Source organism: Candidatus Omnitrophota bacterium, assembly GCA_040755155.1.
Taxonomy (GTDB): domain Bacteria; phylum Hinthialibacterota; class Hinthialibacteria; order Hinthialibacterales; family Hinthialibacteraceae; genus JBFMBP01.
On sequence record JBFMBP010000084.1, the window covers coordinates 1 to 57671 of the forward strand.

At 50.7% G+C, this 57671-nt stretch carries 47 protein-coding genes, 1 tRNA gene and 1 pseudogene (1 of these 49 running past the window's edge); 28 read left to right on the top strand and 21 right to left on the bottom strand.

The genetic code is table 11. The features are described from left to right. Together AB1656_11710 and AB1656_11715 are read left to right on the top strand one after the other, a co-directional pair. Positions 1–292: hypothetical protein (locus AB1656_11710; protein ID MEW6236045.1), on the top strand; the 292-nt coding region annotated here is incomplete at its 5' end. A 153-nt stretch (positions 293–445) separates the two neighbouring features. Next, the gene (locus AB1656_11715; protein MEW6236046.1) at positions 446–793 is read left to right on the top strand and encodes a hypothetical protein; all 348 of its coding nucleotides are present in this window, start codon (positions 446–448) and stop codon (positions 791–793) included. Positions 794–1070: 277 nt separating this feature from the next. Here AB1656_11715 and AB1656_11720 read toward each other — a convergent pair whose 3' ends face one another. The 5 genes from AB1656_11720 to AB1656_11740 all read right to left on the bottom strand — a co-directional run bounded on the left by AB1656_11720 (position 1071) and on the right by AB1656_11740 (position 4863). Next, complete coding sequence (locus AB1656_11720; GenBank protein MEW6236047.1) at positions 1071–2255, bottom strand: PhoH family protein; 1185 nt, start codon at positions 2253–2255, stop codon at positions 1071–1073. Positions 2256–2625: 370 nt separating this feature from the next. Next, positions 2626–3405 (bottom strand): TatD family hydrolase, encoded by a 780-nt coding sequence (locus tag AB1656_11725; protein ID MEW6236048.1) that lies wholly within the window; start codon positions 3403–3405, stop codon positions 2626–2628. A gap of 7 nt (positions 3406–3412) precedes the next feature. Next, positions 3413–4192: a sulfite exporter TauE/SafE family protein gene (locus AB1656_11730; GenBank protein ID MEW6236049.1), complete on the bottom strand. Its 780-nt coding sequence runs from the start codon at positions 4190–4192 to the stop codon at positions 3413–3415. A 19-nt stretch (positions 4193–4211) separates the two neighbouring features. Next, positions 4212–4631, bottom strand: coding sequence for a PIN domain-containing protein (locus tag AB1656_11735; GenBank protein ID MEW6236050.1), 420 nt, complete (start codon positions 4629–4631; stop codon positions 4212–4214). A 4-nt stretch (positions 4632–4635) separates the two neighbouring features. Then, positions 4636–4863 carry a hypothetical protein gene (locus AB1656_11740; protein ID MEW6236051.1) on the bottom strand — a complete coding sequence of 76 codons (228 nt, stop codon included), beginning with the start codon at positions 4861–4863 and terminating at the stop codon, positions 4636–4638. Positions 4864–5292: 429 nt separating this feature from the next. Here AB1656_11740 and flgK point away from each other — a divergent pair, with 429 nt between their 5' ends. From flgK to AB1656_11765, 5 genes are all read left to right on the top strand, one after another. After that, positions 5293–8313, top strand: coding sequence for a flagellar hook-associated protein FlgK (gene flgK / locus AB1656_11745; GenBank protein ID MEW6236052.1), 3021 nt, complete (start codon positions 5293–5295; stop codon positions 8311–8313). 47 nt (positions 8314–8360) lie between these two features. Beyond that, positions 8361–11096 carry a flagellar hook-associated protein FlgL gene (gene flgL / locus AB1656_11750; GenBank protein ID MEW6236053.1) on the top strand — a complete coding sequence of 912 codons (2736 nt, stop codon included), beginning with the start codon at positions 8361–8363 and terminating at the stop codon, positions 11094–11096. Between the two features lie 669 nt (positions 11097–11765). After that, positions 11766–12209, top strand: a complete 444-nt coding sequence (locus tag AB1656_11755) for a hypothetical protein (GenBank protein MEW6236054.1) — start codon at positions 11766–11768, stop codon at positions 12207–12209. 117 nt (positions 12210–12326) lie between these two features. Further along, positions 12327–12692 (top strand): transposase, encoded by a 366-nt coding sequence (locus tag AB1656_11760; protein MEW6236055.1) that lies wholly within the window; start codon positions 12327–12329, stop codon positions 12690–12692. A 388-nt stretch (positions 12693–13080) separates the two neighbouring features. Beyond that, positions 13081–14292, top strand: coding sequence for an SH3 domain-containing protein (locus AB1656_11765; GenBank protein ID MEW6236056.1), 1212 nt, complete (start codon positions 13081–13083; stop codon positions 14290–14292). A gap of 109 nt (positions 14293–14401) precedes the next feature. On the opposite strand, the gene AB1656_11770 is transcribed toward AB1656_11765, so the two are convergent. After that, positions 14402–15058, bottom strand: coding sequence for an endonuclease III domain-containing protein (locus AB1656_11770; GenBank protein MEW6236057.1), 657 nt, complete (start codon positions 15056–15058; stop codon positions 14402–14404). A 295-nt stretch (positions 15059–15353) separates the two neighbouring features. Next, entirely contained in the window at positions 15354–16760 is a 1407-nt protein-coding gene (locus AB1656_11775) for a hypothetical protein (GenBank protein ID MEW6236058.1), read from the bottom strand. A 417-nt stretch (positions 16761–17177) separates the two neighbouring features. Here AB1656_11775 and AB1656_11780 point away from each other — a divergent pair, with 417 nt between their 5' ends. From AB1656_11780 to AB1656_11790, 3 genes are all read left to right on the top strand, one after another. Further along, complete coding sequence (locus tag AB1656_11780) at positions 17178–18875, top strand: carbamoyltransferase (GenBank protein MEW6236059.1); 1698 nt, start codon at positions 17178–17180, stop codon at positions 18873–18875. A 93-nt stretch (positions 18876–18968) separates the two neighbouring features. Beyond that, positions 18969–20171, top strand: coding sequence for a glycosyltransferase family 39 protein (locus tag AB1656_11785; protein ID MEW6236060.1), 1203 nt, complete (start codon positions 18969–18971; stop codon positions 20169–20171). Next, positions 20168–21103: a glycosyltransferase family 2 protein gene (locus AB1656_11790; protein MEW6236061.1), complete on the top strand. Its 936-nt coding sequence runs from the start codon at positions 20168–20170 to the stop codon at positions 21101–21103. Before AB1656_11785 ends, AB1656_11790 begins: the two co-directional genes overlap by 4 nt. Positions 21104–21190: 87 nt before the next feature. Here AB1656_11790 and AB1656_11795 read toward each other — a convergent pair whose 3' ends face one another. From AB1656_11795 to AB1656_11805, 3 genes are all read right to left on the bottom strand, one after another. After that, positions 21191–22744: a methyl-accepting chemotaxis protein gene (locus tag AB1656_11795; GenBank protein ID MEW6236062.1), complete on the bottom strand. Its 1554-nt coding sequence runs from the start codon at positions 22742–22744 to the stop codon at positions 21191–21193. Positions 22745–22853: 109 nt separating this feature from the next. Beyond that, positions 22854–23450 carry a cache domain-containing protein gene (locus AB1656_11800; protein MEW6236063.1) on the bottom strand — a complete coding sequence of 199 codons (597 nt, stop codon included), beginning with the start codon at positions 23448–23450 and terminating at the stop codon, positions 22854–22856. 61 nt (positions 23451–23511) lie between these two features. Next, positions 23512–24906 (bottom strand): porin, encoded by a 1395-nt coding sequence (locus AB1656_11805; GenBank protein MEW6236064.1) that lies wholly within the window; start codon positions 24904–24906, stop codon positions 23512–23514. 368 nt (positions 24907–25274) lie between these two features. Here AB1656_11805 and AB1656_11810 point away from each other — a divergent pair, with 368 nt between their 5' ends. From AB1656_11810 to AB1656_11820, 3 genes are all read left to right on the top strand, one after another. Then, positions 25275–26153 (top strand): TIM barrel protein, encoded by an 879-nt coding sequence (locus AB1656_11810; protein ID MEW6236065.1) that lies wholly within the window; start codon positions 25275–25277, stop codon positions 26151–26153. A gap of 350 nt (positions 26154–26503) precedes the next feature. Further along, on the top strand, positions 26504–27118 hold the full coding sequence (locus AB1656_11815; protein MEW6236066.1) for a dCMP deaminase family protein: 615 nt from the start codon (positions 26504–26506) through the stop codon (positions 27116–27118). A 301-nt stretch (positions 27119–27419) separates the two neighbouring features. Beyond that, positions 27420–27788, top strand: a complete 369-nt coding sequence (locus AB1656_11820) for a response regulator (protein MEW6236067.1) — start codon at positions 27420–27422, stop codon at positions 27786–27788. A gap of 86 nt (positions 27789–27874) precedes the next feature. On the opposite strand, the gene AB1656_11825 is transcribed toward AB1656_11820, so the two are convergent. From AB1656_11825 to AB1656_11835, 3 genes are all read right to left on the bottom strand, one after another. After that, positions 27875–28489 (bottom strand): isochorismatase family protein, encoded by a 615-nt coding sequence (locus AB1656_11825; protein MEW6236068.1) that lies wholly within the window; start codon positions 28487–28489, stop codon positions 27875–27877. A gap of 190 nt (positions 28490–28679) precedes the next feature. Continuing rightward, entirely contained in the window at positions 28680–29747 is a 1068-nt protein-coding gene (locus AB1656_11830; protein ID MEW6236069.1) for a hypothetical protein, read from the bottom strand. 88 nt (positions 29748–29835) lie between these two features. Then, positions 29836–31035 carry a glycosyltransferase family 4 protein gene (locus AB1656_11835; protein MEW6236070.1) on the bottom strand — a complete coding sequence of 400 codons (1200 nt, stop codon included), beginning with the start codon at positions 31033–31035 and terminating at the stop codon, positions 29836–29838. A gap of 98 nt (positions 31036–31133) precedes the next feature. Between AB1656_11835 and AB1656_11840 the strand changes: the two genes are divergently transcribed. Beyond that, positions 31134–32822 (top strand): hypothetical protein, encoded by a 1689-nt coding sequence (locus AB1656_11840; GenBank protein ID MEW6236071.1) that lies wholly within the window; start codon positions 31134–31136, stop codon positions 32820–32822. An 88-nt stretch (positions 32823–32910) separates the two neighbouring features. Here AB1656_11840 and AB1656_11845 read toward each other — a convergent pair whose 3' ends face one another. Together AB1656_11845 and AB1656_11850 are read right to left on the bottom strand one after the other, a co-directional pair. Then, on the bottom strand, positions 32911–33828 hold the full coding sequence (locus tag AB1656_11845) for a cation diffusion facilitator family transporter (protein MEW6236072.1): 918 nt from the start codon (positions 33826–33828) through the stop codon (positions 32911–32913). Between the two features lie 67 nt (positions 33829–33895). Then, on the bottom strand, positions 33896–34936 hold the full coding sequence (locus tag AB1656_11850) for a phosphotriesterase (GenBank protein ID MEW6236073.1): 1041 nt from the start codon (positions 34934–34936) through the stop codon (positions 33896–33898). A 158-nt stretch (positions 34937–35094) separates the two neighbouring features. Between AB1656_11850 and AB1656_11855 the strand changes: the two genes are divergently transcribed. Both AB1656_11855 and AB1656_11860 read left to right on the top strand, forming a co-directional pair. Continuing rightward, positions 35095–36288, top strand: coding sequence for a polysaccharide deacetylase family protein (locus AB1656_11855; GenBank protein MEW6236074.1), 1194 nt, complete (start codon positions 35095–35097; stop codon positions 36286–36288). 4 nt (positions 36289–36292) lie between these two features. Next, the gene (locus AB1656_11860; protein MEW6236075.1) at positions 36293–37306 is read left to right on the top strand and encodes a dipeptide epimerase; all 1014 of its coding nucleotides are present in this window, start codon (positions 36293–36295) and stop codon (positions 37304–37306) included. Positions 37307–37339: 33 nt separating this feature from the next. Here the strand turns inward: AB1656_11860 and AB1656_11865 are convergent, their stop codons facing one another. The 3 genes from AB1656_11865 to AB1656_11875 form a co-directional block, all read right to left on the bottom strand. Next, the gene (locus tag AB1656_11865) at positions 37340–38176 is read right to left on the bottom strand and encodes a transglycosylase SLT domain-containing protein (protein ID MEW6236076.1); all 837 of its coding nucleotides are present in this window, start codon (positions 38174–38176) and stop codon (positions 37340–37342) included. 646 nt (positions 38177–38822) lie between these two features. Then, on the bottom strand, positions 38823–39434 hold the full coding sequence (locus tag AB1656_11870) for a hypothetical protein (GenBank protein MEW6236077.1): 612 nt from the start codon (positions 39432–39434) through the stop codon (positions 38823–38825). A 77-nt stretch (positions 39435–39511) separates the two neighbouring features. After that, the gene (locus AB1656_11875) at positions 39512–39937 is read right to left on the bottom strand and encodes a hypothetical protein (protein ID MEW6236078.1); all 426 of its coding nucleotides are present in this window, start codon (positions 39935–39937) and stop codon (positions 39512–39514) included. 385 nt (positions 39938–40322) lie between these two features. Between AB1656_11875 and AB1656_11880 the strand changes: the two genes are divergently transcribed. From AB1656_11880 to AB1656_11900, 5 genes and pseudogenes are all read left to right on the top strand, one after another. After that, on the top strand, positions 40323–41594 hold the full coding sequence (locus AB1656_11880; protein ID MEW6236079.1) for a hypothetical protein: 1272 nt from the start codon (positions 40323–40325) through the stop codon (positions 41592–41594). 427 nt (positions 41595–42021) lie between these two features. Then, a tRNA-Lys gene (locus tag AB1656_11885) sits at positions 42022–42094 on the top strand. A 397-nt stretch (positions 42095–42491) separates the two neighbouring features. Then, entirely contained in the window at positions 42492–44405 is a 1914-nt protein-coding gene (locus AB1656_11890) for a DUF4838 domain-containing protein (protein MEW6236080.1), read from the top strand. A gap of 140 nt (positions 44406–44545) precedes the next feature. Beyond that, positions 44546–44641: pseudogene (locus tag AB1656_11895) on the top strand (transposase). Positions 44642–44982: 341 nt separating this feature from the next. Further along, a complete protein-coding gene (locus AB1656_11900; GenBank protein MEW6236081.1) occupies positions 44983–45549 on the top strand; it encodes a prepilin-type N-terminal cleavage/methylation domain-containing protein in 567 nt (188 codons plus the stop codon). 190 nt (positions 45550–45739) lie between these two features. On the opposite strand, the gene AB1656_11905 is transcribed toward AB1656_11900, so the two are convergent. Both AB1656_11905 and AB1656_11910 read right to left on the bottom strand, forming a co-directional pair. Next, positions 45740–46855: a transglutaminase domain-containing protein gene (locus tag AB1656_11905; GenBank protein MEW6236082.1), complete on the bottom strand. Its 1116-nt coding sequence runs from the start codon at positions 46853–46855 to the stop codon at positions 45740–45742. A gap of 214 nt (positions 46856–47069) precedes the next feature. Then, complete coding sequence (locus tag AB1656_11910; protein MEW6236083.1) at positions 47070–47870, bottom strand: YdcF family protein; 801 nt, start codon at positions 47868–47870, stop codon at positions 47070–47072. 84 nt (positions 47871–47954) lie between these two features. Between AB1656_11910 and AB1656_11915 the strand changes: the two genes are divergently transcribed. Continuing rightward, positions 47955–48956 carry a Gfo/Idh/MocA family oxidoreductase gene (locus AB1656_11915; GenBank protein ID MEW6236084.1) on the top strand — a complete coding sequence of 334 codons (1002 nt, stop codon included), beginning with the start codon at positions 47955–47957 and terminating at the stop codon, positions 48954–48956. A 156-nt stretch (positions 48957–49112) separates the two neighbouring features. Here the strand turns inward: AB1656_11915 and ppdK are convergent, their stop codons facing one another. After that, a complete protein-coding gene (ppdK, locus tag AB1656_11920; GenBank protein ID MEW6236085.1) occupies positions 49113–51839 on the bottom strand; it encodes a pyruvate, phosphate dikinase in 2727 nt (908 codons plus the stop codon). 382 nt (positions 51840–52221) lie between these two features. Here ppdK and prfA point away from each other — a divergent pair, with 382 nt between their 5' ends. From prfA to AB1656_11950, 6 genes are all read left to right on the top strand, one after another. Further along, a complete protein-coding gene (gene prfA / locus AB1656_11925; protein MEW6236086.1) occupies positions 52222–53295 on the top strand; it encodes a peptide chain release factor 1 in 1074 nt (357 codons plus the stop codon). Positions 53296–53396: 101 nt separating this feature from the next. Next, complete coding sequence (gene prmC / locus AB1656_11930) at positions 53397–54260, top strand: peptide chain release factor N(5)-glutamine methyltransferase (GenBank protein MEW6236087.1); 864 nt, start codon at positions 53397–53399, stop codon at positions 54258–54260. A gap of 16 nt (positions 54261–54276) precedes the next feature. Next, on the top strand, positions 54277–54819 hold the full coding sequence (locus AB1656_11935; protein ID MEW6236088.1) for a tetratricopeptide repeat protein: 543 nt from the start codon (positions 54277–54279) through the stop codon (positions 54817–54819). 206 nt (positions 54820–55025) lie between these two features. Continuing rightward, positions 55026–56969 carry a BatA domain-containing protein gene (locus AB1656_11940; protein MEW6236089.1) on the top strand — a complete coding sequence of 648 codons (1944 nt, stop codon included), beginning with the start codon at positions 55026–55028 and terminating at the stop codon, positions 56967–56969. 105 nt (positions 56970–57074) lie between these two features. Beyond that, positions 57075–57317 carry a hypothetical protein gene (locus AB1656_11945; GenBank protein MEW6236090.1) on the top strand — a complete coding sequence of 81 codons (243 nt, stop codon included), beginning with the start codon at positions 57075–57077 and terminating at the stop codon, positions 57315–57317. A gap of 80 nt (positions 57318–57397) precedes the next feature. Continuing rightward, a protein-coding gene (locus tag AB1656_11950) for a type II toxin-antitoxin system VapC family toxin (GenBank protein ID MEW6236091.1) crosses the window boundary here: on the top strand, positions 57398–57671 show its 5' portion. 95 nt of this gene lie beyond the right edge of the window; 274 of the gene's 369 nt are visible here — the first part of the coding sequence; its start codon is at positions 57398–57400; the stop codon falls past the right edge of the window.

Genomic DNA, 57671 nt, shown 5'->3' on the forward strand with positions numbered 1-57671 from the left:
GGCGTTAGCGAACAAATGGAATTTTCCCGACGAGCTCGTTCACGCCATTCGCTTCCATCACACTCCGGAAGCCTCTAAGAACAAGTCCATTCTTACGGCTATCGTCAACCTTGCGGATGCGATCGTGTTGGAACTCGGCTATGGCGTTCAATTGGAGCAAATGAAGCATCCCGCCAGCAGCTACGCCTTGAAAATCGCCAAAATTGACGAGGAACTTTACAATTCCCTCCGCGATGCCGCCGAAGAACAAATTTCTCAATTCGCCTCCCAATTCATCGCTGTGGAAGATTGAATCGGTAAATGACCAGCAATAGTCGTTTTATTCTAGGATAATCCTTGTGAGTACAAAGAAAGGGAAGAATGTCTAATCTTCCATCTGGTCATTGGTGATGATAATTATAAACAACGTTATAAATATTCAATATTTATGAATATCGAGGGTAAAATGAATGTACCTACAAGCGCAGAAGAATGGTTGGAATTACCCGAAATCAGCGTACCACCGGTAGATAGTAAAATATATCATGTGTTAAAAGTAGGTTTTGCTTTAACTTCAAAACAGGAATGCTACAAATTAAGTATTCCAGCGATTGAAAAGGAGATTGGCAGGTGTATATTGCCTACCTGTTTAATTAAAAATATCGATGGGAAACAAGTGCTTCATAGGTGCCCGCTAAGTTTAACTGAATGGGCAATATCAACAGTAGCGCTAGCTCAAGCTGGAATGAATCCATTACCTTGTGATATTGAGTTCGGAATAATGGGAGATAGGGTTTATGCAGAAATGTTATGATTAATTATTTTTCTAGATGTATAAGATTTAGCGAGAAAAGTAAAGATTTATTCAGAACGCCAAGCAGGCGTTTCGGGGGTGGCAAGGGCAAGGTTATTTTTTGCCCTTGAGTAATCCCCACGACTTGTGGGTAAAGATCAGCCCTTTGGGAGAGAGGGGTAGGGTGAGGGGGGGTAAGTTTAATCTTATCAGCCCTCACATAACCACTCTCAATCTTGGTAGAGGGATTGGGGAAACAGCAAATTAATTGAAAAATGGCCTTCGTGCATAATATGAGTCACAATCCTTTGCGGATAACGATATCGCAAATGGGACCTCGGCTGCGCTCTCCTTTCAGCACAATGTGGCCGTAATTCGATTCGCCTATGCAGGTTTTCACGATCCAATTCAATCCATTATTGAATTTATTCAAATACCGGTTGTCGATCTGTTCCACATCGCCTAAACATACGCATTTGGAACCGTGGCTCATACGGGTCAGGAGGCTGCGCACTTCCACCCGCGAAAGGTTTTGCGTCTCGTCGACGATCACGAACGCATTTTCGATGTTCATGCCGCGGATATAGGCGATAGGCAGAATTTCGAAGAATTCGGGATTGAGTTTTAATTTTTGCGGCGTTGAGTCGTCCGTGAATACGCGGCTGCATTTGCTCTTCCGTTGCAAATGCAATTTGTAGATCAAACTGCGAAGATACCGTACATATGGATCGACCTTGTCTTCCACGTCGCCGGGAAGAAAGCCGAGACTGTCGCCCACTTCGATAGTCGGTTTGATGAGGTATATTTTTTCGTATTTCTTGTCCTGAATCACTTCCTGCATGGCGGCGGCTAAAGAAATATACGATTTGCCGTATCCGGCCTTGGATTGAATGGTTACCAGATGGATGTGGGGGGATAGCATCAGTTCAAAGGCCAGATTCTGATAGACGTTCAACGGCTTGACATTCCATACCTTGTGTTCGTAATCGATGATTTTGCTTTCCGACGGCGAAATATGGAGAAGCGGCTTGCCGTTTTCCCAGGAAAAAGAATTGGGAATAAAGCCATTGTTTCCCGGTTCGAATCCAGTATATAACTGCGATTCGGATTGAAAGGGGATGGAGCCTTCGAACGGTTCGCTGGCGATTTGGTGGTATTTGCATAAGACGCGGAACAATTTGTCGTTGGTTACCAGTATGGGATTTGGGATTCCCGAATGTTTGATGTCTTCCAAAATTCGCAAATCGCCGTTGGGATGTTTGGAAAATTCGGCGCCGATGATCCGAATATAATCGCCGCCTTCAATCTCATCTATAACCCGCGAAACGATGGGCGCCAACCGCTTGTCTTTCTTGAGGCTGTCCAATTCGAGAATGACGGTATAAGGCAAATAAATATTGTTTTCCGTTCCGTTGCGCAAAATTTCAAAGCATTTAGGATTGTCCAGCAATACGCTCGTATCGACAACGAAATTTTTCTGCATAAATGCCTCCGGCCCAGGAATCGTTCGCGATTCCTGGCGAATGATTATTAGGATTCATTTTTTCAGGGGCTTTATTCAAGGAGGGGATTACCCCGCTGTTTGAGATAGCCCGATCGACGAAAGAGAGTGGTTTCAATATCATAAACAGGACGCAAATTTCGCATTGAATTATAGGTATGGTAAAATTCTATGATATAACATCATATAAGTCAATAAATTACTTTATTTAATTTCCATTAAGCCGGATCTATTTCCCGTACTATTGAAAAATGAATAGGTTACGTTCATGATGGGAAAGGGAGGGAAATCCTAGCGGATGCCTCCTGGCATCCATTTCGACATGATTTCATCGAAATGGGGATGGATAAAATCAAAAAGAATCGACGCTGAACGCCCGGCAGGCATTCTGGAACGTTAATGCGCCGATATTCTCCAAGGTTACTCCTCGCAGTTCCGCCAGTTTCTTCGCCGTTTCCACCAGCATTTTGGGTTCGCATGTCCCTCCTCGATAAGGAATCGGGGCGAGATATGGGGCGTCGGTTTCGATGAGTAAGTTCTCTTCCGGAACGAGACTGGCGATCCGTTGCATTTCCTTGGCGTTCTTGAAAGTGAGAATGCCGGAAAAGGAGATGAAATAGCCTAACGCCGCCGCCTTTTCCATAACGGTTTGCGAGGCGGTGAAGCAATGCAGGATAGCGGCGGCGGGGGGATCGCTTTCCAGAATCCGCAGAAAATCTTCGTCAGCTTCCCGCAGATGAACGATAAGAATTTTTCCCAATTCATTGGCCAATCGCGACTGCTCGCAGAAGCGTTCGATTTGCATCTCTTTCGGTCCCGAGGGGTAGTGGTATTCCAATCCCGCTTCGCCAATGGCGCAGACCTTGGGATGAGCTGCCAAGGTCCGCAGCTCTTCGATGTAACCATTCGCAGCCTTCGCCGCCGCATGAGGCGAGACGCCCACAGCGGCATATAAACCGGGATAGCGTTGCGCTTGTTCGACGGCGCGGCGGCTGCTTTCGAGATCGTAGCCCACGACGGCGCCGCGCGCAACGCCGGCTTGAACCGCTTCCAGCCACACGCTTTCTTCTCTGCCCATTAAAATGGGATCGTTCAAGTGGTGATGGCTGTCGAAAAATCGGATTTCATTCATGGGGCTATTATCGAAGCATTAGATATTCGATCGGATCGAATCCCGTCGTCAATTTGACGCCTAAAACGAATAGAAGCGTATAGATAATACCGAGAAAAACCTTCTCGTTCATTTTCTTATTCATCCATACGCCCAAAAAAACGCCCACGGGGACGAAGGGCAATAAAAACGCACTCGTCGAAAAACGGTCGAGGTTAATCAAATGGAGATAGAAATAGGGGATTAATTTCAAACCGTTGACGATAGTGAAGAGAATCACTGTGGTTCCGACAAACAACCGGCGGCCCATATTTTGCGGTAGGAGATACATCGTAGCTACCGGACCGGCGGCGTGGGCCAAGCTGGAGGTCAAGCCGATGCCGGTTCCGAAAATCCAGCCATGCCACCCTTGCGGATGGTAGTCTTTCAGTTCTTTCATGATCCAAAATTTTCCCATTTCATAAACCACATACAACAAGGTAAGGACGCCGATCCAGAATTTCAGGTCTACGCCTCCTTCTTGTCCTTGGGTTTTCCAGAGGATCAAACTTCCGAGAGAAATGCCGATTACGACGCCGGGCAGCAGATAAATGAGGTTCTTTTTATCGAAAGTGGAACGGTAATGATACAGTGCGAAGAGATCGCAGGAGCATAAGATCGGCAGCATAACGGCGATGGCCGCTTTTTCGTCGCCATTCATGGCGAAGATAAGAATGGGAACCGCCGCGATTCCCACCCCTCCGCCGAAGCCTGCTTTGGCGATTCCCACTAATATGACAGCTAAGGGGGCTAAAAGATAAAATTCCATATTCGTCTCGGATAAAGACTTACTTAATGGCTATTTGACTCAAGTCGATAAAGTGGAGAGGTAGACTTTGAAGGGTGCGAAAATCTGGATCCGTGGTCACGAATAGTTCGCATCCATATTTAACGGCGAAAGCGATATGGGTTGCATCAATGGCTTTAAGGTTATCTCGTTGAGCGCAAAGCAGCGCGTCAATGAACACCGTATCGAACGCAGTAAATCGAATGGCTTCCGAGAAGACTTTATTGTAGCGGATAATAATGTCATTCCGGTTCATTCGATAAGGTTTAAGCAATACTTCAAGGATTACTAAATCGGAAAAGCATAATTGCCACCCATTGTCCCCCAATGATTTCAATTCTATTTGCACAATATCTCGATAAACTGGAATCCCTTCAGCGCAAGCGATCCAAATGGAGGAGTCAAGATATGCGTATTTCATCCATTCATCCTCTCGCTTCATGGAGGTCGCGGATGATCTCCTCGTGAGTGAGGCGGGGAAAATCAAGTTTATCGAATTCCTCAAACGCTTTCTCTATCGCCGACCAATGGCCTTTTTCAGTATTGTGAATTCCCGCTTCGCTAGTTTCCAAGATAACGATATCCCCTGGCTTGAGCGCAGGCGATTTCACGCGCAGAACTCCTTGTTCTGTAACTTCCGCTGTGAGACTCATAGCGCCTCTCCTTTTGACTCCTTTGATCAATTGTTGCGTCAGAATAAGCATATTGTATTCGTTTTTGGAAGGCAATGATCGATGCGATAAAACATTCCCTTTATCCCGGCTCAAGAATGACCAGGCTTATTCGAAGAGGAAGGATGCGAATTTCCCGCTAAGCCGGATGGGGATGAACGAGAAAATGATGTTTGGATGCATCTATATGTTTCCTGATTATTGTACCTTGAAATGGAAGAAGCCGAAACCCTAGGAATTTCTTCTTAGGCTTATCGAAACCGCCAGGCAAAACGGTTTTCTGAAAATAATTAGGCACACCGGTTGCATTACTACTTCGAGACGAGTTATAGCAAGCCATAAGACCGGAAATATTTGCCTAGTTAAAAGCATTTCCAGAACGAAAACGGCTGCATCAACCGGTGAAACGCTATGGTATCGCTTTTCGGGATACTCAATATAGGCACTCAGGGAATCTTCTCCGCCCAAGCCGGACTGGATGCTACGGGACAGAATATAACCAATGCCAATACCGATGGCTATTCGCGGCAGCGGGTGGTTCAGCAGGCCTCGAATCCTCTTGTAACGCCTCAAGGCGCATACGGGCAAGGAGTGGAAGTCGTTACCATCGAGAGAATTCGGGATTTGTTTTTGGAAGGGCAAATCCGCAGCGCGCAAAGCGACGTCTCTTACAATGAGGAGTTGGAAAACACGATTCTCCGCATCGAAGGCATACTCAGCGATCCTCTTGCCTCCATTACGGATACGGCGGATCAATCCTCTACCGGGGGTTTGAATAACCTTCTCTCGCGCTTTTTCCAAGCCTTCCATGAACTTTCTCTAACGCCGGAAGCGCCCGAACTGCGGACGGCGGCTATCGAAAGCGCCATCTCCTTGGCGGATACGATCAATACCATCTCGGAACAGCTCAATACGCTGCGCAGCGATTTGAACGATCGCGTATCGTTGATGGTGGAAGACCTTAACCGCATGAGCGATGAAATCGCGCAACTCAATCACAACATCGTTCTCACGGAAAGCAAGGAGAATGTCAAAGCCAACGATTTGCGCGACCGCCGGGATTTGCTGTTGTCGCAAATGTCGGAAATGATTCCCATCACGACGTCGGAAGACGAGAATGGCGCGGTAAGCGTGGCCGTGGGGGGACAGCGCATCGTCGATGGCGTACAAACCAAAGAACTGAAACTCGAGGTTGTAGAAAAAGCGAATGGCGTGAATATTGTCAGCATCCGTGTGGGCGAAAATGGCTTGTATACCTTGGATGATAAGATTCGCAAAGGCGAACTAGGCGGCGTTCTCGACGCCCGCGACCGCATCGTTCCCTTCCTGCAGCAAGATATCGACGAACTGGCGCGAGGGATCATTAATGAAGTGAATAAAATCCACAGCGGCGCAGCCGGGCTGGAAGGATACTCCTCGTTAAGAAGCCATTTCGCGATCCCCGAGGGCGCCGAGAGTCCTTCGTCGAAACTAACGCTGGATGAGATCTTCAATCATCCCAGTTTGCCTAAAGACGCGCCCCTCGGCGATTATCCCTATGCCATTCAAGAAGGATCGTTCTCCATCCGCGTCTCCGGCGCCGATGATGAAATCAAAGACGAATATGAAGTCAAAGTAGGTTTGGACGATACATTGACCGAACTGGTGGAGCGCATCGATCGCAGCGACGGCATCGTGGCGAAAGCGCAATCCGCTTTGAGTTTCAATCCGGTCTACGTCTCCGAAGTTACAGCCCAGCAAGGAGCGAAGAGTACGGAATTGAATGTAGGCTTAGGTCTTTTAAGCAGTTCGATAGGTTATCCGATCTCCGAACAACAGGGAAACTTTTCTCTCGAGATTCACATCCGGGATAGCGCCGGTAGGGAAGTGGACTCCGACGCCGCCGCCGAAGGCGTACAACCTTTTACCGTAACCTTTACTAACGCCGATACTTTGGAAAGCTTGGCGACGAAAATTCAAACCGCCGCCGGAGGCCGCGTGCGCGCCAATTTGGTTCCCAGCGAAGACGATCCCAACGTTAGCGTTTTAAAGTTGCAGACCGTCAATAACAAGGAAACGTTTTCCATTCAAAATGACGATTCGGGAATATTTCGCGCTTTCGAATTCCCGATGACCGATCCCACGGTTCCCTTGATCGGCGGCAACGCCGAACGAGCCGCCGGAACGTTTCAAGGAGATCCGGCAGACACTTTTTTGGGTGCGGGAAATCCCAGTTTCTCGCCCGCTTTTCCCGGTCCGCCTCCCAGCGTCATCTCCGATGGCAGCTTCGAACTGGTCGTTTTGGATAATAACAATACGCCAACGGTCACAACTATAACAATCTCCAATTCGGCCATTAACACAATGAACGACTTGGCGCAGGCGATCAGCCAGGCGGACGCCAATCTGGACGTAACGGTCGATGGCGGAGAACTCGTTATCAATTCCTCCAACTATCGCTCTTTCTTTTTCCAAAACGATACGACCGGCCTGATTGATGCGTTGGGATTCCAGGATATTGACGGTTTCGGAAAAATAGGGGATCAACCGTTTACGGATGGAAGTTTCGAGGTCGTCGTCGCCAACGAAACGGGAATGGTGACGAGTATTTTCGAAGTCCCTATTCAAGCCGATCCTTCCGTTGTCGGCGGCGTCATGTCGTTGCAGGATATCGTCGATAACATTAACCAGGCGGCGGGGACGGCGGGCGCGCCCGTCGTTGCTTCGATCGCCGTCGATCCTCAAAATCCTTCCTTGAATCGCATTCAAATCGATGCCGCCCGCGGATTCGAATTCACCTTCCGCAGCGACGATAGTTTAGTCCTATCGGCGCTGGGATTTACCGATGGCCCCGTTCTGGCTCAAACCCTCGACAATCCCATCAGCGGCGCCGAATATCCTATCGCTATAGGCGATAATATCGGCGGTTTGGTACGGGCGAAGATGAACGAGACGACGGATTTTCAGATTTATACTTCGACGAGCGAACGCATCGCCTTCGGCGCCGATTCCAGCCATGTTCTGGCGGCGGCGGGAATCAACGCGCTCTTCTTCGGATCGGACGGCCAGTCTATGCGGGTCAATGACGCGATCGTAGAGAACGTCAACCTGCTGGCGGTCTCCTCCGACGGCTCCGCCGGCAACAATGAAGCGGCGTTGGCTATCGCCGATTTGGAAAACGAAGGGGTGATAGGCGGGAAATCTTTGGCCGAGTCCTATCGTTCCATGATTTCGCAATTGGGCATGGAAGGCAGCCGGGCGACTCAGTTCTTCCAAACGAACGAAAAAATACTCAGCGAATTGAAAGGCTTGCGGGAACAAGATTCGGGCGTATCGCTCGACGAAGAATCGGTGAATTTGATCCGATACCAGCAAGCCTATCAGGCGTCGGCGCGGGTGATAACGACCGTCAATACTCTGTTGGATTTAATCGTCAGCCAACTCGGCCCCTGACCGGCGATCGCCGATTCAGCCGCGCCGTCTAGCGTAAGGATGCGTCCATGGTTCGCATAAGCCAAAATTTTCTCAGCGAGAGGATTTTATACAACCTGCAAACCAATATTTTGCGGGTCTCTCAATTGCAGGAACAACTCTCTACGGGACGCCGCATCAATCGTCCCGCCGATGATCCCGTCGATTTCCCTTCCGCTTTGAATCTGCGTTCGACCATCCAGCAAGGGCGCAGCTATATGAGCAATATTCAGGGAGCGCGCACGAACCTCGAATTGACCGAAACAACGATGGACAGCCTTACTGACGTATTGCAAACGATCCGCACTTTGGCGGTGCAAGGCGGAAACGACGCCGATCCCGACGCCCGGCTGGCCATAGCCAATCAAATTTCTGAACTCAATGGTCAAATATTGGATTTAGCCAACGCCAACTTCAACGGCCAATATATTTTCAGCGGCGGAAAGACCAACGCCCAAGCCTTCGTAGTGGAAAATGGAATGGTGGTTTATAAAGGGGACGATTTTATGCGGGACGTCTCTCTCAGCCAAGGCGCCAAAGTAACGACCAACCTGACCGGCTTCGATACGTTCTTGCATACGCCCAATCAAATCACCGCTTCCGTAAGCATCGCCGATGCGTCCGCTCCACTGGCGGAGCAGCTGCGGTTGGCCAATCCCAATTTCCCCAATCTCCCCCCCAGCCCCGACAGTCCATCGGGAACGAATTTAACGAGATCGGCCAATCCGGACAATTCGCCTACGTCGAAGCCGAACAATTACGCCAGTTTCTATATTCACGACGTGGAAATCAAAGTCGACCTTAGCGTGGATTCATTGCAAGACGTGCGCGACCGCATCAACGCCTCGACCTCCGAAGCCGTAGCGTCGATCAACTCCGACAATCAACTCGTCATCACTTCCAAAAGGACGGACGCCTTGGATTTGCGCGACGGCGGCCATCCGATCGGCTTTGAGGCGGATCCGCCCTTTGGGGCCAATCTCCTTGGCGCTTTGGGAATGTACAAGAGAGTGGATGGATACCGCAATCTGGCGTCGGGTTATCCCGCCGCATCGCCGTTAACGGATGGAACGGCCTCTCCCGCTCCCGCTCGTTCTCACGTAACGTTAAACAATAGCGCCTTCCTTTTTGCGGCGGCTAATACCGGCCCGTCCGATAACGCCGCATCGCCTTTTGGAGACAACATGGCGATTACCGATATGGATGCCGACGGCAATGAAGCTTTTAAAGCGAACGGCGATCCCCAATTCATCGATCGCCTGGAAGCTGTCCGCATTACGATCGACGGCGAAGTCGTAGATATCGATCTGCGTTCTTTAACACAGGGGCGGGATTTCGACGGCGTAGAAGGCAATGCGGACGACGTTCCCGGCTCGTCGCTCGGCGATTTGCTCGAATTGATTAACAATCACCCCAGTCTAAAAGGCCGCGCTACGGCGTATATCAATTCCACGGGAACCGGCATCGGCGTTACGGCGGTCAACAGCACGGATGTTTTTAAAGTCGAAAACGTGCGTAAGTTGTTCGGACGCGACATCACGACCGATGTCGCCATTGATGCAGTGACGGGCGAGGCGGCGATTAGCCAAACGGATAAACTTACGGAAAATACCAAACTCGACGATCTGCCCGGAGCATTGGTCGATGAAACGGAAGGCGGCAGTCTTGGCGTACGCCGCGCCGATCCCATGCCCGCCGGATTGCCGCCCGCCGCCAATAAGGGATTCATTTCCATCCAAAATAACGGGACGACGACTTCCGTCGATTTGCGGGAGGCGGAAACGATTGGCGATGTGATTCGCGCCATCAACGAATCGAAAGCGGGCGTCCGCGCCGAAATCAACGAATCGGGAACCGGCATCAACGTCGAATCCGCTGTCGGCAATTCCGAAGAACTCAGCATCGTCGACGTAGGCGAAGGCACAACGGCCCGCGATCTCGGCCTCTTTTCTCCCCCGGCGCCCAAGCGAATCCAATCCGATCAAGCTGTACTAGCCAATCAGACCGTCGCCGGCAATTATCCTGCGGCGTCGGAAGGCGCATTTCAAATCGAATTGCGCGACGGTTCCGGCGCAACCATGGATACTTATTCCATCTCAATCTCGAAAACCGATACGATGGCCGATATCGTCAAAAAAATCGACGAAGCGGACGGCCAATCCGGCCCCGGAGGCGGCGCTATCTCCGCCAACCTAACGGGCGGCGTTTTGAATATCGTGAGCCATTACAACGGCCAAACGATTTTTATCGACTCGGGAAAAGATACGACTGGAACGGACGCCGCCACGCGCTTCACGGCGCTGATAGGCATCGATAAATATTCCTACACCCTCGAATCGGAAGTCAATCCGCTGACTCCCTATGAAAGCAAGCAAAACACCGCCTCAATTTTGGGCGTAGAAGGAAACGGGACGGTTAAGGAAACGATCGAGAAGAACGTCTTTCTCAGCGTCAAGAATCTGGAACAGGCTTTGCGCAACGACGATACCGATGGCGTAACGCAGGCGCTGGCGGATTTGGATATCGATCTCAACCAGATTCTCGACAAACGCACCACCCTCGGCGGACGAATCAACCGCCTCGATTCCGCCGAATCCCGCTGGCAGGAAGGCGAGGATTTCCTGCGCCAGCAACTCTCCTCTATTGAAGACGCGGATTTCGCTCAAACCGTTTCCGATTACACGCTCGCCCAAAACGCCTTCAACGCTTCGCTGCAAGCCGCCGCTAAGGTGATTCAGCAATCGCTGCTCGATTTTTTGGGGTGATTGTTTTATTTCGAAAGAATTGAGAAATCGTCATCCTTCTCTTATCTCTCGCAATCTCTCTCGAATTCCCTCTTTTCTATTTATAATTGGGGTTTGCTGATATATTCGTAAGTCTTGACAAACGAGTATATTAAGATATAATTTCCTCAAGGAATGCGTAAGAGAATCTGCGTGTATTATACAAAACCTTTGCACATAATTTACAGGTTGAATTTCTCTAAGCGCAATCATGATTCGATCCTTTCATTGCGATTAATTTATATGATTGAGAATATGATCAATGGATTGGGTTAATGGCCACCCATCCGTTTCATCTAAAACGATATAATCACTCGCTCCATTTTTAATTACTAATTCCCGTAAATCGGGATCATTGAATTCATGGACTACAATAATTGGCGCGTCTGGTCTTTTTGCTTTCAAAAAAGAAAATGTTGGATACCCTTTGCTGTCCGGAAGAGTGAGATGGGCATATCCGACCGGATGTTATAGACTCATTCCATGGACAACGTTTGGACTGAGAATTGGCAATGTTTAAAGTGTTTTCTCCCAGAGGGCTGGGAGGAAAGGACTCGACAATTAGGCGCTTGGCAACGCAAACCTCGTTCGATTCCTTCAACGGAATCCCTTTTACGGTTGCTCCTGATTCATTTGGCGGATGGCTGCTCCTTGCGCGAGTCTGTAGTTCGCGCCCAACAAGGCGGGCTCGCTTCGATTTCCGATGTCGCATTCTTAAAGCGCCTGCGAGCTGCCAGTGAATGGCTGCGCTGGATGGCTGTGGAAATGCTCAAAATCCGCCCCCCCATGCTTGAAGAGCCTTCGTGGTTGAAGGATTACCGCGTTCGCGTTGTCGACGCAAGCGTGATCTGCGAACCCGGAAGTACGGGAACGGATTGGCGAATTCACTTCAGTTTCGACTTATTCGGCCTTCGGTGCGATGAATTCTATGTGACAAGGCCTCAGGCGGGCGAAAGTTTTGTGCGCTTCAAGATATTGCCTGGAGACCTAATGCTTGGCGATCGCTCCTACGGACGCCTCAAGGGATTTCGTCATGCGACTAGCCGCGGCGGCCACTTTCTGTCGCGTTTGAAAAAAAGCCTTCCAGTTAAGTGATAGAAGAGGCGAACCCGAGTCATTGGCGCAGATAGTGGAGAAATTGTTCATAGGCGAGGCGGGAAATTGGCCTCAGGCGGCCCAGGCGAAAGGTAAGCCGGATTTTCCGTTGCGCGTCTGCGCCCTGCGTTTGAGCGAAGATGCCGCCGAACAAAGCATTCGCCGGGCCAAGAAAGAGTTGAGCAAAAACAGCGTAGTCTCGATCCCGAAATTCTCGCTCTGCACCGTTATATTATTTTAGCTACATCGCTGCCAGAATCTGTTTCCATGCGGCAAGTCCTCGAATTATATTGTGTACGCTGGCAGATCGAACTGGCTTTTAAACGGTTGAAATTCATCATGGGATTGGGACACCTGCCAAAAGAAGACGATGAATCCGCCAAAACATGGCTTCACGGGAAATTGCTCGTATCCTGTCTTGCCCAAGCTATCGTGGATGAAGGACATTTTTTTTCCCCTTGGGGATACCCTTGGCAACGATGAAGACAATTGCGAATATTCCATATGGCGCGAACTCTCTTTTGCGTTGCATCTTATACGGCAAGCTGTCAATCCACCGCTTAATATGGCGAATTGCTTAAACCGATGGCCTACAATCGCCAGAAACCTGGCAGAGCCGCCACGAAAAAGGAATTACCAAATACATGATTTGGTCGGTATGTAACAAGGTTAGCGCTTATGCCGCCGATTCCCCTCGCAGGGAATTTCATTGAATCCGTCGAAAAAAAGCCTGTCATGGGTTTTTATTTTCCAAACATCTAATACTATATTAGATATATAGAAATCGATTCGTTTTTTCCCCCTACGTTGCCGTTCCTGCAAGCCATGCGTTAGCGTAGTGCGCGATTGGAATATTATAAGAGGTAGTCCCATGAAACCTGCGTTCTGGATTCTACTCGTCCTGGCTAGCCTTACCATCTCGTCCTCGGCGTCCGCCGATACATTGATGCTCAGCAATGGAGATCAAGCGGTTGGAACCATCCTCTCGGAGAATGCAGAGAAAGTCGTAATCGACATACGCGGCATGCCTGTGGAAATTCCGAGTTCATATATCCTCTATATCGTCCAAAACGGCGTACAACGGAAAGTCGGCGAAAAGCCCGCCGGGATCGGAGGGACAATCCTAAGCGCTACAGAGACAGCCATTCCCTCCAACATTCAAAGCGTTACATCCACAACGACGATTCCACCGGGACCGGTAGACTCCAATCCCGCGCCGCTGCTTCCCGTAGTTCTGCCGCGCGGCAAAGCCTATCAAGTTACAAGTACGGGAATCAGCTTCCGCAAAGGGCCAAGCCTGGAATATCCGGTTATTTCCATGTTGTCAGGACAAACCATCCTGATCGAAATCGAATTTTCCAGAGAATGGCTGCACGCTTCCACGTTAGAGGGAACGGAAGGCTGGATCCACCAGAATTTTATCCGCCCGATGGAAAACACGCCTTGCTTAGCCGCCGCCGATCAACTCAATATCCGTGAGGCGCCTGGAGAGGTTTACCGTTCGCTGGCCCGGCTGCAACGGGGCGCCGTCGTCGTTAAGATGGAAGAACGCGATGAGTGGTATAATGTGCTTTACCGGGAAGACGAAAAACATTGCGTGGCGGGTTGGTGTAACAAGCAATATTTAATTCCGCTCCTGCAGCCCAATCTCTATCGTCCGCCCATGAAATTGGCGAAAAACAGCGCCGTGGGAATGCCCATCCTTTTACAAAAGACGCCCTTGGCGGGCGGACTCGCCAAGTTGAGCCTGACCGCGCGCGATCCCATGTTGACGCGAAACGGCATTGCGAAAGTCATCGTTTTCCACAAAGACCGCTCCTTACTCGATCGAGATGGGACGCTCTACTCCAGCGAAGCGATTCTCCTACGAGAGCGATTGGTCAACTCCGGCGATATCCTCAACATCGGCCTTCCCGAAGAATTGTCTCTACGGTACGTTGGCGGGGATATCTTGACGATGCTGGGCGAGCGGACGATGGATGCTTGGCAATATAGCCTAACTCTGCCTGACGTTCCCACATTGGCTTTCGCTCTCACGGTGCAAGAAGGGCCGGCGCGGGGCACAATTATCGAGGTGGAATAAACCAATTACAAAGTCTGGGTGGCAAAAGCAAGGCGAAGCCTGCCTTTGATTTTTTCGCGAGCAGCGCAGGGTGAATACAAAGCGAAGAGCAACCCGCCGCTCTCCGTACTCACAAAGGATCGCCTCCCGGTAAAAACGAACGCAAAGGGCACTCCTCGCATTTGGGCGTCTTACGGCAAAAACCATTGCCTACAGCGACCAACTGCGCATGGAAATCTTTATAAAGTTCCCGATCGGCGGGAAGATTGTCCGTAAAGAAATCCCTCAACCCATGATAATCGATCTCTTCGGGAATCCATCCGTGGCGTGCGGCGACGCGGTAGGAATAAAGATCGACCACAAACGAGAGATGGCCGCCCGCATAGAGGAGAATCGAATCCGCCGTCTCCGGCCCCACGCCTTTGATTTCCAATAGTTTCCGGCGCAATTCCAACGTCTCTTCCCGAAACATCTTCGCCAGGCTGCCTTGATATCCCTTTTGCAAAAAATGAAGAAAGGCTTTCAACTTTTTCGCTTTCTGGTTGAAATAGCCGGAAGAGCGGATCAACTCCGCCAGACGCGATTCGGATATCTGGCTGAGTCCATGATAAGTTAACGCGCCTTCTTTCTTCAGGTTCGCAATAGCCTTTTCCACATTTTTCCACGCCGTGTTCTGAGTGAGAATCGCGCCGATAATAATTTCCATGCGCGTCTCTCCCGGCCACCAGTCCCGATGACCGAAATGCTTGCGAAGAACATGATAGATTTGCATGAAATCGACAGGCATAATCCAAAAATCGTAACGTAAAAAATGCAGGATTGGGAGAGCTGTAAGCGGCGAAGCAGCTATCGATTAATCATCGAGGCTCATGCAAAATTAATGAAATCAGTCTTTAAATTCTCCCCCCAAACTTGGGGGGAGTTAGAGGGGGGTTGATTTTAATGGACTTACGTCAACCCCCTCCTGACCTCCCCCAAGTTTGGGGGAGGAATAAATGAATTTTGTATGAGGCTCCATCTTTAAAAAAATCCCCGTCTTCCACGGAAAACGGGGATTTTTCAACTTTCCAATCGCACGCCGGCTAAAATCTATAAATCAACGTCGTCTGCACGCGTACGCTGTCTTCATCCTCTCGATCTTGATAATCCGTATCCCAATAGGAAAGTTCCAATCCCAACAATATCGCCTCGTTGATTTCATAGAAGGCGTTGCCGAAGATCGAATAATTCTGCGAACGTCCGCCCGCGTTCAAATCGTCCTCCTCGGGATCGTCGATGGAGGCGCCCACATTGAAGGACCATTGGTTCCACGGCCCCAAACCAAGCGCCGCCCAGCCGCCTAAAGCGCGGATGCCTTCGCCGGGAGCGTCGATCGAGTTGTTGCCGTCGACGTCGATCCCGCGCAATCCCTGCGCGATCCCGCCTAAATAGGCGTCCAGGTTCTCTCCAAACCACAATTCGCTCATCAATTTCAATTTATCCAACAACGGCAGGGTAACATCGAGATTCGCTGACCAGGTATTGAAATCCCTCGCTCCGTAAGCAATGCCGGTAAACGTTCCACCATCATACTCTTCCTGCCCCCAATGGCCGGAAACGCCGATAATCGACGGTTTATCCGTCAATAGGGGGAAGGCATAGGCTACGCGGCCTTGGAGCGTCGGAAATCCGGAATCGGAGCCATTGTCGAGATAGCTGGCGCTGGCCGGAAGACCCCATCCTTCGCCGATCGTGCGAGACAAGGCTCCCTGGAACATCAATTTGGAGTTGTCCGTTGGGTCAAAATTCTTGGTAACGCGCAGTTGCGGACGCCGGTATCCTAAATCGCCCACCCACCAGCCAACGGCGTAATTCACGGTTGTCGGAACCAGAGGAGAGATTACGTCGCTGGTCTGACCGGCTAAAACGCTGAGATCGTAATCCGGCCAATCGAGTTGCACATAGGCGTGACGCATCATGGGATTCGCCTTGTTTTCGCTTCCCCCGCCGTAAAAATCCACTTCCATTTTTCCGGTGGTTTTCATGTTTCCATAATCCGGACCAGTAAAGTTTAGCCCAAAGCGCGTCTGATTGGCTGTTGCCGTAAATTGATCGTCGTCTCCGCCCGCAGCTCCCGATTCCACCCATCGCGCATAATTTCCCAGGCTGGTCCGCTGCGTATCGTAGGCTGCGTCAAATTTGATATAGCCATAAAGATCGACGCCGTATTTGGCCGTAATGGATGGTTTTTCCGCTTTCGCAGGGATGGATTTTATCTCTTCCGCCGGTTTGGCGGGCGGAGCGGCCGGCGCCGCTTGCTCGCTCAAACGTTTTTCCAATTCCGCATTGCGCTTTTCTACGTCGGTCAGTCTTTTTTGCAGGTTCTCGATCTGTTCCTGCATCTTCTTCATCATTTCATCCCCGGATAGCGCCCATGAAGCCGCATCTCCTGGACTTTGAGCCAACAGGATTCCCAGAGATAAACCCATCGTAACGGCGATCTTACTCATTCTCATTATTCTCCTCCAACAATATTAAAAAAATAGTTAAATAAACGTCTCAATTCGCCTCTCGACCTCCCGCTCTTCAAAGATACAGGATTTTGAGATGAATAACAATATTGGCAAAAAACAAAACGGCGACAATTTACTAAGTATTCGATTCATTCCGCCGTTTTAACCAATTATCGGATTACCCTATTAAAAGAGTATCTCTTTTTTACTTGAAATCCTAAATAATAAAAAAAATCTGGATAATCCATTGATGCATTCGTTATTAAAAATGTCCTGATCGATCCATCAAGCTCCCGTTTTTCTTCTTTTGAACGAAAATTCCATTGATGATCGATCCGACAGACTCTCCTCATTTATTGTTGAGGAAGGAACCGTTATAATATTTTTTTTCGAAATTCTATTTAGGAGCGATTTATGCGCATTCTCGGCGTCAATTATATTTTCCATGACTCCGCCGCCGCCCTTGTTTGCGATGGCAAACTGATCGCGATGGTGGAAGAAGAACGGCTGAACCGGCAGAAGCACACCGCCGTCTTTCCCGCCCAATCCATCGATTATTGTCTGAAAGAAGCCGGCCTTACTTTCACCGATCTGGATGTCATCGTCTATTCCGCCATACCCCGTCTCCATTTTTCCAAAAAGATCCTTCATTGGCTAAAATACTTCCCCAACGGAAACCGGTTTTTGCTGCGGGAAATTTACGATCTCGCTGAAAAAGAAAAAGGCCGCCTCCTCTGGCAGCAAAAAATGGAGCATTTCTACGGAAAATTGCCCGAAATCCATTTCGCCGAACATCACCTTTGCCACGCCGCCAGTTCCTTTTTCGTCTCCCCCTTCGAGTCGGCGGCCATCCTTTCCATCGACGGTTCCGGCGAATGGGCGACGACCATGCTGGCGCACGGCCAAGACCGTACGATCCGCGTCCTGGATGAGACTTATTATCCCCACTCCCTGGGAACGCTCTACGAAACTGTCACCCAGTTCGTCGGCTTCAAGCCCAATTACGACGAAGGCAAGGTCATGGGCCTTGCCCCTTACGGCGAACCGGATGCATACCGCGACGCCTTCCGCCGCGTTGTTCATAACGGCCAGGCGCCCCAGATACGACTGGATTTGGATTATTTTCAATACCACCTCGGCCAAAGCATCACTTACTCGCAGAAGTTCATGGACGTATTCGGCGCTCCTCGCAAACCCGGCGAGCCGCTTTCTAAAAACCACGAAAACGTCGCCCGCGGCGTACAGGAAATACTGGAAGATTCCGTCCGCAAAATCGCCATTCATCTGCGCGATCGGACGGGAGAGAAAAACCTGGTTCTGGCGGGCGGCATTGCGCTCAACAGCGTAACCAACGGAAAACTCATTAAGGAAGGTTTGTTCGAAAAGGCGTTCGTCAATCCCGCCGCCCACGACGCCGGAACCGCCATCGGCGCGGCCTATTGGCATTACCATCAGGTTTTAGGCAAAGAACGCTGCTTCGTCCTGACCCATCCCAGTTGGGGGCCGGGTTTCTCCAACGGCGACATATTAAAAATATTGAAATATTCCAAATTGAAATACTCGTTTCATCCCAGCGACATCATCGAAAAAGCGGTGGACGCCCTCAACCAGCGCAAGATCGTAGGCTGGTTTCAAGGCCGCACTGAAATCGGACCGCGCGCGCTGGGCAACCGTTCCATCCTCGCCAATCCGACGTTTCCCGAAATGAAGGAAATCCTCAACCGCGAGGTCAAGCACCGCGAACCTTTCCGCCCCTTTGCTCCTTCCGTCGCCGAAGAGGATCAGGGGCGGATTTTCGATTGTTCCCATCCCGCCCCGTATATGCTTTTCGTCTACGATGTTCTTCCCGAATGGCGCTCCAAAATTCCCGCCGTTACTCACGTGGACGGTTCCGGGCGGCTGCAAACCGTCACCAAAGATTACAACGAAAAGTATTACAACCTGATCAAAGCGTTCGAAAAACGGACCGGCGTTCCCGTCGTGCTCAACACCTCGTTCAACATCATGGGCGAGCCCATCGTCAACACTCCGGCGGAGGCGCTGCGCTGCTTCTTCTCCACCGGCATCGACGTCCTCGCCCTCGGCGATTATTGGCTCGAGAAAACGCCATGAAATCAAGCGGATGCAAAATAGGATGCGTTATTTATGACGTGTTGCGCTTCGCTTTATGCCGACTCTGCATTTACACTATTTGCTATTGATATCATGACGTCAAAACGTTTCTTCTATCTTCTCGCCTTCGCTTTGTTCCTGCGCCTGGTTTTTATCTTCGGCGTTCTAAACTTCCATCCCTCGCTCTATGCCTTCGTGGATGGAGACGGTTATATGGAAATGGGCGAGCAGTTTCACCGGGGCGAGTACCTTTTCGAGAACAAATATTTCCAGCGTTTACCTTTTTATCCGGCGATCGTCTCTTTCATTTCGCTACTACCGGTTGATCGGATTCTTCTGGTTCGCTTTTGGAATATTCTTGTCGATGCCGTCGCTCTCGCCATGATCTATATTTACGCAAAAAGCGCCTTCAACGAACGCTGCGCTCTTTTCGCGGGCTTTCTCTATGCCCTCCATCCTCTCGTCGTCTATCGCCTGGGCATGGTCAATACCGAAATTCTGCAAGCGGCGCTTCTAGCCATCTGCGTTCTCGGCGCACTCTTCCTTCTGCGCGCCGCCAGCCCGCGCAAAGCCCTTTTGCTATCGATGGCGATGACGTTATTCCTATTTGTCAATACGGCGGGCCGCCTGCTTCCCGTCCTCTACGCCGCTTTCATGATGATATACGTCAGAGGGAAAAAAACTTTACTCGTCATCGCTTGTTATCTAACGCCAGCAATCTCTTTTATTCTCGCATGGGGCGTTTATAATTACGTTGTTTCAGGGGAGTATTTTCTCTTCGACACGCGCGGGGGAAAAGAATTTTGGGTCGGCAATTGCCAAGCCATCGATGGACGCGAAGAAGGCCCGCAGCGGGAATTTTTTCTGCAACAATTGCAACGGAAATTGGATCGTTATATCTACGAATTCAAACTCACGCCTAAAGGTTTGAACGATCGCCTATTCCAGGACGGCATGGACGAAATCCGCGCCAATCCGCGCGGGGCGCTGCTTCTCTTTGCGAAGAAAGTTATCCGCTTCTGGTTCGTCCCCGCATCGGAAACCATGCTTTGGTTTACGATTCCCTTGCAAGGATTCTATCTTTTGACGGCGCTGTACGGAGCTTATCTTCTAGGAATCCGTTCGCCCGAATCCGCCATTCCTTTTTTCACGATCGCCTATTTCAACGCCATTTACGCCGTCTCCTACGCTTGCATCCGCTATAGCCACGCCGTCATGCCTCTTGTTTGCATCTTCAGCGGCGCGGCTCTTTCTTTCCTCTATGAGAGATGGAAGCTCTCGAAGGCCCGCGCATGAACAACGCCCAACCGCCCAAGGTTTCCGTCGTCCTGCCCGCGTACAACCGGGAACGCACGATTCTGCGCGCATTGAACAGCGTTCTAAGCCAAACTTTCGCCGATTTCGAAATTCTCGCCGTCGACGACGGCTCCGCCGACGGAACGATAAAAGCCATCCAATCCTGCGCCGATCCCCGCATTCGCTGCCTGCGCCACGAAAAAAATCGCGGCGCCGCCGCCGCCCGCAACACCGGCATCAAAGCGGCGCGAGGCGAATATGTCGCTTTTCTCGATTCCGACGACGAATGGCTGCCTCAAAAATTGGAACTCCAAACCGCCGCTCTCGACGCCTGCTGTCCTGAAACCGGCGGTAATTCCACCTGGACTTTCGACCATTTCCCTCAGCAAGAAAGAACTGTCGTCCATAGCCCGCGCATCGAAGGCCCCTTTCTCAAGCATATCGCTCTCGGCTGCGATCTACGCCCCGGAACGGCGCTTATGATCCGCCGTTCAGTCTATGACGATGTGGGATTGTACGACGATACGCTGACACGGCTGGAAGATTGGGACTGGCTGCTGCGGTTCGCGCAAAAGTATACCCTCGATATTGTTAAAGAACCGCTCGCCCATATCCACATGGGAGCGATGCCGCCCACGTCAAGGGTTGAAGCGCCCACTCTGGCGATCATTCAACGCTTCCTTCATCCCATGACCCAATTCGGGCGCCTTTTCCGCCAGCGAGCCATTGCCCTGCAATACATGCTGCTGGCGGCGGGATTCTTCCGCGACCGCCGCTATGGCAAAGGCTTCCGTTATTTCCTTAAAGGGTTTTCGCAATATCCGCTGCAGCGTCCAGGAACGTTGGTTTTTGTACTCGATTCCCTGCTGGGAACCTCTCTGGCTCTACGCGTTTCCCAATGGAAACGCCGCCTATTCGGCAGCGCCCAATAATCGATTCCCGCGAAAAAAACATCCTCAATCCCGGCGCATTTTTCTTGCATCGGAATTGAGGATGAATCAGCGGTTGATTTCCCTTTTTCAGGACAATAATAATCTTTTCTTGTCCATCGTCGTTTCGCCGATATCGAAATGGCTTACCATTTCCTGCAGTGATTGCGCTTGCGCGGCCAATTCCTCGCTGGAAGAAGCGCATTCTTCGCTGGAGGAGGAATTCTCTCGCGTAACCTGTTCGAGCTGATGAATGACCGTGCGAAGTTGTTCGCCGCTTTGCGTCTGTTCGTTGCAGTTGGCGCTGATTTGACGCACCAACTCGGAAGCGTTTTTAATATCGGGCACGACGGACTGAATCAAAGCGCCCGCTTCTTCCGCTTTGACGACGCTGCTCTTGGCCATTTCGCCGATCTCTTTCGCGGCGACCTGGCTGCGTTCGGCGAGTTTGCGAACTTCGACCGCGACGACGGCGAAGCCTTTGCCCATCTCTCCGGCGCGAGCGGCTTCAATGGCGGCGTTGAGCGCCAGCAGATTGGTCTGGTCGGATATGTCATTAATGATCGTTATTTTATCGGCGATGGTTTTCATGGCGTCCACCGTTTCCATTACCGCCTGGCCGCCTCGATCCGCTTCCACGGCGGCTTTGGACGATACATCCTCGGTCTGGCGGGCGTTTTTCGAGTTATTGCCGATGGTTCTGATTAAGTCATCGATCGTTTTCGCGGCTTCCTCCAAATTGGACGCTTGTTCCGTCGCTCCTTGAGCCAGGCTTTGCGACGAAGTGGATAGGTGTTCCGAACTAGCGGCTACTTGTTCCGCGGATTGTTGAATCCCTTGGATGATCTCCCGCAACGATGCGGACATTTGCGCCAATTCGCCGGCGATTACGCCGATTTCGTCTTTTTGATCGATATCAAGGGATTGATTCAATTTTCCGGCGGACAAATCTTGGATCATTCTCATGCATTTCGCTAAGGGATTCGTAATCCCTTTATTGATGAGATAGGAGAGAAGAATCCCGGCGATTAAGCCTATCACCATAATGAAAAAAAAGTCGAATACGTTCCGGCCATACGACGCATTGGCTGTTTCATGATCGGTTTGCGATATTTTCAGAAGGATTTGTTGCAACTGGTCCAGGTAAGCCCGCGTCGCTTCGAATTTTTCTTGCGCTATCCCCAGAGATAGATCGAGCGCCAGGCGCCGCCCCTCGCGCGTGTCCGCCGAACGGCCGTCGACAATTTGTTGAGATATGGCTTTCCACTCGTCTCGGCTTTTTTCGAACTGGGGGAAAAGAGTTTGTTCTTCCTCGTTTTGGCAGAGAGCCTTGTATTTTTGCCAACGTTCTTCCATCTGGTTGTAATTGTCATTATAGTCGGCGGCCAATTGCTTGAATTGATCCGTCGCGGCATCGCAAAAAATCATGGAACGTTCGGCGACCAGCAATTGTTGGAGATCGCGATCGACTTCGATCAAATAATCGAGACTTGGAATTCTCGTCGTAAAAACGTCGTTCAGAATTCGCTGCCGTACTTTTAGGCTCCAATACCCCTCGATGCCAATAACGCCGATAAGAACAATCATGATGAAAAAAGCAAGATTCAATTTGAAAGCGAGCGATAAATCCCTAAACCATTTCATGGCGGCAATCCCTTCTAAAGCTAATTAATTCTTTCAACGAGTTTGAAGATCACGGCGCAGAGGCGAAGCTAACGCCCCTGCGCCATGATCGATTGGCGTGAGCATTCCCTCATTTGAATTTATCGATGTTGATTCCAATTGTAATCGCGCCGATCACGATTTCTTTTTTCGTCTCTTTATCCACTACTTCTTTCACGGGCACGGAGATTTGAACGAGATAAGCCTGGGTGCTGTCGTCAAATTTCACGTCGCCGATATCGATGCCGCCCTTTCCTTCGTTGAACGACTTCTTGAACTTGTCTTCGTCGCCCTGCCAATAATCGGAAGTCTTGTCCGTCATGGCGACGTTGGCGCCTAGATTGTCCATGACGAAAATCTCGTCGAAGAACGGTTGGCTTTTCAACAGTTTGGTAATTAGGTGTTTACTGCATTCCGATTCCATCATGGCCTTCATATAATCCGCGATGCCCGGCGTCTTGGTCCACTTTTCGTCCATCGCCTTCACTTGTTCCAACGTTTTCTTTTTGGCGTTCTCTTCTTTCACGGCTTTGACGATAATGGGATCATAGCCCCATTTAACCAGTTCCTTCTCGCCGAAATCGATGACTTTTTGCGGCGCCTTTTCCGCCTCTTTTTCCGCCGCGAAGGCCCAGCCGGCAAAAACGAATAAGCCTCCCATGGCAATGAAAACCAACATTCTTTTCATGATCGTATTCTCCTATTATGGCTTAATAATGATCCCCAAGCGTTATATGATCCATATGGATTTAAAAATCGAGTTGCAGCCTCATCATGAAGATATCCGCGTCTTGATCCACTCCCGCCGTATCGTCGCTTTCCGAATGGACGTAATCCCACATAACGCGGGTGAAGGGATTGAGATACCAGTTCAAGGCGAGGGCGTAATCGTCCATATCTCCACCTATCGCGGTCGCAACCGGCGTATCGCTTAAATCCAAATTGGTGTAGCGCGCTGCGACTTCCCAAGCGCCCCAGCCGCCGTTCTTCAGGCTGAAGTTGTTTTTGGGCTTCACTTGCGTCCACATTCCCTCGCCCAGCTTGTAGGGACGGGATTCGCCCGTCAGGAAATACGACGCTTGGACGTAATAGGAATCGAAAGAAGGAGAATCGGCAGCCACGGCATCCACTTCCGAATGAACGTACTCGCTCGAAAGCGTAAAGGGACCATATACCATAGCCAACTCTGCGCCGATCATATCGACGGCGTCCGCATTGATCCCCGCCGTATCGACCAGAGTCGTGTTGGCGCCCGTATTGTAGTAACTTCCGCGTGAATTATAACGAAGGGCGTCGCCTCCCCATTCCTTATGGCTATAAGCCGCTCCCAAGTGAAGAAGCTTTTCGCCGTTGTCTTCGTACCATGGCAATCCGGTTAGGCGAGCGGTTATATCCCAATCGCCCGCCGATCCATCGCTTTCCCATCCGTTGCCGAAAGCGTTGGTCCGCTTGAAAACTCCGGCTTCCCACGTCATACGGTTATCCAAAACTCCATTATGAAACATAATGCCGGTGCTGCGGCTGGGAGAGACTAAAGCGTTGAGCGGCGCTCTTTCCAAAAAGGTGAGATCGCCGTTAAACATCAGTTCTTCCATACTGAAAGGTTCCTTATAATAACCGAAGCGAATTTGAGTAAAATCCAATCCCGTATAATCGAAATACAGATCTTTCCATCTCGTTACGCCGTCGTTTTCTAGTCCATATTGCAATTTGAAATCGAAATCGTCGTATACCTTACCCAAGATTTTCAGCCAAACCCGGCGGAATGTCGTACCGTCCTGAAAATCACCATTATCGACCGAGCCGGCGTACCAATCGCTTTGCACTCGTCCTCCGATTTTAAGCTTATGCGCGCCGTCCGCCGATTCGAAATTCAAGCCGCCTTTCCAATAACCTTTCGCATCCGTAGGTTTCCCTTTTTTCTCCTCTACGCTTTTCTCGACGGTCTCCTTGATCACCGCCGTTTCCGATTTTCCCTCCTCCAGTTTCTTTTCCAGATCGTCTACCCGTTGCAGCAGATCTTGCACCATTTTCTCCAATTTCAATTCTCTTTCCGTAGGTTCTTGCGCCTCCGCTGCAAACATCGGCGCAGAGCTTCCCCACAAAACCAGGCATACTGCCAATATCCATCTTGCTCTACTCATTCCCATTCTTCCTTTCTTTAAATAAATATAACAAAACAGTCCTTCGCATTATCAATTTATATGCCAGAGATATAACTATTTCCAATATGGATTTAAATTCTTTATTTTCAATAAATTACGGATAAGGAAACATCCAACGGGTAGGTTAGCCATCGCGAAACAAATCGTTCGTTGTATCTGAAAAGGTTAATCGCAGTAACAGGGCGCGTTACAAATCCCGTAAGCCGATTCATATTCCCCGCTCGAATAACAGAATGCGCATAGAAGGAATTCTTTGGAAAAAAATCCTATTTCGATTATGATGCGTCTATACGGATTTGCCGCCGCTAATTTATAATGATGCACATCCAGAAAGGGAGGATTCAATCATGCAGGAATCTACGATTTCTCGCCGTTCGGCGCTGGGCGCTTTGACTACGGGCGTTTTAGGGGCCGCCGCAGGCTCTCCCCAAGCGCTTGCCAGTGAAACCAGCGGCAAATTGAAAGAAAACATCAAGCAGTCGGTTTCCAAATGGTGCTTCGACAAATTCATCCAACAGAATTCCTACGACGAATTCGCCAAACGCTGCGCCGAATTAGGCCTGGCCGGCATCGACCTGATCGATTACAAGGAATGGCCCACGGCTCAAAAATACGGGCTGGTTCCCACCATGACGCCGGGCGCGGGTAATATCCCCAACGCCTTGAACGTCAAGGACAATCACGCCAAATGCCTTGAAGAATTCAAAACGAATATCCCGCGCGCTGCGGAAAATAAAGTCCCCAACGTAATCACTTTTTCCGGCAACCGGCGGGGCATGAGCGACGAAGAAGGATGGGAGAATTGCGCCCTGGGTTTGAAAGAAGCCGTCAAGATCGCCGAAGACAAGGGCGTGATCATCTGCATGGAACTGCTCAACAGCAAGGTCGATCACAAGGATTACATGTGCGATCATACGGAATGGGGCGTGGAATTATGCAAGCGGGTCAATTCGCCCAATTTCAAACTCCTTTACGACATTTACCACATGCAGATCATGGAAGGCGATATCATCCGCACTATCAAAAAGTACTCGCCATACCTCGGCCATTTCCACACCGGTGGCAATCCGGGACGGCTGGATATCGACGATACGCAGGAACTTTTTTATCCCCCCATCATGAAAGCCATTGTAGAAACGGGATACAAGGGATATGTCGCGCATGAATTCATCCCCAAAAACGGATTGGACTCGCTGGCGGCGGCAATCAGACTGTGCGACGTATAAATAGAAAAGCCGTGGTCAGTGTTCATAAAAGTAGGATGGGTCGCGTTTTTTGACCCATCAAGAGTTATGGTACGGTTGGACGGCAAAGGCAAGGCGAAGCCTGCCTTTGTTCTTTTTCGCAAATTATGTAGAACCTCTTGCAAAATTCTTTTATTCCTCCCCCATGCTTGGGGGAGGTTAGGAGGGGTTAACGTAAGTCCATTAAAATCAACCCCCCTCTAACTCCCCCCAAGCTTGGGGGGAGAATTTAAAGACGGATTTCATTAATTTTGCATGAGCCTCATGTAGATAATCTGCCGGGGGAACGGCTTGCCGTTCCCCCCAGTTTTAACTCCGCCGGAGCGCCGGGTATGGAAGAAACAATCAACAAACTTCACCAAGAATTTTCCGAACTGTCCCAAGCCTTGAGCGTGGGGCGGCCTTCCTGGGACGAGTATTTCATGATGATGGCGAAACTAGCAGCTACGCGTTCGACCTGCTACTCGCGTCCCGTCGGCGCCGTCATCGTTCGGGACCGGCGCCTTCTAGCGACGGGCTACAACGGAGCGCCGCCAGGAACCTGGCATTGCACGGACGAGAAGAAATGCTTTTGGCGGCAGCCGGAAAATCACGTCCCCGGCATCGAACCTCGCGAATTGTCGCGCGCCATCCACGCCGAAATGAACGCCATCGCTCATGCCGCCCGCAAGGGCATCAGCATCGAAGGGGGAACGCTCTACTGCACCCTCTCGCCTTGCATTAACTGTTTCAAAGTAGTCATCAGCGCCGGAATCAAAGAAGTCTTCTTCGAACATATTTACGATTTCAATAATAATGGGGGCGACAAATTCCTGCTGGATTACTACGCCCAATACAAAAATATCATTTCTGTGAAGCAACTGAAAATAACGGATCAAGGCCAAAGAACCGCCATCCAATTCCTTTCGGATATCACATCCAAACGGCGGCACGATCACTATTCTTGAGAAATTCCTTCCTCTTACCGCTGCGCTTCGTGCGAGCGGCGCATTGAAGATAATCCCCTCTTTTCAAAAAAAAATTTCAGAGAATGGTTTTATTTGCCGATAACCATAGTGATAACGGTGAATTTTTGCCTAGAGAAGTAGGTCATAATAGCGCATTTTTTTCACAAGAGCGCATCAGTCAGTGAAGAGAGGGTAATAGTAAATCCATATTGATGAATATGTTATATGCCATATCGAAAGCCTGCGCCTCATAATGGCATGATACTTACTAATTTAAGTAAGAAAAAAGGCAAGGTGGATCATGAAAGTCCTCATCAATGAAAGAAACGAAGATATCCGCAAACTATACGAGGTAATCTTCTCCCCGTATGAAGCGGAAATCACCTTTGCGGAAGACGCCGACGAAGCGCAGGCCAGCGCCGAGAGGGATCATTTCGATCTAGTGCTTCTCGATGTAGGCTTTCCGGATATGGAAGGCATCGCTGTGGCCGATCATCTTCACAGCAAGGTACCCGATCATTCGCTGGTGCTAGTCTCCTCGGTTCCGGTAGCCAAGATCATCAGCGAGGAGTTGAAAAAATCCATCAGCCTTTTCATGAAGCCTTTGGATATCAAAGGATTGCAAAATCTAATTCGCAGCCGCTTTCACTTGGCGCCATCTATGGCCTGAAAAATCAACTTTATTCGATAAAAAAACAACGTCCCCCGGAGAACTAACCAGGGGATGTTTTATTTTCCTTCTCTTCAAACCAATTTTTATATGATCAATTTTTTCACGGCCTTGAATTCATCCGTCCCGGCTTCCTTCAGTAATTCGAACAATACCGCCTCCGTATCGGTCAGGATTGCGCCCGCGTTTTGCATACGTTCGAAAGCGAGATCGCGGTTGAAGTCGCTGCGGGAGCATGTCGCCAGGACAGGTATTTGCGCTTGGTAGCCGTTGGCGAGAAGATCGAGAACCGTTTGCATGACGCAGACGTGAGTTTCGACTCCCGTCGCGATGACCTGTTTGCGCTTGGTCTTGCGCAGGAGTTTCCAAAAATCGGCGTTTCCGCAGCAACTGAACGTCATTTTTTCGGCGGTCATGGCGGGATCGATCTCCTTGGCGATATCCTCCACGATAGGCCCTAAGCCTTGCGGATATTGCGCGGCGGCGATGATGGGAACGCCAAGCATCTTAGCGCCTTCCATCAAGCGAACGATTTCAGCGACAAGGGTAACGCGATGTTCCATGATATCGACGAGTTTCTTTTGGCAGTCGATGACGAGCAAAACCGCGTCCTCCCGCCGCAGAATGCTTTCATGTTTTTTGAATTTGGCGCGGCTGGACGCCGAAGCCGTTTTTGGGGAACTTGCCGTTTGCGCATTCATAGTAAACCTCCAAGCGCTTATTCTTCTAACTTTAGTCTTTTTATCGAATGCAAAGGGAAACGATTCCGCCTCCGGCGGATTCTATGACGAGTGGTTTCGTTCGGCGGGCGATTTACGAACGGAAGGCATGCTTCGATTCTCAATAATCGGCGATCGATTATTCCCCCTCGCCGCTAATTCGAAAATTCCGTTACTTTTTCTTCTTTTTCTTGGGATCTTCCGCCGCTTCCTCTTCTTCTTTCGGCGGGAAGCGTTCTTTCCATAAGGCGTCTACTTCATTGACAAAGTTTTGTTGGTTGGTGCTGGAAATTTGCTTCAAGCGGTTATCGGCGTAGTTGCGGGCGTAACGAAGGCATTTATCGCCCGATTCATCGTCTTTGAAGCGGTAATGGAATTTCGCCATCAGCAGATTCATGCCGCCGTCTTTCAACTCGCTGGGGATGGCGCTGAGGTCGTCGTTGCGGAAGCTCATTTTCATGTAATTATAGGCTTCGTTCCAATATTCCTCGATAAGATCCTTATACCGCTCCTCATTCTCATCTTCCAATGTTTTCATCAGTTCCTGCAGGAACTGGATGGTTTGAAGATAATTGGCGCCGATAAAATAAAAGCGCGGTTCGGGGGATTTCATATCCAAGGTTTTTTCGCTGAATTCCATTTCCACGGCATTTTTCAGAGTTACGTAATCCCAATGGGCAGGTTCCACATCGTAATTGTAGGCGATGCGTAACAGCTGGCAGTAGCGATCCACGGCGAAACAGGCTATAGCCGTAATATAATCGCGCGGCTCCGCAAACATCAATGTGAAAAACTGGAGGCCGAACTTTTCCTTATTTTGCCAGATTTTTTCGAAAGTGGCTTTGGTGCGCGTGTTGGCGGGACGGTTGTTTTTCTTGTCGAGCATGGCGCTTTCTTTCTCAAAGCGGCTATACGCATCGACGAGAACCTGGAAGCGCTCGCGAGTGGTTTTGTTGAAGAATTCTTTGATTTGGTTATGTTTGGAAGGACTGCGGAAAAACATGGTGTATTTGTCGACGCCGAAGCTGTATTCGTTGGAAGCGGTGAAACAAGTAGGACAAATCGTGGTTTTCAAAACGTCTGGATATTCGTCGTATTCCCCGACGGGCTGCGTGTGGGCTACCATCCATTCATCCATCACGATCGTTTGGCTTTTGGTGATGAATTGATAATTGAACATAGGACCTTCGCAGGTCAAACATTTCGTATCGCGCTTCCATAAGGATTTCTTTTTGGGCATTATGAAAATCCTCCGAACAAACCTGATTTGAAGCCGCTATTCCCAATTAGTCATAAGATCAACATAACATCAATCCCTTCAAACGCTTTTATATCATAGCATTCATTAATCCGTTATAGAAAGACGACAGAACGCTTGTCAAGGCGGAAAAAGCAAATTTTTTCTCCGCCATGATGCGCGCCCTATCCCCGCATTCCCCGGCAAAAATCGGATTTCTCAATAAGTTTATGGCGCTTTCCGCCAAGGAGAGAGCGTCCGTTCCTCCCGCCAATCCAGTCTGATGCTCACGGATATAAGCGGCGGCGTCGCCAACATCGGACGCAGCCACCGGCCTTCCGGAAGCGTAATAATCGAAGAGTTTATTGGGAATCCGCGCCTGGTTGGCAAGATTGTTCTCAAGCGGCAAAAGTTGTACATCGCAGGCCCCTAGATAGCAGGGAATTTCCTCAAAGGGAACAGCGCCCGGAAGAAAAACATCTTGGCCGGTTTGGAAACGCTGGCGGAATATTTCTTTCTCCTTCTCCTCCACACCGCCGCCGACGACTAATAAAACCGCTTCGGGGATTTCTTTTTTAATGTGGCTGAAGGCTTCCGCCAATAGTCCCATGTCCCACAAGGAAAAGCCGACGAATCCCAAAATCGGCGCCAGCAAAGGCAAGCCAAGCTGTTTTCGGCACTCATCCCGATCCATGGCGGGAAAGCGTTCGATCGCCACGCCGGAGGGCAGCGTTAAGAGCCGGTTTGGTTCGACTCCCGCACGCAGCGCCCGTTCATGAAGGGCGGAACTGATGACCGTCACGCCGTCGGAGATGCGCTTGCTTCCCTCCTCAATCTTTTGCTCCCAGCGGTCGATGAAGGCAAAACGGCGGCGGGCGGTCGTGATCCCGCCTCCCGCCCACCAATCGCACCAATCGCTGACGAAGAGCGTCCGGCGGTCTCTCGGCGCGATTCGGCGGCGCGCCCGCATCCATAGCCAGGGAAGAAGAACGTTCGGGCGATGATCGAAGGCGTGAATAACGTCCCATGAGTTCCATGAAGCCCGGATCAGACGGGCGAGGTTGTCCACAAGGGCGTATCCGCCGTCATGGCCGCTCACCGGCCGCCAGCGCGGCGTTTGCCAGACCTTGACGCCGTCGATGGAAAAACGGCTTCCCCCCGCGTCGATTTCCCGCGCCGTCGTCCATAGATATACTTCATCGCCCTGGCGAACCAATTCCCTCGCGAAGCCGAGACAGCGGAAGAAAGTTCCCCTCCATATCAAGTTATGATTGAGAAAAAGAATTTTCATTATCTGCTCATCAACAAACCAGCCCTCTCTATCGCCGCACCGCCCGATTGTATTATAAAATCATTCTTCTTAATCGCCGTCCAGGAGACGATTCGCTTATGAACGATTTGCGAAACGTATACGCGCAAAAGGCGCTGAGCCAAATTCCGCGTCTGCTCTCTTCTCAAGACCGCAGCCGCTTTTCCCATACCTACGGCTGTATGAACCGCGAGTTTTGGCTTTGCCGCAGCACGGACTTTCCATCGTCTATCGCTCAATTCGGAACGCACGCTCTCGCCTTGGCCTACGCCGTGAAAATGCCGGACAATTCTTATTATCAGCATCCCAAAATATTGGAATGGACGCTGGCGGGCGTGGACTATTGGACGAAGATTCAGCACAAGGATGGCTCCTTCGACGAATTCTATCCCAACGAGCGCGGCTGGGCGGGGCCGACGGGATTTCTGCTTTACGCCATGTGCGATTCGTATCGCCGGATAAAAGACTTCTTCCCGCCGGACTTGAAGGAGCGCTTTCTAAAAACCGTCCACCGCGCCGGGCTTTTTCTTGCGGGGACGGACGAATCCGGCGTTCTGGCCAATCATCATGCCATGGCGATTCTTCCTATGTACGAAGCGTTCTTGCTTACTAACGACAAAAAGATCGAGGACGCATTCCATAAGAAATTGGATATCTTTTTTTCCTATTGCCATGAAGAGGGCTGGTGCCTGGAATACGACGGCGCCGATCCCGGCTATCTTTCCGCCACCATAAGTTTCATGGCCAAGCTGGCTAAGAATTATCAAGACGAACGCTTCGATCCCTTCTTCCAGATGTGTGTGGAATTCAGCAGTTATTTCGTTTATCCCAACGGCCATTACGGTGGCTCGGCGGGCAGCCGCCAGACGCTGCATTTTTATCCTCATGGTTATGAATTGCTGGCGGGGGAAATTCCTCTCGCCGCCGCTGTGGCGGACAAGATGCTGATGGGTTTGCAGAACGGCGCACTGGTTCCGCCGGAAATTCAGGAAGAGCGCTATTTCGTCTACCGCATCCCGGAATTTCTGCTTGCGTATGCCGACTACGGCCCGCGTCCGGAAAAGACGCCTCCGTTGCCCTACGAGCGCGAGGATTTTCGGCGCTGCTTTCCCGGCGCGAAGATCGCCGTGGATAAGAGAAAAGATTCCTACACGCTCGTCAACGCCGCCAAGGGAGGAGTAGTAAAATATTTCCAACTGCCGGAAGGTCGTTTGCGCGTCAACAATTGCGGATTGATCGGAAGGCTATCCAATGGAAAAATCTTCACCAGCCAATGGATCGATGAAGAACGCACTATCGAAAATGATGGCCAAGCGATTCGCATCCAAGGACGATGCCATTGGATTCCATCCAAAACGTTTACTCCATTTAAATTCATCCTTTTCCGGCTGGCGATGATTTGTCTCGGCTGGCATGAAAAATCGGCTTATTTTTTGAAAGGAGGAATCCGGCGCCTCCTAATGACCGGCCAAAATCCGGCGCCAGTTCGTTTCGAACGCACCATCAAGTTATTGGATAATGGGATTGATGTTGTTACGCGCATCCAACTGGAAGGAAGCCATACAATAAACGGCCTGCAAATCGGAGACGAATTTCCGGCGCGGTACGTTCCGCAATCCCGCTATTTCCAGCCGCAGGAATTGGATGTACGGGGATATATATTGAATGACAAAGAATTGGAGAAACTCAATCGCCAACGCGAAATTACGATCATTGAGCGATACGCCCACAGCGACAGCGAAAGCGTTTTTTCGATCGAGGATCAATAATTCCAATAAGCATCGATTCTTGAAATGTCGAGATTCTTTTCGTCTTAAGCCTATCTTTCACAATTCATCAATCATCACTCAACATTCATCATTCCCGATACGGCTCGATATGGATGATGACATCGACGACATCTGGGCATTTAATTAAAAGTTGTTTTTTCACGATGCCGGAAATTTCATGGCCTTTTTGAACAGTGAGACTTCCATCCACTTGAATATGAAGATCGAGCGCCGTGCCCGAACCGATGGAGCGGGTGCGGATGGCGTGGACGGATTTGACGCCGGATACCGTCAAAGCCGTCGTTTCAATCTGTTCGATCTCCTTGGCGGATGCGCCGGCGTCGATGAGTTGATTGAAAGCGGGAGCCATGATGCTCCACGCCGCTTGCAGAATAAAAAGACAGACGATCAGCGCGCCGATATGATCCAAGAAAATCCAATCGGGACTGATCGCCGCGCCTGCCACGGAAATGGCTGCCGGAATGGAACTGAATCCGTCCGACCGATGATGCCAAGCGTTGGCAATAACGGCCTGCGACTTGATGGAGTGTCCCACTTTTACCGTCCAGTGATAGAGCAATTCCTTGCTGACAATGGAAAGAACCGCCGCCCAGAAGGCGATCCATTTCGGCGCTTCCAAGTTCGCCTCATGGCGTTGTTGCAGCGTAACAATTGCGTTCCAGCCGATCCCCACGCCGACGGCCAACAGTACGAATCCCAATAGCGCCGTAACGACGGTTTCGATCCGTCCGTGACCGTGCGGATGTTCGGCGTCGGCGGGCAGCGACCAGTAGCGCGAGCCGATCAACACCGCGATGTCGGTAGCCAGATCGGATAAGCTGTGAATGGCGTCGGCGATGACCGCCTGGCTATGCCCGATCCATCCGCATACGAATTTGATACCCGATAGGGCGATATTGACGAACATCCCCCAGATCGTAACATGGCGCACTTGCTGGGTACGCAACTCTTCCGAAACCTTCCCTTTTGAATTATCGATGTTCATTGCCTTCATTCCAAAGAATCATTCGTCGACGCAGCTGGATTTTCGAAAAACCATGGATTTCCTTTCTTTAACGAATTGAATTTTTCACCGCTTTTACTGCGATCGTAAACGCCTGCCGGGGATTCTCCACGGCGATTTGACGAATATCCTCATCGGCAAAATCCGCTTTCTTCAAGGCGGGGATCAATTCGGTGAAGAGAACATCATACGAACGGAATTGGCCTCCCTTCGGTTCGCCCACGTTATACCATCCTGCATCGTGAGAGAGCATCGTTTTATGCAATAAATTCCTCCGTTTCATTTCCCGAAGCTTTGCAACATAACTCGAAACCGATTGGGAACTCACGCCATCGAACGAAACCCATGCTCCTTGCTCCGCCGCTTGCGCATGGAGGTTGGGATCGCTTTCGTTTTGCGCGTGGACCCAGATAAAAGCTTCTCCGGCAACGCCCTCTTCGGCGAGGACGGCCAATTCGTCCTTGAACGCCCCGCCGCCGCCCGTATGCGCGGCGATCACTAAGCCGGTCGCCAGATGAGTGCGCGCCGCTGCGCGAATCAACTTGCGGTCGATTTCGGAGAGGGACCCGTAATCGACTCCAGTTTTGATAAAGCCTGGCCGGATGTCCGTCCCCTCGATGCCTTCCTTCCATTCATTAATCCAGCGCGCCGCCAACTGATCCACCGTCTCGGAGAAAGCGTGAGGGGGAAGATACTTATCTCCGGCGGCGCCGTAGTATCCCGTATTGGTCAACAGATTCATGCCGCTGGCTGCGGAGAGCCGCTTCAACAATATTGGATCGCGCCCGATATAAGCAGGGGTGCATTCGACCATCGACTGGCAGCCAAGTTCGCGAACCGCTTTCAAGTAAGGCAGGATGACCGTGAACGCTTCGTCTGCATCATAGCGGTCCCGGCTGACTCGATCGGCGCCGATGAAATCGACCAAGACATGCTCGTGAGGCAGCGTAACGCCAAGACTCTCCGGCGCGATGGGGCCGCTGACCGTCATGATTTTTCCGGCGTCATCTTGCGATAGGACGGTTGAGGGACGAATGACTCCCGCCGCAGCGGAAGCCGCCATCGTTTGACAAAAGCGTCGTCTATCCATCGGCATGAATCCTTTCCGTTTTTTTCGCCATAGCATACTTTATTTTGCGGAAAAAGGAAAAGCAGAATGGCGGAATTGGGGAACGAGACTCTTTCATAAAAACTAGAGTATGATATGGCGTATTAACGTCGATCCATTTTCCTGGGGAGGAAAGAGCGATGAGGAATCCATTCGCGATTCCGATTTTCGCCGCGGCGGGGTTCGTCTTTCTATTCATCGACGCCAGTCCCGTCAATGCGTTGGAGAAAGAGGGAATATATTCCCTCGTCTTTCATGACGTATCGCCAGACAACCTCGACGGCTGCTCCGTCTCGCCCGATTATTTCCGCGACGTATTGCAGATGATTTATCTCGGCGGCAAAAAGACGATTCCCGTCAGCGAAGCCGTGCAGCGCGTTCGCCGCGGCGGGCCGTTTCCCAAAGAATTGCTATTGATGACGTTCGACGACGGCTGGGCGGGAAACCGGGATTTCGCGCATCCTCTTCTTTGGCAATACGGAATGAAGGCCGCCGAGTTCGTTCATACCAACGGGACGGATCAGGGACGTCCGCGCCGTTGCAATTGGGAAGATTTGCGATGGATGGCCGACTCCGGCGTGTGGGAGATTCACTCCCACTCCGCCTCCCATCCCGATTTGACGGCTTTGAACGCCGAGGCGCTGCAATGGGAATTGCTGCGTCCATTGGATCGCCTGCGCTATTTTGGATTTCTAAATGAGATTTACCTTGCCTATCCTTACGGCGCATATAATGAGTATGTTCAACAGCAGGCGATCGTGAATGGTTACGCCGCTGGATTCACGTCGGGACCAGCAATGCAGATAACTCGGGGAAGCGGCCTTTTCGCCATCCCGCGCAATATGATTTGCCAATTGTTCGACCAAAACCTCGTCTGCCGCAAAATCGGTTTGGATTTAAGCCGCATCCGCCGCAACCTCTCCGTCTTCGACGAGCCGGAAGGCCGGTTCGACGGACATTGGACCGTTGTCCGTTACGACTCGGCGCCGCCTGGGTATACTCTCGGACAATATGGAATAACGTATGCATCAGCGCAGGACAACCGGGCTTCTTGGTCGAAAATTTTTTCCATTTTGACGAAAGGAAAATTCGCTTTATCTCTCTGGACTCCCTCTCTGGATGCTTCCTCCTTGAAAGGAATTAGCTGGACGATATCCAATCGCAAACAGAACGTCATCGCCAATGGATTCATTCAACAAAGAAAAACGAATGGATGGACGCCGTTAACGTTTCTAACGTTGGAGGCGGGACCTTATACGCTAAAGATTTTCAACTCAAGCGCAGAATACGGCGCGCTTATCGTCGACGCATTAAAATTGGAAAGAACGAATTGAAATCATGACCTTTTCTTATCATTGCGAAATTCGCGAACTGCCTTTGCGCGATCCTTTCGGCATCTCGCGGGGAACGAGGCGCTTCGTACGCAATCTATTCGTCCGGATTGGCGATGGCTGGGGAGAGGGGGCGCCGATCTATTACAAAGGCCAAACGGCGGAGGCCATGCTCCAAATGGCGCAGGAATGGCTTGCGGAAAAGCCAGACTGCCAACGCCCAATTGCGGAAATCGTTGTAGATCTTTTGCGGCGCTATCCAGAACAAACCGCATTAGCCCAAGCCGTCGATCTGGCTCTGCACGACGCATGGGGCAAACGGGAGGGGAAGCCGCTTTACGAACTTTGGGGATGGCCTTGGGACAACGTCCCCCTCTCCTCCTTCACCATCGGCATGGACGAGTTGGAAATCGTAATGCAAAAAGCAGCCAGGGCGGATGAATACCCCATCCTCAAGATTAAAGCTGGCGGCCCTCGCGATATGGAAATCCTTCAAGCGATTCACGACCGGACGGCAAAGCCCTTGCTAGTCGATGCCAACGAAGGCTGGAACGCCGAACAGACGTTAAACTATCTTCCTCGCTTGGAGAAATGGGGAGTTCTCTTGCTCGAACAGCCGTTGCCCAGCCGCGATCGGGAAGGTTATCGCCGCCTGCGCGAAGAGAATCCAACCCATATCCCAATATTTATCGATGAGGGAGCGCAGGGGCCGGAGGATGTTGAAGCGTGGGCGGGTTTGGCGGATGGAATCAATATCAAGTTGGCCAAATGCGGCGGACTGGAGCGGGGGAAAACAATGGCTGAAACCGCCAAGCGATACGGCTTAAAGGTCATGCTGGGCTGCATGATCGAAAGTTCGCTGGGAATCTCCGCCGCCGCGAATCTGGCGCCCCTGGCCGTTTTCGCTGATCTCGACGGCGCCGCGCTGCTGAGCGAGGACCCTTTCACGGGCATGAAATTGGATAAGGGACGGTTAATCATGCCTTCGCTGCCGGGAATCGGCGCGAAAGAACGTGAATAGATTTATGAGAAAAAGAAAAAAATTGCGAATGGGTTAATCGAAGGGATCGGCGCGGGCGACGAGGGGAGCGTTATCCAATGCATAAAGGTTCGGAACCGGTTCCTGGCGCTCTTGTTCTTGGACGAGTTTATGGTATTTGCTCATAATCTTCGCATAATACCGTCTCGGCATGGCTCCCCCTTCTTTCACCCTTTTGTCGTAGATTACCGGGCCGAGATTATAGGCGTAGACGGCTTTTTCCAAACTTTTGTATTGCAGCATCAATTTGGTAAGATACAGCGCGCCGAGAGTAATATTGCCCTCGATTTCGCGATAATGGGGGAGATCGGCGGCTTCGATTTTTTCTTCTCCTACGATGGCGGGCGATTCGCGGACTTGCCGAGTAAGAGCGCGTCCGGTGCTGGGCATAAGCTGCATCAGGCCATGCGCTCCCTTGCTGGATTCTACGCTGGGACGAAGAGAGGATTCCGTGGACATCAACGCCAATAAGAACATGGGATGATAGCCGTATTTTTGGCTGACTTCGTCCACCTCTTTGGCGATTTTGCGTTTGTCGTTTTCGGGCAATTCCGCCTTGCTCAGCTCCTGAATGGCGTCGAGAATTTCGACGCGCCGCTTTAACTGATCGATTTCCTGGCGGTTTTGCTGCAGGAGGATATCCCGTTCCTTGATTTGATTCTGCAAAAAGATTTTTACCCGGCGTTCTTTTTCCACTTCATTATCTTTTTTCATGATCCAAAAAACGGAGCCGCCGGCGCCCGCCGTCATGGTGAGGAAAATGAAAATAAGAAAAAAGAAGGGGATAGGAATAGCGCCGCGTTTGACGATTTCTCTTTTATCCTCATATCGGCGTAACTTTATGAGTTTCATAGCCCATCTCCTTGATTCCTATAAAAACGTAAGAGCGGTTTACCTCATACCGTTTCGTTTGGGGGGCGCTCGAAGCAGCTGTTCGATTATCAGCTTCTTTGAGCCATCTCTCAGAATGCGAAAAAATTTGAGAACCGCTCTATTGAATGGACCGAATTCCTGTTTATAGTAAAATTAAAGCAATTATCGATCCATCTATAATTTATTTTTACAAAAAAATTAGAATTATCAATTATCGCGACTTTCATCTCCATTAATGGCCTGCGAAATGCCGTCTTATATAACGATAATCTAACTTTCCTTGTAACGATAACGCAAATTGAAAATTTGTCAGATAAAATTCCCTTTCTTGCTTGTGGAGCCGTAGGCGATAAGCGGCGATGGAAGAGAAAATTACAACTCGGCGGGATGCCCTCGCCCTCTCAAAGGAATGGAAGAAATAAATAACAGTTCGGTTACAGGCGAAACGCCTGTTCTACCAGTGTTTCGAACGATCTTACGTTTACTAATCCTCCTCAATCGTTCTCAATGCGTCTACGAAGAGTATAACGAACTAATCGCTATAATCCAAGCGCAACAAGACGCTCTCTTCTGCGCCCTTGAAGCGAAGAAGCGTTGAAACCAAGTTGGAAGGACAAAAAAACGATTACGGCTTTTTAGCCGTTCTAGCGGTTTCGTGGCTTTTCAACGTCTCGAAATCGGCGATCCTCCAAGCGCCGTCTTCGAAAATCAGATCGTATTGACGTTGAAGGCTGAGATTTTTATCCGGCATTTTATGGTTTTCGAAGCAATAGACCGATGTTTTGTTTCCATGCGTCTGAGCGGAGGTGATTTCGGAGATTTGCTTGTATAGCGGACCGACGGAATGGCGGTCCTGATATTTCTTCATCCTCTGCAAAACATATTCGTGGACATTGTCGGCCTTTCGCTTATGCACGGGGAAGCAGCGGGCGAGACAAAAATATTCCGTCTCGAAATCTTGCTTGTTCCAGGCGTCGACGAAGCAGCGGCAAACGTCTTCCGGACCTAAATTGCGGATGGCGTTTTTCTTCGCTTGGTGTTGCGCCTCGGTGATGGAGGAATCGCCCGCCATCGAGGTTCTTTTTTCCATTTTCCGGATTTGGTTGACCTTGCGCAGCAAATGCTCGATCAGCTGGTCGTAGATCTCGCGTTCGCGCTGCGTCAAATGATTGGCGGAATAATACAGCATTTTTCCCAGCAGAGATATCTGTTCTTCTTCGGAAAGAATATTGTCCATGATTCACCGCCTCCCTCGGCGAACCGGCGAAAGCCGGCGGCCGATCATCATTCTTTCACGGGCAATGCCTTCCCGTTTCATTGCAATGGAAGGCGATATTCCACGTCGTCGGTCGTTCCTTTGATTTTGTCTTTGCCCGCGCTGGAAAGAATGACCGTCTTTCCCTCATATTTTAAAGAATACTTGTTTCCGAAACGATCGCGGGCCGCATCCGAGCCTACGACGCCTCCGCTTTCCAGTTCCTCCATCGAATTGGGATACCTTCCATGATCGATATAATACATCGAAATGCCTTTTTTAATCGTCGGAAAATTGAACGTATCGGATTTGTCCCGGATCTCGATATACCGGTTGACGTTGCTCAATCCTGTGGCGTCGTTGAGAAATTGATCCGCTTTTTCCGCTACCTTATTTTCCTTCATTTTCGTCGATACGACGCGGTAAACATTAGCGCCAAGGACGATCACAACGAGAAGCGCTATCACTTTTGCTGCCGTTTTCATTAACTTCACCTCATTATAATTATATTGTCTAAAAATCAATCGCAAAAATCAAGTTGTTTTTATTATTTTCTAGTCCACTGTCAGGAGAGCCGTTTCTCAATAAGAATAAACGCAGGAAAAGCCCCTAAAAATACGGCGATTCCTCCTCCAACTTAACAGAGCCAATTGCGCCATTGTTTGGGATTTCCCGTTGAATCAAAATCGAATGAATTATATAAAATTTTAAAAAAATTGTTTTATCGGTTGACCTTAAGAGCAATCATATGGGATAATCGGTAAAACGTACGATAACTTGGGTTTTCTTTGTCTTCAATTTAACGATTACGGCATTAGCAAAACTTGAGTTACGTCAATTTTTATCCAAAGAAAAGGGGAGGTACTTAGTATGAGAAAGATGTTTAGCGTTTTTATTATTGGGATGCTTTGCATCCTAACGGCTTCGGCTTCCTATGCGCAGATCGGCATCTTTTCCGCTAACGTGGATGTCGATAACGGTCAGCTGGGAGCCGAAGGGAGCGCTTCATACGATCCAGCGACGGATACGTATACCGTGAACGGAAGCGGCGCGGACGTATGGAACAACACCGGCAGCAATTTCCACTTTGTTTATCGCGAATGGACCGGCGATTTCGATTTACGCGCCGATGTGAGCGTTAGCGGCGGTTTGGAAACGCAAGCTTGGATCAAAGCCATGCTGTTTTGCGCCGAAGGGCTGGAAGGCTGGTCGAATTACGTGACCACCCGCGTTCGCCGCGACGGCCAGTACAGCACCCAATGGCGCGGCGGCGGAGAAGCCTCCGACGCCAGTACGGCCAGCGCTTTGCGCGTTACCGGTCTGAATCCGGCGCGTCAGCGTCTGGTTCGAATCGGCAACACCTTCTCCACCTACTATTTACATGCAACTACGGGCGAATGGACGCTTATCGATTCCAATGAAGTGGCGCTATCGGAAACTGTTCTGGTTGGTTTTGGCGTCTGCTCCCATGACTTAGGTCAAATCGCGACGGGGACATTTTCGAAAGTGGCCTTAGGAGCTCCGATCGAAGGTCCCTTCGACCTGACCATCGATGTCGACAACGGTCAGTTGGGCGCGGAAGGCGCCGCCGCTTACGACGCCGCCGCCGGCATATATACGATCGATGGCAGCGGCGCGGATGTTTGGAACAACACCGGCAGCAACTTCCGTTTTGTGTACAAAGAGTGGAGCGGCGATTTCGAACTGACCGCCGATGTCGCGGTCGCCGGCGGCCTTGAAACGCAAGCCTGGATTAAATCCATGCTCTATGCCGCCGAAAGCCTGGATGGTTGGGGCAACTATGTAGCCACCCGCGTCCGGCGCGACGGCCAGTACAGCACGCAGTGGCGCGGCGGCGGCGAAGCCTCCGATGCCAGCACCGCCAGCGCTCTTCGCGTATCTGGATTGAATCCCGCCCGTCAGCGCCTAACCCGCGTCGGCGACTCGTTCACCACATCTTATTTGGACGCGGCTAGCGGCGCATGGAAAAATATCGATACAAACGTAGTCGTATTGCAGGATCCCATCTTTCTGGGATTGGGCGTTTGCTCCCACGATTTAGGCCAAATCGCAACGGGAACGTTCAGCAATATTGAATTGACCGGCGGAACCACAGACGCAAGCGATTGGCAACTGTATTAAAAAAACAGCTCGTATTCATAGCAAATCGTTTGGCCAACATACAGCCGTTATTATCTCATTGGATAATTCCCCGTATTTCTCCCCACATTGAGGGAGAAATACGGGTTTTTTTATGTCCGATCCGATGCATTCATCTTTCCCTTAACGCCTGCCAAAGCAAGTAAAAAATGATAGTCGCCATTATTCGTTTTCAACGTATTGAATGGATAAAAAGGAAGCCGTTATACCATTAATCCCTCAGAAGATAAATGGTCTCGCTATAGATCCCAACCAGATTCATAAGCAAGAGGAAAAACAGGTTGCCATCTTTTCTTCATCGAAAAGATGGTAAAAACCTTGAAAAACGCTTTATTGGGGTATAATTAAAAAAGTTTACTTCCGCCACAACATAAAAAGTGCGTTTGATTATTCGTATTCTTTCCTGTATGGGCCATTAGCTCAATTGGTAGAGCATCCGACTCTTAATCGGCAGGTTTCAGGTTCGATTCCTGAATGGCCCATTTCCTTAAACCCTCATTAATCAATTATTTATATTCTCCTTTCTGTCTGGAATTCTTCTCATAATAATTATCTATGCGCTAGATTTGCGTTAACCATTTTTCGTAAACGAATTGAGAAGAAAAAGCATGCTCCCCCTTCAGAATTGGTCTTAAGGGACAGGAGGCAATTCCTGTTGGGCTATGCCCTCCTTGCATTGTCCCCTTTCCTCCGGCATGGCCTGGAGAAATTCAAGCCCAAAGAAAAGTCGGTTTCCACCTTATTTTTTCGTTTTTCTGTCTAGACAATGGAGGCCACTTAAATGATTCTCTCCATACTATATGTAATGGTTGTATAGTTATTGATATGAAATGGGAAAATGTTCGAAACAATGAATCTTTCATCGAGGAGCCTTTGGAAATGTTCAAATCTTCAGCGGCATTTTTTCTTTTTTTCTTCATACGGATATGCGTCGTCATTGCTGTATTCGATCAGCCAGTCGCCGCAGAATCTTCTGACTCCGAGTTGCGCTTGGCGCATGATGGGAAGCCATTGTGCACCATTGTCACGTCGGAGAATCCCACTCCGGCGGCGCGCTTGGCGGCGTTAGAGTTTCAATTCCACATTATGAAGATCACAGGGGCGGAACTGCCCATCCGAAGCGATAACGAGAAAGTCGAGGGAATACGGGTGCTTATCGGGGATAGTAAGGCCACGCGGGCGCTGGGGATTGAAAGAGCCTCTTTCGCTCCGCAGGAATATCTCATTGCCTTTCGACCGGACGCATTGATTCTTATCGGACGCGATTGGGAGGATACGGCGGCCAATCGGAGGGAATTCGGCCGTCCCATGAATTGCGGAGATACGCTGGAAGCTACTCGGCAGCGCATCGACTACTGGAAAACCGTGGGGTATCCGGAACGCAGCGCGGGCGAGATGGAACTTCCGGGCGTTTACGACGATCTGGGAACGTGTTACGCCGCTTATCACTTCATCGAACAATTTTGTAATGTTCGCTGGTATGGGCCAAACGAAATGAGCATCATTTTCCCCTCTCAACCAACGCTTACAGTTAGCGGAACCGATATTCGGCGGTCTCCGGCGCTTAAATATCGCGACGCCCTTTGGTCTGGCAATTGGCCGTTCATGAAAGGACAGTGGGGTCCAACAACGCAATCCGAGATTTATCTGTTTTGGCGGCGTCTTCGCCTTGGCGGCGAGAAATGGGCTGGAAACCACACCTTCCACCGCAGGACCATTCAAGCCGTATTCACCAATCCTGCTTATCAGGCGCAAGGACCTGGTCGAGGAACGCAACTCTGTTATAGCAATCCGTTGCTGGTCGAAGAAGTCGCGCAGATGGCGCGGGATTTCTTTGGCGGCAAAAAGAACGCGCCCGAAGGATGGAAAGCGGTAGGCGATTATTTTGCGATCGTTCCGGACGACAATTCGAACTTCTGCCAATGCGACCCGTGCAAGGCTTTGCTGGCCTCAGGAAAGGACATGCATACCGGCCAGTTCAGCAGCGGCGAAGTCAGCAACTACTTCTTTTCCTTCGTAAACGCCGTCGCAAGGGAAGTGCGCAAAACCCATCCCGACAAATATATTGCCGCGCTCGCTTATTGGAATTACGCCTTGCCGCCTCGCGGCTTCGATATCGAACCCAACGTATCCGTGGCTCCCTGCCTTCATACTTGCCTCTACGCCATCCACCCCGAAATCCGCGAGAACGACATGATGTTATACAAGGAATGGCTGCAAAAAGCCAAAGCGCCGATTTTCCTCTGGAACTACTACCATCATCCGATGGAGCCCGCCTTGATTGACAAATGGAAGTGTTTCCCGAACGTGATGGCGCATGAGACTGCGCGGACGATGCGGATGTTCATCCAAGACGGCGTCCGGGGGATTTTCGTGTGCGGCGAACAAGAGATGCTGGAAGGTTATGTGATCGCCAAACTCTGGGACGATCCAGACCAGGATGTGGACGCCATGCTGCATGAGTTTTTCCTCCGCTATTTCGGCGCGGCTGCCGAGCCGATGGAGAATTTTTACCGTAAGCTTGAGGAGATTGCCTGCGATCCAAAGAACTATCCACCGCCCTATTACAAGCAAAATGGCATTGATTGGAAGAATGTCGCCTGGACGCGCCTGGGAATGGCGGAACGAATGAAAGAGCTGGGCGCACTGATGAACCAGGCCCAGACGCTTGCCCATACCGAACCGGAGAAGCAACGCATCGGCTTGTGGCGCGAGGCGTTATGGAAATGGATGGAAGAAGGCTGCGCTCAGTACGCCGCTGACGAATCGGCGCATTCCGATTTTAAAAAATAAGCGAGATTCTTCCAATTCGGGCTTGCTGAAATTTGTAAGTCTTGACAAACGAGTATATTAAGATATAACTTCCTGAAGGAATGCGAAAGAGAATCTGCGTGTATTTTTCAAAACCTTAGCACATAAGTTGAGGTCCTCATGTATCGAAATGCCGCTATGGTCTGAACCGAATCATGGCGAAATTGCCCGCAACGTCCCTGACGGTAATCGCGCTCAATCTGCTAGTCATGAATCTAGGAAAGTTGTATCGGATGGGAATGGAGAAAGGACTTTTTGTTGGCCTTTTGGCGTATTGGAAGAGAATCTATGAGGCGTCAGGAAAACTTTGGCAAGTCCTTGGCGAGCTGGGAGCCGCATGGATGCGCCGAAAGGATTCTCAGGCGACGCTATCCGATCGTCAAGCGAACGGCGCCGCTCCCCTGCTCCGTCCGCTCTTATTTCGGTAGTAAAGGTATTTCAGCAAGCCCTATTTGGGATGATAAAAGTAGGATGAATCGCGCCATATGACTCATCGATTACTCTAATGGCTCAAACAGCGAGGCCTATCCTATGATCTATAGAAAAGCGGGATGATTTTATGATGCGTAGGAAGGGTTTTACGTTAATCGAGTTGCTCATCGTCGTGGCGATCATCGGCATCCTGGCGGCTATCGCCGTTCCCAATTTTCTCAACGCCCGAACTCGCGCTTTACTTGCGCGGGTATATTCGGAACATCGCGCCATCGAAGACGCTTTAACCGCCTATAAAATTGACGAAAACGCCTATCCCGTCGACTCGGGAACCGCCTGCATCGCTCCGCCTCGCGTTACGATTTCGCTCAACGGCGTCAAGCAGACCGTTACCGGGATCGGCGTGATTACTACTCCCATCGCTTATTTGAACCGCATTCCGCAAGACCCTTTCATCCCGCCCCGGGATCCGGATATCGGCTGGTACCAGTGCTATGTCTATTTCGGCTCCAACGCTCCGTTCAATTACGGAGAATTCGAAGGACGCTCCCATTACATTATCTATTCCGTCGGCCCCGACAAGAAGCTGCAATGGTCGTTCGGCGGCAACCGTTATTCGCCCAGCAACGGCCTGGTCAGCGAAGGGGATATCATCCGAGTCGGTCCGGGATTGCGCAACAGCGCAGCGGGGTGATGGATTTTTGTTTACTCATGTTTCGCGCGAATGTCTTTTTTCTATGAATTTGCACTCTATCCAATTCCTCTCCCAAGATTGGGAGAGGTTAGGTGAGGGTTGATATGATGAACTTAGTCCCTCACCCTAACCCTTTCCCAAAGGGCGAGGGAACAGAAATGCGATTCGTAGAGATATATACGATCTTTGGCTATTCGTTCATTTCCCAGGCGATTTCAATGCGATGAACGGGACCGGCGACTCCAAAGAGATTCTCGGTCCTGAAAGAGAATTGATTCTTTCCCTTCTCCAAAGGCAGCGTTAACTGTTCGCCGCAATCGGCCCAGGAACCGTCTGGACGCGACATTTGATAGTTGCGAAAGTTCGGCGTAAAAGAGGATAAAGACGCGCTGGCGCAGTTGTCTTTAATCTCTACAGTGGAATGGATGACATTGGGCGTCCACTCGATCCAATCTCTTCTTGTCGTCGTTATTAAATAGGGCGTGTTGTACGCCCAATGAGGTTTTCCATCGCGATGCCAAACGTTTTGGCGAAAGAACTCGTCATCCAGCATAAATAGAACGGAATTGCCGGCGGCGGGAAATGAGGTAAAGCGATTAGTTGTGTTTTCCCAACTGCACCAACGATAGGTTTCGGCGGTAGGGCCGTAGTCGCCTGAGTATTGATCCGTATCATGTTCTCCATTCAGTCCAAAGCATGGCAATACGGATTTTCCTCCGTCTTTCCATACTTCGTCGCGTATCTCTAACGCCGATAATGGAAGATGGTCTTTTTCGAAATGAACATCGTATTTCGCGTCGATCAATACCCACTTGCCGAAAGAATTCACCCAGACTTCGTTGACTCCATGATGCCCGCCTTTCTCGATCGTACCGGGACCGCATCCCAGCCGGCGCGCAACATAGCCGTAACTGTTTAGGACGGCCTCTTGCACGATGCTGAAATGGGCGCAATGAAAGCCGCCTCCTTGCAACGCCGCATCGAGAATGGCGAAGGCGTCGCCCCGAGTTGGAGTCGGATGATCGTTTTCTATCCTGATTTTCGATTTGATCCAATGGCGAAGCCGCAGGATACGGCGCCATTCGTCTGTTTCCCCAGCGACGACTTGATCCAATCCATAACGCTCGCGCAGTTGTTTTATGCGCGGATTATAATAACTGTCGTAGGCGCGGAACAATTCGTTGCCGTGATATTCGGGATTTTTTACGGGGATTATCGTGAAATGCCCGTTCTCCGCCTTAGGAGTTATGTGCGATAGAACGATGATCGCCGTTATGAGGATGTATTTAAAAAGATGAGTACTCATTGAATCTCTCGATCCTCCCAATGATGAATTAAACAGCCGCTTTTGATCGTCAGCAGGAAAATGGAAGAGAAAGTGGCTCTTCGAAAATGATCCATATATACCGAATCTGTTCCTGCTTGTATAGTTGAGCTGGGCAGGCTCAAAGCGAAGAGCATCCTCCTTTCGATAAAATAACGCGCATTGCGTGCTTGATGGAAGGTTTGATTTGAGCGCATTATCTTCCCGCAAGTCCCCGTAAAAGATAATAAATATTTTTCAGATATTCGTTTTCTACCGTAACGACGCCCTCTTCGTTCGTCCACCAATCGCTCGCGGAATAGATTTCTTCCGGCGCGGGCGCAATGAGGATTTCGCATCCGGTTCCGCGAAACATGCGGTCCATCGTCCATTTCGCTCTTCGCGACTGGAAGAGACCGGAGACGATCAGGATGGAGTTCCGGTTATTTTCCAGCATCCATTTTTTCAGGAACGCCGCTTCGGCGTAAGTGCTGTAAAAAGGCTCTTGGCTCCAATGCGTCCGTTCGGCGGGAACGCTGCGCAATTTGAAAATCGCCTGGCAAATCCGCCCTTCCAAGACGATCAAGTCGCGGTAGGGAATATCGGGCGGAGCGTCAATGGGCAGGCAGATCACGATGTCCGGCGCATAGCCAGTCTGGAATAATTCCGCCGCCTTTTCCACTCGTTGCCAACCGCCTCCGCCTAGAACGGCGATGGCGTCGCAGGATTTCAGTTTGGATTCGTAAATAAGGAAAGAGGCGAACGATTGCAGAATGGATTGGCGATGATAATAACCGATCGCTAGAATGAGGACTATCGACGTCAGCGCCAACGCGATGCGCTTCCAACGCCGCCGGAATTTCGCCAGAGTAGAAGAGGCTTCCAGCCTCTTGATCTGAAAGAGAGCGATTCCTTTCCAACGCCGCCGGAATTTCGCTGGTTTGGATTTCGTTGGAAGCGGCGATGAAGTCTCGCCTGCGGATTCTGATGAATCCGATAGATCCGGATCGACATCCATTCGATGGCGTTTAAGAATAGACATAGGCATGGTTATTAAGGACAATAGTAAAACGATCGTTTCAATACTAAGGAGGATAGCCGAATGTCGTACAAAAGAAAAATGGTTGCCATCGCCGCTGCATCTTTTGTCTTAACGCTTTTTGCGGGACTCTCCGCCATGGCGGCGGACGAGAATCACCCCGCGATCCGCTTGGGCATGGTGGGATTGGATACGTCGCACGTCATCGCCTTTACCAACATGATGAACGATCCCAACAATGCCGACTACGTTCCTGGGGCCAAAGTCGTCGCAGGCTTCAGAGGCGGAAGTTCCGACATCGAAAGCAGCATCAGCCGGGTGGACGACTATACAAAGCAATTGCAAGAGAAATTCGGCGTCATGATTTACGATTCCATCGCCGAACTTTGCCGCAACGTAGACGGCGTGCTGATCGAAAGCGTCGATGGACGGCCCCATCTCGAACAAGCCAAACAAGTCATAGCGGCGGGTTTGCCGATGTTCATCGATAAGCCGGTTGGGGGCTGTTTTGAAGACGCTCTGGAAATCGCCCGTCTAGCCAAGAAAGCGGGCGTCCCCTGGTTTGGCGGTTCCAGCCTTCATTGGGTGAGAACCTGGCGCGAAGCCATGAAGCCGGAAAAAATCGGCGAAATATTAGGTTGCGATTCCTACTCCCCTTGTTCCTACGAGCCGCATCATCCCGATCTCTTCTGGTATGGCGTCCACGGCGTCGATCCGCTTTATGCGGCGATGGGGCGCGGATGCCAAACCGTGGCGCGGACGCATACGGAAGATTACGATTACGTTGTCGGCGTCTGGAAAGACGGACGCATCGGAACCTACCGTGGGATGCGCAAAGGGGCGCACGATTATGGAATGACGATTTTTGGGTCCAAAGATCAAGTGGAAGTCAAAGGGCACAGCTATAAAGGATTGGTCGAAGAGATCGTAAAATTCTTCCAAACCAAGAAGCCGCCTATATCTGCGGAGGAGATTGTCGAAATGTACGCCTTCATGCAGGCGGCGGACGAAAGCAAAAACCAGGGAGGCAAGCCGGTTCCCGTCCCGCAATTTTCGCTGGAGTGAAATAAGCAAAAAAAAAATTAAACGCCCTCCGCGCGTAAATCATACGCAAGGAGGGCGTTTCTATTCTTGGGAAAATCGAATCGGCGCGAATGAAAAAAGAAGGGGCGGATCGTTCGACCCGCCCCGAATTATTGAATACTATTTACTTTTTCTAAATTATTTCTTTTTCTTCTCGCGAGCCACGGCGCAGGCGGCGGAATGGCGCGCGATGGGAACGCGGAAGGGCGAGCAGGAAACGTAATCCAAGCCGATCCGATGGCAGAATTCCACCGACTGGGGATCGCCGCCGTGTTCGCCGCAGATGCCCAGTTTCAGTTTCGGGCGAACGGCGCGTCCGCGCTCGACGGCGAGTTGCATCAATTCGCCGATGCCCGTCTGATCGATGGTTTGGAATGGATCGTCCGGTAGAATTCCTTTCGCGACGTAGGGATGGAGAAATGCGCCGGAATCGTCGCGGCTGTAGCCGAATCCCATTTGCGTAAGGTCGTTGGTGCCGAAGGAGAAGAATTCCGCTACTTCCGCGATCTGGCCCGCGACGAGGCAGGCGCGCGGAATTTCGATCATGGTGCCATACATGTGCGGAATGCTCTTGACGCCGGTCTTTTTCACCGTTTCGGCATATACCCGCTTGGCGATGGCGAGTTGGTCGGTCAATTCCTCGACGAGACTGACGACGGGGATCATGATTTCGGGGAAGGGTTTCTTTTTCACCTTTAGCAATTCCGCCGTCGCTTCCAAAATGGCGCGAATCTGCATTTCGGCGATTTCGGGATACGTCACGCCCAAACGGACGCCGCGATGCCCCATCATGGGATTGAGTTCGTGAAGCGCATCCGCCCGTTCCTTAAATTCGGCGGGAGTAATCTTCAACTCTTTGCAGAGTTTCGCGATTTCTGCTTCTTCCTGAGGAACGAATTCGTGAAGCGGAGGGTCCAACAGGCGGATGGTAACGGGCAAGCCGTCCATCGCCACCAGGGTTTCCTTGATATCGTTCTTAACGAAGGGGAAGAGTTCGTCCAAGGCTTTGCGCCGTTCTTCTTCATTTTTGGACAGAATCATTTTGCGCAATTTGGAAAGCGGCTGTTCCGAACCTTTGCCGTAGAACATATGTTCGGTGCGGAAAAGCCCGATGCCTTCGGCGCCGAACTCGCGAGCCTTGGCGGCGTCTTGGGGCGTTTCGGCGTTGGTGCGGATTTTAAGACGGCGGACGCCATCGCAAATTTTCATGAACTGGTCGAAATAGATATTGCCTTCGCCCGCTTCGATCAAGGGAAGCGCTCCCTGATAAACGTAGCCCTTGGTGCCGTTCAATGTGATGGTATCGCCTTCCTTTAAAAAGGCGTCGTTGCAGCTCATGGTTTTCTTGGCGGCGCTGATGCTGAGAGCGCCCGCTCCGACGATGCAGCACTTGCCCCAGCCGCGGGCCACCAACGCCGCATGGCTGGTCATGCCGCCGCGAGCGGTGAGAATAGCGACGGCGGCGCGCATCCCTTCCACGTCTTCCGGATTGGTCTCTTCGCGCACGAGAATGACTTTCTTGCCTTTCTTCGTCCACTCGACGGCGTCAGCCGCTGTAAAAACGATCTGGCCGCAGGCGCCGCCCGGTCCGGCGGGAAGACCCTTAGCGAATACTTTGGTTTTTTTCTCGACAGCGGGATCGACGATGGGGTGCAGCAGTTCGTCCAATTGCGAAGGCGAAACGCGGAGGATGGCGGTCTCCTTGTCGATCAGCTTCGATTTGCACATTTCTACGGCCATGCGCACGGCGGCGGGACCATTGCGTTTGCCGACGCGGCATTGCAGCATCCACAGGCGGCCTTCCTGGATCGTGAATTCGATATCCAGCATATCGTGATAATGCTTTTCCAATTTCTTCTGGATGCCGTCTAGTTGCTTGTATACTTTCGGCATGGCTTCTTCCAACGAGAGAAGATGCATGCTCTGTTCGGTCTTTCCGGATTTGTTGATTGGGCTGGGAGTGCGAATGCCCGCGACGACATCCTCGCCTTGGGCGTTGGACAGCCATTCGCCATAGAACACATCCTCGCCGGTGGCGGGGTTGCGCGTGAAGGCGACGCCGGTGGCGGAAGTATCGCCCATGTTGCCGAAGACCATCGCCTGCACGTTGACGGCGGTGCCCCAATCGTGGGGAATGCCTTCGATGTTGCGGTAGGACACGGCGCGCTTGCCGTTCCAAGATTGAAAGACGGCGTTAATGGCGCCCCACAACTGATCCATGGGATCGTCAGGGAAGGCTTTCTTCATGATTTTCTTGACTTTTTCTTTATAAACGCCGACCAATTCTTGAAGGTCTTCGGCGGAGAGATCGCAATCCTGCTTGATGTTCCGTTTGTGTTTTAATTTTTCCAATTCTTCTTCCAACTGCTTGCGGATGCCTTGTCCTTCGGGAGGTTCGATGCCCGCCGCTTTTTCCATAACAACGTCGGCGTACATCTGAATAAGGCGCCGGTAAGAGTCCCAAGCGAAACGGGGATTCTTCGTTTTCTCGATCAAGCCTTGGATTGTGTTCTCGTTGAGGCCCACGTTGAGGATCGTCTCCATCATGCCGGGCATGGAAGAACGGGCGCCGGAACGAACGGAAACCAAGAGGGGATTTTTGACGTCCCCAAATTTCATGGACATGATCTTTTCGACTCTTTTCAGAGCGTCGGTGACTTCTTTAACCAAGCTGGGAGGATACTTGCCTTTGTTCTCGTAATAGAGGGTGCACACTTCGGTCGTAATCGTGAATCCCGCCGGAACGGGAACTTGCAGATTGACCATTTCGGCGAGGTTCGCCCCCTTGCCGCCAAGGAGGTTTTTCATTCCGCTATCGCCGTCCGCCTTGCCTTCTCCAAAAAAATACACGTTTTTCTTGCTCATAATCTCTTTACCTATCCTGATGTTTTCTAGATTCAAATGGTCGAAGGACGATTGGCTGCATCCTTCCCAACTATAGCCGCAGCTTAACAATAATAATGTATTATTCACTCTTGTCAAAATCAGTGAAGGCATAAAAACGCATTCTTTACGTTTTTTAGCTTTTTTCTAAAGTTTTCTTATGGAAAAGTAAGGAATGGGACGCGATCATTCGCCGGTTTCCCTCCCGGCTTTCGCCGTTCCCCTGCGATTTGCGCCTGCCTGAAAAGGAAAAATGGAGTACAATTTCTTCGCCGGCGCTACGAAACGTCCGCCGCTTTCTTGGAATGCGTTCTCTTTACCTTTGTGTAATTTTCCAAAATCCTCAAAGGATGGATTTTCCGATATGGATGTCATAGAAAAAAAACTTCATGAAATCTGCGAACGATTTTATGAATTGGAAAGACAACTCGGCGATCCCGCCAATTTGTCCAATCGTTCTCTCCTGACGGATCTCAGCCGCAAACACGCGGAATTGTTGCCCGTCGTCAAGGATTTTAAGGAATGGGAGCGCATCCGGCGGGAACTCGATGAAATCAAAAATCTTATCGCTTCCGACGATTCCGAACTGGCCGAAATGGCGAAGATGGAACTGCCGGAACTGAAAACGCGGGAAGAGGAAGCAAAGCTGCGCCTAATGGAATATCTTAAGCCGAAGGATCCCAACGCCCACCGCAATACGATCCTTGAGATTCGCGCTGGGACGGGCGGAGAAGAAGCGGCGTTGTTCGCGGGCGATCTTTTCCGCATGTATTGCCGCTACGCCGAATCCCATAAATGGACGGTCGAGGTTCTTTCTTCCAATCCTACCGGCAAAGGCGGCTTCAAGGAAATCATCTTCGCCGTGAACGGACCGGGCGCTTATTCCCGGCTGCGATTCGAAGCGGGAACCCACCGCGTTCAGCGCGTGCCCGAAACGGAAGCGTCCGGACGCATTCATACCTCCGCCGCCACTGTCGCCGTTCTTCCCGAAGCCGACGAAGTGGAAATCGACATCTCGCCCGAAGATTTGCGGATCGACGTTTTCCGTTCCTCCGGGCCGGGCGGGCAAAGCGTGAATACGACCGATTCCGCCGTGCGCATTACGCATATTCCTACCGGTTTGGTAGTTAGCTGCCAGGATGAAAAATCGCAACATAAAAACCGGGCGCGGGCGCTTAAAGTGTTGCGCAGCCGCCTATTGGAAATCGAACAGGAACGCCAGGCGAATGAAGAGCGGGAGCAAAGGCGCTCCATGGTAGGAACCGGCGACCGCAGCGGACGCATCCGCACGTACAATTTTCCGCAAAACCGGCTGACAGATCATCGCATCAATTATACGGTTCATCGTTTGGAAACCGTCATGGAAGGCGAACTGGACGAGTTAATCGGCGCTTTGGCTCAGGCGGAACAATTAAACCATTTGCAAGAAGCTAGTTAACGCTTGATTTTTAAATGGGATTTATACTTTACTTTCCAATAAAATCCAGTATATTCGAGGAGGTTTGGATATTAGAATATCCTGGAATGGAGATTGCGGGAATGAATGTCAAAGACGCCATCGAACAATGCGTAGAACTTTTTGAAACAAGGAAAGTGGAATCTCCCCGGCTATCCGCCGAACTTCTTGTCGCTTTTGCGGCGTCGATGGATCGTGCGCAAGTGCTGGCCAACCCGTCGAAAGAATTATCGTCGCATGAGCAGATTCAGCTTAAAAGCATTCTGCAAAGACGGGCTAAACACGAACCGATTCCTTATATTACCGGAGAAATCGAGTTTTTTTCCATTCCTTTTTCCATTTCTAATGGCGTATTCATCCCCCGGCCGGATACGGAGACGCTCGTATCGGCGGCGTTGGATATTTTGAAGAAGTTAAACGATCCTAAAATCTACGATATGGGATTCGGATGCGGCAACGTGATCATCTCCTTGGCGCTGAACCTGGAAAGCGGCGTCTTTTGGGGCAGCGATATATCTAGCCAGGCTTATAAGGTCGCTATGCAAAACGTTACCCGCCACGAATTGAATAGCTATGTTACCCTGCGCGAGGGCAATCTATTCGCTCCCATGAGAACCGAACTAACCAAGGATTTCGACATGATCGTCAGCAATCCGCCTTACGTCAAAACCGGCGATATCCAAAAGCTCCCCAATCAAATCCGCGATTTCGAACCGGTTATCGCTTTGGATGGAGGACGCGATGGGATGAACTTTATCAAGTCGTTCCTGGACGGCGCTCCCCCCATGCTCAAGCCCGGCGGCTATCTCCTCCTGGAAGCCGATCCTACGATCATGTCGACGATTCGCACCGAAGTAAGGCGGCGTGGCCTATTCGAAGATTTCGCCGTGCATAACGACGCTTCCGGAAAAGAACGAGTATGTCAGTTCCGGACGAAATCCCGTTAGGCGGTTGGAATTGTCTATGATGGAGTCGCAATGCGGAAAGCGAATACTCGCCTGTTTTTTGACATTTGAAATGGTTTTCGTATTCGCCGATTGTTCCAACGCCCCCTATTCTCAATTCAATCAAGGAGTCGTCAACCTCCATACCGGCGACGAGGCGAAGGCGGAATCGTCTTTTGAAGAGGCGGTACGTCAGGACCCCCATAACGCAGAAGCCTGGAATCAACTGGGCATAATCGCTTTCGATCGCGGCGATAAGGAGAAAGCAGAGAAATGTTTCCGTTCGGCGCTCGAATTGAAGCCCCATAACGCCGTCTATACCCGCAACCTGGCGATCGTCTTCGCGCAAAAGAAAGAGTTGGATTTAGCGGACCGGATGCTCGGCAAAGCGCTCGAGTTGGATCCTTCCGATGCCGATACCTATGTGGCGTTGGCGAAAGTCAAAGCCTTGACCGGCGATAAAGAGTCCGCCCGCCAAGCTGCGGAAAAAGCGCTCAAGTTGAATCCCGCCCATCAAGAGGCGATCGCAGTGCGCAGTTGGCTGCGAGAGCCTTCTCCCTAAAACCATAACGAAAAAAGAAAAGCGGCGCCAATCCATTCACGGCGCGAATCGCGGCGGATAGACTCTCCTTGTTACTGTAAATTAACCAAGTTATTGAAATCGTTTTCCTTTAACGGGTAGAGCAGGCGTCTCGCCTGCTCTATGAATGCAGGCGGGACGCCTGCTTTACCCTATATATTCCTCCATAGGATCAGGAGCCGCATGGCATGTTGACTTTTACGAATCCGCTCTTGTTATGGGCGTTTCCCGTTCTCGTTCTTCCTTGGATATTCCGCCGCCGGCGCGAGGAGCGGATATTGCATATCGATTTTCCCCTGCTTCGTTTTCTGCGCGAGTCGGAAGAGAAGGAGCGCGTCAATCCTTTCCTGCAGGAACTTTTGTTACTTCTTTTACGGACGATGTTATTGGCGATGCTGCTGCTCGCGCTGGCAGGTCCTAAATGGACAGTCGATGCTCCCGGACGAAAGAGTTTGTTTTCCTCATTGTTTTCTTTCGGGCGTATGTTTCAGTCTCACGTGCTGGTTTTAGATACTTCTTATAGCATGGGATATGGAACTGGGGAAACATCCTGGTTCCATCAAGCGCGCCAAGCTTGGGACCTTATAGAAAGAAATATTCGCGGCTTGTCGTTGGATCGCGTTCAATGGGATCGGACGACGGTTGCGCCGGATCGTTCTTCCCGCCTTTTCTCTCTCTCCTCCCGCGAGATAGAAACGTTGTTTCAATCTGCGCCTAGTGCGGAAGGAACGTCCGTTCCAGAATTGATGACGGCTTCCCAGCGATCCTTCGACGACGCTCATAGCATGATTCTCGTAACCGACGGCCAACGCCTGCCCTGGGCGCCGCTTTTGGATTCCTCGGTGGATTTCAAATTCCCCGCCTCTCTTCTCGCCGTTTCAGTAGGCGAGAAGCCTGTCGTCAATCGGTGGTGCGAAGTGAAGATGCTATCGTCTCCCCCATGGGGAATCGCCGGTTGGGAGACCATCGCGGGACAAACGCGCTCGCTGGGCGGCGACGGCGTTTCTGGGACTGTTTCCATTATTCATGCGGAATCCGGCGATCCCGCCTATTCCGATGCGGTTTCGTTTCCCGCATCCCCGAACGCCGTTGCGGCGCTGCCTTTTCTTTTCACCTCTCGATTCTCCGATTTAATGGCGAGGGACGTCCAACGTAAGCGCCCCGATGTATTGAAATTTTCCATTAAGCTGGAACCGGCGGACCCGCTTCCCATCGATAACGAGATGACGTTGGAGGTTCCCGTAATTGAAAATTTCTCCCTAGCGATTCTCTGCGACGCCGCCGTGGATTCCCCAGTTTTGTCCATTCTAACATCGGCTCTCAATCCGCTGGCCGGTTCGCCGCAATCGCCGCCGGTTCGTCTGGAAAACCTTAATCCGCCCCTTCGCGAAATCTCTGAGTCGGTCGATCTCGCCGTTATCGTTCCCAGCCTCGTATCTACCTGGTCGCCTTTGGAATCCACCGCTGCGATGGAATACATCAAAAACGGCGGCGCCGCCATTATTTTTACAATCGCATCCGAAATGGAGTTGGAATCCTGGAATCGCTTCTTGACGGAACTGGGATGGGTATGGAATCCAACGGAAGCGTCCGCCGCGCCGGAAGGCGTTGCCGTCTCCAGCGCAGGACTCTTGACACAATCACTGAAAGTTTGGGAAGAATCGATATGGAAGCCTTGGCTGCCCAAGCGTCATGGAAACTTGAAAACGGGCGCTTCCCTCGTTTCCTACCGCCTGGGCGATCAAAGTTGCGGCTTAATCGCGGAAGCGTCATTGGGCAAGGGAAAATTCTGGTTGGTCAATACATCGCTCGCCCTCGATTCCGAAACGCTCCTATCCCCCGCGCTGCCTCCCTTCCTGTGGGAAACGGCCAAAGAAGCGGCGCGGCTGAAAAAGCAATACGCGCTTACCCTCCCGGCGCCAAAACCGGAATCCAACCTCACCCTCCTGACGGATCAAGAAAAATCGCAATTGTCCGAACGGTACGGCGTTCAATTCACGGGAATGGAAACCCTGGAAAAGACGCTGAATAGCCGCTTCGGCGGAACCGACCTGCGAATGCTGCTCCTCTTCCTCTGCGTCCTGCTAGGCTTAACGGAATCCTGGCTCTCCAACCATTTGGCGTCGATATAGAGGGGAATTTCGACGAGAAACGATTATCGCGCCATAGTTCCTTTACCAATCAACTGATATTCTGCTATTCTTTAGAGTGAAGACGATAATAAAGGAGTTTATTCCATGAGTGAATTGGTGCTTCACGACGTGGACGAAAGTATTCTGGATCGTTTAAACCAAACCGCTTCATCGCATGGAGTCTCGATAGAGGAAGAGGCGAAAAATATTTTAAATAACCATCTTTTCGCTTCCAAATCAAAAGAAAACGCTCTTGCGAAAACGCGCGCCATTCGCCGCCGCACCGCTGGACGGACTCATACAAGCGGAGTTCAGATTAAACGGGAAATCTACGAGAAAACATCCTAAAGATTAGCCAAATCCATATTGAGATTATGCTCATAATCGTCGATGCTTGCGTCGTTATAAAATGGTTCTTTGAAGAAGAAATGAATGAGGAGGCGGATCGTCTTCTCTCTGGCGATTATACGGTGAGCGCGCCTTATTTTCTGCTCTTGGAATTTTCCAATTTCCTTCTTAGAAAGCGCCGCAAGGGCGAACTCTCCGATAAAGAAGCACGCGAGGTTCAGATGACAGTTCTCGATTGCATCGATATATTTCATTCCACAGATCAACTTATCCCTAGAGCGAATCAAATTTCCACTGAAATTAACCACTCGCCCTACGATTGTCTCTATTTGGCCGCCGCGGAATCTCAACGAT

Bases quoted from the DNA above. Each gene is read 5' to 3' on its own strand.
- AB1656_11715 (MEW6236046.1), top strand. From the start codon at position 446: ATGAATGTACCTACAAGCGCAGAAGAATGGTTGGAATTACCCGAAATC.
- AB1656_11720 (MEW6236047.1), bottom strand. From the start codon at position 2,255: ATGCAGAAAAATTTCGTTGTCGATACGAGCGTATTGCTGGACAATCCT.
- AB1656_11725 (MEW6236048.1), bottom strand. From the start codon at position 3,405: ATGAATGAAATCCGATTTTTCGACAGCCATCACCACTTGAACGATCCC.
- AB1656_11730 (MEW6236049.1), bottom strand. From the start codon at position 4,192: ATGGAATTTTATCTTTTAGCCCCCTTAGCTGTCATATTAGTGGGAATC.
- AB1656_11735 (MEW6236050.1), bottom strand. From the start codon at position 4,631: ATGAAATACGCATATCTTGACTCCTCCATTTGGATCGCTTGCGCTGAA.
- AB1656_11740 (MEW6236051.1), bottom strand. From the start codon at position 4,863: ATGAGTCTCACAGCGGAAGTTACAGAACAAGGAGTTCTGCGCGTGAAA.
- flgK (MEW6236052.1), top strand. From the start codon at position 5,293: ATGGTATCGCTTTTCGGGATACTCAATATAGGCACTCAGGGAATCTTC.
- flgL (MEW6236053.1), top strand. From the start codon at position 8,361: ATGGTTCGCATAAGCCAAAATTTTCTCAGCGAGAGGATTTTATACAAC.
- AB1656_11765 (MEW6236056.1), top strand. From the start codon at position 13,081: ATGAAACCTGCGTTCTGGATTCTACTCGTCCTGGCTAGCCTTACCATC.
- AB1656_11770 (MEW6236057.1), bottom strand. From the start codon at position 15,058: ATGCCTGTCGATTTCATGCAAATCTATCATGTTCTTCGCAAGCATTTC.
- AB1656_11775 (MEW6236058.1), bottom strand. From the start codon at position 16,760: ATGAGTAAGATCGCCGTTACGATGGGTTTATCTCTGGGAATCCTGTTG.
- AB1656_11780 (MEW6236059.1), top strand. From the start codon at position 17,178: ATGCGCATTCTCGGCGTCAATTATATTTTCCATGACTCCGCCGCCGCC.
- AB1656_11785 (MEW6236060.1), top strand. From the start codon at position 18,969: ATGACGTCAAAACGTTTCTTCTATCTTCTCGCCTTCGCTTTGTTCCTG.
- AB1656_11790 (MEW6236061.1), top strand. From the start codon at position 20,168: ATGAACAACGCCCAACCGCCCAAGGTTTCCGTCGTCCTGCCCGCGTAC.
- AB1656_11795 (MEW6236062.1), bottom strand. From the start codon at position 22,744: ATGAAATGGTTTAGGGATTTATCGCTCGCTTTCAAATTGAATCTTGCT.
- AB1656_11800 (MEW6236063.1), bottom strand. From the start codon at position 23,450: ATGAAAAGAATGTTGGTTTTCATTGCCATGGGAGGCTTATTCGTTTTT.
- AB1656_11805 (MEW6236064.1), bottom strand. From the start codon at position 24,906: ATGAGTAGAGCAAGATGGATATTGGCAGTATGCCTGGTTTTGTGGGGA.
- AB1656_11810 (MEW6236065.1), top strand. From the start codon at position 25,275: ATGCAGGAATCTACGATTTCTCGCCGTTCGGCGCTGGGCGCTTTGACT.
- AB1656_11815 (MEW6236066.1), top strand. From the start codon at position 26,504: ATGGAAGAAACAATCAACAAACTTCACCAAGAATTTTCCGAACTGTCC.
- AB1656_11820 (MEW6236067.1), top strand. From the start codon at position 27,420: ATGAAAGTCCTCATCAATGAAAGAAACGAAGATATCCGCAAACTATAC.
- AB1656_11825 (MEW6236068.1), bottom strand. From the start codon at position 28,489: ATGAATGCGCAAACGGCAAGTTCCCCAAAAACGGCTTCGGCGTCCAGC.
- AB1656_11830 (MEW6236069.1), bottom strand. From the start codon at position 29,747: ATGCCCAAAAAGAAATCCTTATGGAAGCGCGATACGAAATGTTTGACC.
- AB1656_11835 (MEW6236070.1), bottom strand. From the start codon at position 31,035: ATGAAAATTCTTTTTCTCAATCATAACTTGATATGGAGGGGAACTTTC.
- AB1656_11840 (MEW6236071.1), top strand. From the start codon at position 31,134: ATGAACGATTTGCGAAACGTATACGCGCAAAAGGCGCTGAGCCAAATT.
- AB1656_11845 (MEW6236072.1), bottom strand. From the start codon at position 33,828: ATGAACATCGATAATTCAAAAGGGAAGGTTTCGGAAGAGTTGCGTACC.
- AB1656_11850 (MEW6236073.1), bottom strand. From the start codon at position 34,936: ATGGATAGACGACGCTTTTGTCAAACGATGGCGGCTTCCGCTGCGGCG.
- AB1656_11855 (MEW6236074.1), top strand. From the start codon at position 35,095: ATGAGGAATCCATTCGCGATTCCGATTTTCGCCGCGGCGGGGTTCGTC.
- AB1656_11860 (MEW6236075.1), top strand. From the start codon at position 36,293: ATGACCTTTTCTTATCATTGCGAAATTCGCGAACTGCCTTTGCGCGAT.
- AB1656_11865 (MEW6236076.1), bottom strand. From the start codon at position 38,176: ATGAAACTCATAAAGTTACGCCGATATGAGGATAAAAGAGAAATCGTC.
- AB1656_11870 (MEW6236077.1), bottom strand. From the start codon at position 39,434: ATGGACAATATTCTTTCCGAAGAAGAACAGATATCTCTGCTGGGAAAA.
- AB1656_11875 (MEW6236078.1), bottom strand. From the start codon at position 39,937: ATGAAAACGGCAGCAAAAGTGATAGCGCTTCTCGTTGTGATCGTCCTT.
- AB1656_11880 (MEW6236079.1), top strand. From the start codon at position 40,323: ATGAGAAAGATGTTTAGCGTTTTTATTATTGGGATGCTTTGCATCCTA.
- AB1656_11890 (MEW6236080.1), top strand. From the start codon at position 42,492: ATGTTCAAATCTTCAGCGGCATTTTTTCTTTTTTTCTTCATACGGATA.
- AB1656_11900 (MEW6236081.1), top strand. From the start codon at position 44,983: ATGATGCGTAGGAAGGGTTTTACGTTAATCGAGTTGCTCATCGTCGTG.
- AB1656_11905 (MEW6236082.1), bottom strand. From the start codon at position 46,855: ATGAGTACTCATCTTTTTAAATACATCCTCATAACGGCGATCATCGTT.
- AB1656_11910 (MEW6236083.1), bottom strand. From the start codon at position 47,870: ATGGATGTCGATCCGGATCTATCGGATTCATCAGAATCCGCAGGCGAG.
- AB1656_11915 (MEW6236084.1), top strand. From the start codon at position 47,955: ATGTCGTACAAAAGAAAAATGGTTGCCATCGCCGCTGCATCTTTTGTC.
- ppdK (MEW6236085.1), bottom strand. From the start codon at position 51,839: ATGAGCAAGAAAAACGTGTATTTTTTTGGAGAAGGCAAGGCGGACGGC.
- prfA (MEW6236086.1), top strand. From the start codon at position 52,222: ATGGATGTCATAGAAAAAAAACTTCATGAAATCTGCGAACGATTTTAT.
- prmC (MEW6236087.1), top strand. From the start codon at position 53,397: ATGAATGTCAAAGACGCCATCGAACAATGCGTAGAACTTTTTGAAACA.
- AB1656_11935 (MEW6236088.1), top strand. From the start codon at position 54,277: ATGATGGAGTCGCAATGCGGAAAGCGAATACTCGCCTGTTTTTTGACA.
- AB1656_11940 (MEW6236089.1), top strand. From the start codon at position 55,026: ATGTTGACTTTTACGAATCCGCTCTTGTTATGGGCGTTTCCCGTTCTC.
- AB1656_11945 (MEW6236090.1), top strand. From the start codon at position 57,075: ATGAGTGAATTGGTGCTTCACGACGTGGACGAAAGTATTCTGGATCGT.